We start from the raw sequence: 57671 nt of genomic DNA, 5'->3' as shown, positions 1-57671 counted from the left end.
AAAATAAAGGAAGCTCCAACTTAATCAATTTATTCTGATACAATAATTCTATTTTCTTTTTAAATTTTCTATCTTCAGAAATAATAAAACAATGGTTTTTTGTTGTTCTGATTCTCAAAACATTATTTCCTAAACCTAAAATATTATTGTTCTTTTGTAATGTATCAACATTAAAGCTTACCAAATTATTCTTTGCGTTTTTAAAGATTAATTGTTCTTTAAAAATCACAAACTGATTCCAATTCTGACAATCATCTACAGCTACTTTGGAACGCTTTTTTGTATCAATGTCAATGCTAAAAATTTCATTCGTTGCCGTGACTTTGTAATACAATTTATTGTCAAAGACTTCGTAACTTAATTCGCCATCACTTTCCTTTTCTGCACTATAAATTAATTCTAATGTATTGTTTTTTAAACAGAAAAATTCTCCCTTCAAACTATTTACCCAAATTCTACCAAGATTATCCTCTTTAATATTGAAAAACGCTAATTGTTTATTAGAGGTGTCATTAGCATATTTATAATAACCAACACCATCAAACTTATAAAGTCCTGTGTTTGCAACAAACCAGTAATTCAATTTAGAATCTTGGTGAACACCATAAAAATCAGAATCCGGTAATTCGGAAATTTTTTCAGCATGCATCGTTATTACCTCCTGTCCAAATATTTTGAACGAAAGGAAAAACAATATAATAATGATGCAAACTCTTTGGCGCATATCTAATTTCTGTAAATTACGATTATACAAATGTAAAAATTTTAGTAAATAGACGCTTTCAACCACATCTTTAATTTATACAACAAAAGAATATGATTAAAGTATAAAACTATGATCCCAATAAACTTTTATTTATTTGCATATTCATTCCTAAACCAGACCTTTTGCCATTCGCGTTTTAATATTAAAAACGAAACTTGAGCTGCCAATTCTACAGTATCGTCTCCATTTAATGCTCTAACTTTATGCTCTGGAACATCAATAATATAAAGTAGGTTAAGATACTCGTTAAATTTTTCTTGAATAAGCTTATACACTATATCGTGTAGCAATAATTTTAAACTTGTAGGCAAGATATCTTCGTCGAAATCTAAGTCGATATTAGCGTAAAGGAAATCTTTGTTTAACTGATGGATTAGTTTTTTATATAACTCTAAAGCATTAGCTTCTACTATTAAATCTTCGAATGTTGCTGGTAGTTTCATTCTTATTTACTTATACTTTCCTTGTCATAAGTGAATTCCCAAAATCTTTTAAAAGCGATTTTTTATCTTCAGAGATATCTAATGTTTCTAAAACTGAAAACGCCTTAAAAGTATAAATCTCGATTTCTCGTTTTGTTGCCTCTGCAGAACCACATTTAGTAAAAAACTGTTTTACCGTATTTATTTTTTCAAAATTATCTTCTAAATTAACAGAGAACAATTGTTCTAACTGATTCCTTTCCGAAGCATTTAAAAAGTCTAAAGCCTTCAAATATAAATACGTCTTTTTATTTTCAATTATATCACCACCAACTTGTTTTCCAAAAGTTTCAGGATTACCAAAAGCATCTAAATAATCGTCTTGAAGTTGGAAAGCAATTCCTAACAAGCGACCAAACTCGTAAATACCATTTTGATCATTTATTGAAGCATTTGCAACAATAGCTCCCATTTTCATGGCAGCTCCAACCAAAACAGCAGTTTTATATTCAATCATTTTTAAATACTCTGGAATGGTAACATCATCGCGTGTTTCGAAATCCACATCATATTGTTGTCCTTCACAAACCTCTAAAGCCGTTTTACTAAATAGTTTTGCTAAACCTTGAAAGGTCTCTGGCTCGTAATTCTCGAATAACTGGTAAGCCATAATAAGCATCGCGTCTCCAGACAAAATTCCAGTATTGGTATCCCATTTTTCATGCACGGTTTGCTGACCTCTTCTCAATGGAGCTGCATCCATAATATCGTCATGAACTAACGAAAAATTATGAAACACTTCTATACTTAAAGCAGCATCTAATGCTTTATTATAGTCGCAGTTAAATATTTCAGCAGTCATTAATGTTAAAACAGGACGCAAACGTTTACCACCTAATTTAAGTATATAATTAATAGGCTCGTATAAATTTTTAGGCTCTCGAATTTTAGAATACGCTTCCAAATATTCTAAAAATGCGGCTTGATAGTCTAAAGTATTTTGCATCGTACAAAAATAATGTAAAAAGCTAAATAAATTCACCCAATAGAAAATCTATGTTAAAAAAAAACTAAAACTTTGGAAACTTTTATTGTTTTTTAAGTTTCCTTGTGTACATTTGCATCACATTATGAGAGAAAAAATTATACATAAAGCAGGAGAATTGTTCTTAACACTTGGTTTTAAAAGTGTTACAATGGACGATATAGCTAATGAATTAGGTATGTCTAAAAAAACAATTTATCAACATTTTGATAATAAAACAAAATTAGTAGAAGCAACCACACTTGATATATTTGACAACATTTGTAATGGTATAGATTGTATTTGTGATGCATCTCACAATCCTATTGAAGAATTATACGACATTAAAATGTTTGTAATGAATTATCTTAAAAACGAGAAAACATCACCTCAATTTCAATTAAAAAAATATTATCCGCAAATACACCAGCAGCTTAAAATGAAACAATTTGAAAAAATGCATGTCTCCGTAAAACAGAGTATGCAAAATGGAGTTGATACTCATTTGTTTAGAGAAAACATTGATGTAGATTTTATCTCTAGAATGTATTTTAATGGTATGACTGGGATTAAAGACGATAACATATTTCCTTCAAAATTATTTACAATGGAATATTTAATGGAAAGCTATTTAGAATACCATTTAAGAGCAATATGTAGCGAAAAAGGGTTACAAATTCTCAACACATTTATTAACAAAACAAATCTTAACTAATGAGAAAAATACTCATATTATTTAGTTTTATTATAAGCACAATTACTTACTCTCAAGAAAGCAAAACCGCTTTTTCTTTACAAGAAGCCATTGATTATGCTTTAGAGAATAACAGACAATCTAAGAATGCAACTTTAGATATTGATGCTGCAAAAGCTCAGCAATGGGAAACTATTGCTACTGGATTACCTCAATTGGGGGCAACAATAGATTACATTAATAACATTAAGCAACAATTTCAAGACCCTATAGATTTTGGAGATGATGGTTTTATTGACTTTGGTGCCAAACAATCTATAAATGCAAGTGCAACCATAAATCAACTTATATTTGACGGCTCCTATCTCGTGGGACTTCAGGCCTCTAAGGTGTTTTTAGAAATTTCGAAAAACAGTAAAGAAAAAACCGATCTTGAAATAAGAAAAGGAGTTATTAATGCCTACGGAAATGTTTTATTGACAAAAGAAAGCATCTCTATTTTAGAAAAAAACATCACTATCCTTGAAAAAAACCTAAATGACACAACTAAGATTTTCGAAAATGGACTAGAAGAAGAAGAAAGTGTAGAGCAACTTAAAATCACACTTTCTGGACTAAAAAGTAATCTTAACAATGTGATTAGACTCCAAGATATCGGAAATAAAATGCTAAATATTGCCATTGGAAAAGAAATTAACGACCTAATAACAGTAACAGAAAATCTCGATACTTTAGCAGAACAAAATATCACTATTAACTTGCTAGAGGCTAGTGACAGTGTTGAAAACACTATCGATTTTAAGATAGCAGATAACGATAAACGTTCTAAAGAACTCTTAGTAAAACTAGAAAAAAGCAAATCTTTACCCACTATAGGAGCATTTGTTAGTGGTGGATATTTAGGGAATAGTCAAAAATTTACTTTTTTAAACAATAACCAACAATGGATTGGCACAGCAAATTTTGGAGCCAGAATTACTATTCCAGTTTTTGGAGTTGGACTACAAAGTGCCAGAACTCAACGCGCGAAAATAAATTTAAATATTGCTGAAAACAACTTAATCGAAACCGAACAACAACTAAAACTTCAAATAGCTGCCGCAAAAAGCGATTATCAATTTGCTATTGAAGAATACGATAATAAAAAAGAAAACTTAGCATTAGCAGAACGTATTGAGAAAAAAAATGAAATTAAATTTTTTGAAGGCATAGCTTCAAGCTTCGAACTTCGCCAAGCACAAACACAACTTTACACTGCGCAAAACGAATTATTGCAAACTATGCTTGATGTTATTAATAAAAAAGCTGAACTAGAAACCGTTTTAAACGAAATATAAAAAGAATAATCTAATCAAAAAATACAATCAAAATGAAACATATATTTTCACTATTTATCATAACACTTCTATTAGTTTCTTGTAGCCAAAACAAGAAAAATACAGTAGAAAAAGTATTAGAAACTAACAACTTAGAAGGTATTCGTGCTAAAAGAGCAAAGCTTGTAGCAGAACAGGATGTAGTTCAAACTAAAATAAAATTATTAGACGATAGAATTAAATCACTAGACACAACCCAAAAAGTACCATTAATTACAACTTTCACAGCAAAAGAGGAAGTTTTTAATCACGTTTTAGAATTACAAGGAAACGTAACTACTAAAAACCTTTTAATTATTACACCAGAATTTAGTGGGATACTAACAAACGTTTATGTAAAAGAAGGACAACGCGTTTCTAAAGGTCAAATTTTAGCTAAAATTGATGATGGTGGACTAAGCCAACAATTAGCACAATTTAGAATACAGTCAGATTTAGCAAAAACAACTTTTGAGCGTCAGAAACGATTATGGGATCAGAAAATTGGTAGCGAAATTCAGTATTTACAAGCCAAATCCTCTTACGAATCACAACAACAAGCAATTAACCAATTACAACAGCAAATAAATAAAACAACTGTAAGAGCTCCTTTTAGTGGTACCATTGATGATGTTATTACCGAAAAAGGAAGTGTTGTAGGCGCAGGACAAACGCCGCTTATGCAAATTGTAAACCTTGATAATATGCATATAGAAACAGATGTTCCTGAAAGCTACGTTTCATATATAACAAAAGGGAAAGCTGTTAATGTTGAGTTTCCCGTTTTAGGTAAAAGTATAGATACTCAAGTCCGTCAAGCTGGAGCAGTAATAAATCTTGCAAATAGAACTTTTAAAGTAGAAATTGGTGTCCCAAATAAAGATAAAAGCATTAAGCCAAACTTAACTGCAAAACTTAAAATTAACGATTACACAAACGAAAAAGCAATACTTGTACCGCAAAGTATTATTTCTGAAAATGCAGAAGGCGAACAATATGTTTATGTTGTAAAAAACAAAAAAGAGAATAATGAAGGTATTGTAAGCAAAATCATTATTAAAACAGGAAGAACACAAGGCGATGTTATCGAGGTTTTAGAAAATATCGAAAGTGGTGCTGAACTTATAAAAGAAGGAGCCAGAAGTGTTAAAGATGGCCAAACTGTAAAAGTAATAAACTACTAAACCAAAAAACATGACCAAAAAGAAAAAACAAGTCGATAAAGAATTTGGTTTATCATCGTGGGCAATTAACAATAAAACCACAATGTATGTGCTTATTGCGGTTATCTTTTATTTAGGGATTTCTGCATTCTTTAGCATGCCAAGAGAAAACTTCCCAGAAGTAAACGAAACTAAAATTTATGTTAGCTCTATTTACCCAGGAAATACTGCTGAGGATATTGAAAAACTAATTACAGATCCTTTAGAGGATAAATTAAAAACAACAAGTAATGTCGTAGAAATAACCTCAACATCTCAAGAAGATTATTCTATGTTAATTATTGAGTTTGATGAAGGGATTACTGTAGATCAAGCAAAACAAAAGGTAAAGGATGGAATAGACACAGAAACATCTAGTGAAGATTGGCCAACTTTTAATGGAGCAAAAGTAGAACCAGATGTTTTTGAATTAAGTCTTTCTGAAGAAATGCCAATTCTAAACATTAATATCTCTGGAGATTATCCCATTCAAAAACTAAAAGAGTTTGCAGAATATCTCCAAGATGAAATTGAAGATTTACCAGAAATTAAAAAGGCAGATATTCGTGGTGCTCAAGATAAAGAAGTTGAAGTTGCTGTAGATATTTATAAAATGATGGCTGCAGAAGTTACTTTTAATGATATTATTGGAGCCATTAATAACGGAAATTTAACGATGTCTGCAGGAAATTTAAAAGCCAGTGGTCAAAGACGTACTATTAGAATTCTAGGAGAAATTGAAAAACCATCTGAGTTAGAAAATTTTGTTGTTAAATCTGAAAAAGGAAAATCTATTTACTTAAAAGATATTGCTACTATAAATTTTAATGAAGAAGACAAAACAACATATGCTAGAGAGTATGGAGAGCCAGTAGTTATGTTAGACGTTAAAAAACGTGCTGGTAAAAACATGGTTGCTGCCTCAGAGCAAATTCAAGTTATAGTAAAAGAGGCTATAGACAATGTGTTTCCAAAAGACTTATTAGTAACAGTAACTAACGATCAATCTTCAGTAACCATTGGCCAAGTAGACGACTTAGTAAATAACATCATTTTTGGAGTTATTTTAGTGGTCACCGTTTTAATGTTCTTTTTAGGTTTTAAAAACGCATTATTTGTTGGTTTTGCAATACCAATGTCCATGTTTATGTCTCTAATGATTTTAGAATTGCTTGGGCAAAGTTTAAATACAATGGTGCTCTTTGGTCTTATTATGGGACTTGGTATGCTTGTAGATAATGGAATTGTAGTTGTAGAAAACGTCTATCGTTTAATGGAGTCTGAAGGTATGAGCAGAATTGAGGCTGCGAAAAAAGGGATTAGCGAAATTGCTTTTCCTATTATCATATCCACAGCAACAACAGTTGCTGCATTTACGCCTTTAGCCTTTTGGCCAGGTATTATGGGAGAATTTATGAAAATTTTACCAATAACACTGTCTGTAGTATTAGGTTCTTCATTATTTGTAGCCATATTTTTCAATTCTGTTTTGGTGTCAAGATTCATGACTATAGAAGACAAAGACATGCCTATAAAACAAATTATTAGAACAACGGTAATAGTCGCGGCCTTTGGTGTACTCATTCTTTTATATGGAGGAACTTATAAAGGTTTAGGTACAATAATGATTTTTACAGCTGTTATGCTCTGGGCGTATCGTTTTTTTATTAGAAAATGGGCAAATAGCTTTCAAAATAAAGCTTTAGTAAATTTAGAAAACTGGTACGAGCGCCAATTACGAAGTGCGCTTACCGGTTGGAGACCTTATGTTTTAAGTATTGGTACGTTTCTATTACTCATAGCTTCTTTTATTGTTTTTGGTATTTCATTAGCAACACAAAGAACAAAGGTTGAGTTTTTTCCAGATAACAAACCAAATCAGATTATTGTTTATATAGAATATCCGCAAGGGACGGCTATCGAAAAAACAAATGCAATAACTAAAGAAATTGAAAAACGTGTATTTACGGTTCTTAACCAAGATCTATACATGGATAACGATAGAAATTTCTTAGTAGAAAGTACAGTCTCTCAAGTTGGTGAAGGTGCAGGAAACCCTCAAACAGATGGTGGATCTTCTGCCGAAATGCCACATAAAGGTAAAATTACAGCTTCCATGCGTGAGTATAAATATAGACGTGGAGAAGATAGTGAGTTGTTACGTCAAAAAGTACAAGCTGCGTTAGTTGGTATTTACCCAGGCGTTTTAATTTCAGTAGAGAAAGATGCTAATGGACCACCAGCTGGTGCTCCAATTAATATAGAAATTGAAGGTGATGATTATAATGAGCTCATTGCAACAGCCGAAAATATGCGTGAGTTTATTAACACAAAAAACATTGCTGGTATAGACGAGCTTAAGATAGACGTTAATAAAGACAAGCCAACAATGCGTGTTACTATCGATAGAGAAAAAGCAGGTGAACTAGGTATTAGTGCTGCTCAAGTTGGACAACAACTACGTAATTCTATATTTGGAGCTAAAGCTGGTGTTTACAAAGAAGATGGCGACGATTTTGATATTTACATTCGTTTTAATGAAGAAAATAGATACAATAAAAGCGCTCTATTTAATCAAAACATTACGTTTAGAGATAATACCGGCCAAATAAAAAGCATCCCACTTTCTGCAGTTACAAAATACGAAAACAACTCTGGTTTTAGTGCAATAAAACACAAAGACACGAAGCGCGTTGTAACTGTTTATTCTGCATTATCCCCTGGTTATACAGATGCGGCTGCAATTGTAAGTCAAATTCAAAACGAAATGAAAAGTTATGAAGATTTACCTAACGAGATAAAAATTGATTACACTGGTCAAATCGAAGAGCAAAACAAACAAATGCTTTTCTTAATTGGAGCATTTTTTACAGGATTAGGACTGATTTTTTTCATATTAATATTCCAATTTAATTCGATTTCAAAACCTACAATTATCATGATTGCTATTTTCCTAAGTTTCATAGGCGTATTTGGCGGTATTGTTATTTCTGGAAGTGCTTTTGTTATTATGATGACTATGGTTGGCATTATATCGCTAGCAGGAATTGTAGTAAATAATGGTGTAGTACTATTAGATTATGCACAACTTCTTATAGACAGACAGAAAGCGGAATTAGATTTAGAAAAAGAGGATTACTTGTCTAACAAAGATCTCTTTGAAAGTATTGTAAAAGCAGGTAAAGCCCGTTTAAGACCAGTATTATTAACAGCGATAACAACCATATTTGGTTTAATTCCTTTAGCAATTGGCTTAAACATTAACTTCTTTACACTTTTTGCAGACTTTGACCCTAATATTTATATGGGAGGAGATAACGTTGTCTTTTGGGGACCACTAGCTTGGACAGTAATTTACGGGTTATTTATTGCAACTTTTCTAACCTTAATAATTGTGCCTATACTGTTTTTCTTAGTTACTAAGTTTAAAAGTTGGCTAAGAGACCGTTTTTCTTCAAAAGAAGAACAAATAGAAATAGAAGAAAGCGATACCGAACTCGCTTTAGAGAAATAGAGAAATCATTTTATAAAAATCCGAAGTCTTTGCTTCGGATTTTTTATTTTTGCAACTTATAAAAAAACACTATGTACAGAAGTCATAATTGCGGTGAATTAACTGCATCACATATAAATACAGAAGTTACCTTATCTGGTTGGGTTCAAAAATCTAGAGATAAAGGTTTTATTGTTTGGGTAGATTTACGCGACCGTTACGGTATGACGCAACTTGTTTTTGATGAAGAACGCACCTCTAAAGACCTGCTTGAAAAAGCACAAAAATTAGGTCGTGAGTTTGTGATACAGGTTAAAGGAGCTGTAATTGAGCGTGCATCAAAAAACCCTAATATGCCAACTGGTGATATAGAGATTTTGGTTTCTGAACTTAATATTTTAAACGAAGCGCTCCTTCCTCCTTTTACTATTGAAGATAAAACGGATGGTGGCGAAGATATTAGAATGAAATATCGCTATTTAGATATTAGACGTAATCCAGTAAAAAATAGTCTTATTTTTAGAGCGAAAGTTACTCAAGAAGTAAGAAACTATCTATCTAACGGTGGATTTATAGAAGTTGAAACACCTTATTTAATAAAATCTACACCAGAAGGTGCAAGAGATTTTGTGGTGCCTTCTCGTATGAATGAAGGTGAATTTTACGCATTACCACAATCACCTCAAACCTTTAAACAGCTTTTAATGATTGGCGGAATGGATAAGTATTTCCAAATCGTAAAGTGTTTTAGAGATGAAGATTTACGTGCAGACAGGCAACCAGAATTCACACAAATTGATTGTGAAATGGCGTTTGTAGAACAAGAAGATATTCTAAATGTTTTTGAAGGTTTAACACGTCATTTACTTAAAGAAGTCAACGGTGTCGAAGTAGAAAAATTCCCAAGAATGTTATACGATGATGCTATGCGTTTATACGGAAACGATAAACCAGACATTAGATTCGGCATGGAGTTTGGCGAATTAAATGCAGTAGCACAACACAAAGAATTTGGCGTTTTTAATAACGCAGAATTAGTTGTCGGTATCGCTGTTCCTGGCGGAAACAAACACACAAGAAAAGAAATTGATAAATTAATCGATTGGGTAAAGCGTCCACAAGTTGGTGCTTTAGGCATGATATATTCGCGTTGTAACGACGATGGAAGTTTTAAATCTTCTGTAGACAAATTCTACGATCAAGAGGATTTAGCAAAATGGGCAGAAATAACTGGCGCAAAAGCTGGAGACTTAGTTTGCGTGTTATCTGGCGACACTAATAAAGTACGTGCACAATTAAGTGCCTTGCGTATGGAATTAGCCACTCGTTTAGGTCTTAGAGATCCAAAAGTATTTGCTCCGCTTTGGGTCATTGATTTCCCATTATTAGAATTAGATGAAGAGACTGGACATTACCACGCCATGCATCATCCATTTACATCACCAAAACCAGGACAAATAGAATTATTAGATTCTAACCCAGGTGAAGTAAAAGCTAATGCTTACGATTTAGTATTAAACGGAAACGAAATTGGTGGTGGTTCTATTAGAATACATGATAAAGCAACTCAAGCAATCATGCTAAAGCATTTAGGTTTTAGCGATGAAGATGCTAAAGCACAGTTTGGTTTCTTAATGGATGCTTTCGAATATGGTGCTCCTCCTCATGGTGGATTAGCCTTTGGTTTAGATAGATTAGTTGCTATTCTTGGTGGTCAAGAAACTATTAGAGATTTTATAGCCTTCCCAAAAAACAATTCTGGTCGCGATGTTATGATTGATGCTCCTGCTCCTATTGATGCAGCGCAATTAAAAGAATTAAATTTAAAATTAGATTTGTAGTTTATACCTTCAAATTAACTGTTTATAAATCAATCCTGCTTTTGCAGGGTTTTTTTATTAGATTAGACTTATGAAACGAAATATATTCCTATTTCTAATTGGCGTTACTTTTTTATGTTCTTGTAATCAAACAGAAAAAAAATCACAAAATTATCAAAATCAAATTGGAGACACTCCTTTTGATGTTAACCTAGATGATGCTAATTTCCAACTCTGCGATGCTTCAAATACGCTTCATAAACGTGCTTACGTAAAATACGACGGCGGTTATAAAGCAATCCAAAAGGAGCTTAATGAAAACTATAAGTTTCAAACTAAATACAATTCATTTAATGGGTATTTTATTATTCGGTTTGTAATAAACTGTAAAGATGAAGCTGGCCGCTTTAGAATGGAAGTTTTAGATGGTACGTTTAATTTAGCAAACCCTTCAAAAGAATTACAAATTCACATTCTTGATATTTTTAAAGATCTTAAAAAATGGAAACATCCTTTTTATGAAGGTAAAGATTACGATGGCTATAAGTTTATTACTTTAAAAATAGTTAATGGTCAAATTCAGTTAGTATGAAAATTATAATAAACACTGTCCTCTTTCTTTTTTCAGCTTTTTTATTCAGTCAAGAGAATTGTTTCATATATTCTGAAAAAAGCCCAGAGCGTGAAGCCTGCGAATTATGTGACGAAGCTATAAAACACAAACAAGGGAGTAAAGAATCTCAATTAATTTTTGATGAAGCTATTAGGATTGCTCCAAATTTCGCTTGGTCTTATTACCAAAAAGCTGTCCCGTTTTTAAAAAGAGGTTTTCTAAATGATGGGCTTAAAATACTTAACAAAGCCGTAGCATTAAAACCTTTAGAATATCTAGGCTACAGAGCCTATTGGTATTGGCAGTATCAAAACTACGATTTGTGTATCAAAGATTTAGAAACATATTACGCATTACCTAAAGCATATCTTCAATTTACACCAGGTGGAGAAAAAGACATGCGATTAATCTTAAGCTTAGCCTATGCTAAAAATAATAATTATAAAAAAGCAATAAGAACTATAGAAGATTGTATCGCCACATATGAATCTGAAGATGATATTGGGTTATCAGATTATCACACTTTAGGTCTTTTATATTTACATAATAAGCAGTATGACAAAGCAATTGAAATGATGGAAAAACAATTTACGGTTAATAAGGACATTCCAGATAGTTACTATTATCTTGGGTTAGCCTATAAAGGAAAATCGAAATTTGAAGACGCTAAAATTCAGTTTAATAAAGCGCTTTTAAAGTTTCAAGAGACTAATTATTATACTAATCCAAATGCCGGTTTTAGAGCTTATCTTATTGATGTTCAAACAGAAATAGACAACCTAAATAACCTATAAATAGTATGACATGAAAAGGAATAAAATATTTAAAATAATAGGGATTGTTCTATTAGCTATCGTGCTATCCTTTGCTGGATTAATTGGCTTCGGATATTATTTTTACAACCAAGCCCACAATACAGAAAATAAACCTTACAAAAAGTATATTGGTTATATCGACCAAGACAAAGCATTGTTAAACGACCAATATGAACTATGTGGAGATGCGTATATACAAAGAACATATAATGGAGCAGCTTTAGAAGGGTATTATATTAATAAAAAACACTTTAGAGATCAATTAAACAGAGCGTTTAGCATTTCTCAACATCAAGATTCTGGATATGTAAATTTTAGGTTTTTGGTTAATTGTGAAGGCAATGCTGGATGGTTTGAAGTTATTGAAATGAATTTAGATTTAGAGGAACAAAAGTTAAACTCAGGTTTAGTTAATGAGCTTTTAGAATTCACATCGAACTCAAAACACTGGAATATTTTACGTTACAAAAAAGACAACACACCTTATAATTATTACATGTACATCTCATATAGAATAGAAAATGGAAAAGTCACTGAAATATTACCTTAGTTTAATATGCCTATTAGTGGTTTTTTCTTGTGAAAAAGACACTCTTTTAAACGCTTCCGAAAAAAGAACGTTAGCCGAAAAAACATACAAGAAAGCTATTTTTTTTATGCAAGGTTCAACTGCTTTCCAAAATGGAATTGCAGAAGCTGTGGCTATAGATCCAACATACGAACCAGGTGTTTATGAGTTATCTGTTGCCGACTTAAAAAGAGGCTTGCCACACAAATGGTTACCGCAATACAATAAAGCTGTAGCCCTTGATTCCTTAACACGAACGCCTTGGCGAGGCTACTTATATTTATGGTTTTACAGAGATTACAAAAAAGCAATAGCAGACTTTGATGCTAGCGATATTTTAACACCAAATTTTATAGATGCTCCTCAAGGACACAGTGTAGATTATTGGAGAGGCATTGCCTATTTAGGTTTAAAAGATTACAAAAATTCTAATGCGTATTTTGAAAAACACATTACCAAAGAAACCGAAGATTTTGGTGAAGACTATGTCGATATCACTGCCTTTTTATATAATGGGATTTCTTATTTTGAAGCAAATAATTATGAAAAAGCACTTTTAAATTTCGAAAAGCAACTTAAATATTCTAGGAATCTCAGCGCAGATGCAAAGTATTATAAGGCACAAATTTTTATTACTCAAGGCAAAAAAGAAAAAGCCTTAAAAACTATAAACGAAGCTATAGATGATTTTAACCAAGGTTATAATAACAAACGTGCTTATGTTGAAACCATAAGACAAATATATCCTCAAGATTTAACTGAACTCAAATCCATAATTGAAAAGCTTTAAAATTCTTTTAAAATTAAAATCCTGCTTCTCTCAGGATTTTTTGTTACTTTGAATTGAGATTTATCTTATGCCAAAAAAATCACTTTTAAAACGTTTCTTAATTTGGAAATATAAACATGTTTCCGAAAAAAACTTCACTTTTATTTTAAGTGCATTAGTTGGGATATTAGCAGGATTAGCAGCAGTAACACTAAAAAATATCACGTTTACTATAGAAGCTGTTCTCGCTAAAGGGATTGCTTTTTCACAAAATCAATTGTATTTTGTATTACCTGTTATTGGATTATTATTAGTGTATCTATTTGTAAAATACGTTAGTAAAAAACCTATTGAACATGCTATTCCTTCCATTCTATTTTCATTGACACGAAAAAGCGGGTTTTTAAAACGATCCAAAATTTATTTTCCTTTAATTACGGCACCTCTAACGGTTGGTTTTGGAGGGTCAGTTGGTCTACTTGGACCTGCTATAGCTTCAGGTGCTGCTATAAGCTCTAATCTAGGACAGCTCTTTCATATTAATAGAAAAACAAGAACATTACTTATTGGTTGCGCAGCAGCTGGTGCTATTTCTTCAATATTTAAATCTCCAATTGCTGCTATTATTTTTGCAGTAGAAGTATTTAGTTTAGACTTAACATTTGTATCGCTATTACCTTTACTTATAGCGTCGGTTTCGTCTGTAATTACATCGTATTTCTTTTTAGGAGACGATTTGCTTTTTAACTTTAATTTTTCAGATAAATTTGAAATTAGAGATATTATCTTCTACGCCATTTTAGGCATTGGTACTGGTTTCGCCTCCATTTATTTTACAAAAATGTATTTTGCTATTTTGAAGTTTTTCGAACGCTTTAAGACTGCTTTTCAACGTTTAATCATTGGTGGTTTAGCTATTGGTATTATGCTTTATTTTATTCCGCCATTGTATGGTGAAGGTTTTGGTTTTATTAATAATTTACTTGCAGGAAATCATATTCAGGCATTGGGAAAAACACCATTTGATGCTTTTAATGATAATATTTGGGTTGTTATAGCTCTTCTTATCGGTATCACTATTTTTAAAGCGGTAGCCATGACAACAACATTTGCAGCCGGCGGAGTTGGTGGTATTTTTATTCCTACAATGGTCATGGGAAGTGCGCTTGGTAACGCAGTTGCTAAAGTGATAAACAATATTGGCTTGGGTTTTAATGTTAGCGAAACAAACTTTACGTTAATTGGTATGGCAGGACTAATTGCAGGTGTATTACACGCTCCACTAACGGCTATTTTCTTAATTGCTGAAATTACTGGAGGTTATGAACTATTTATACCATTAATGATTGCTGTTGGTATTTCTTTCAGCATTAAAAAAAGCGCAATAGATTACACAATTTACACAAGAGAACTTGCTGAAAAAGGGCAGCTTTTAACTCATAATAAAGATCAGAATGTTTTAACATTAATGACATTGGACTCTATTATTGAAAGTGATTTTGCAACATTACATCCAAAAATGACACTTGGAGAGATGCTACATGAAGGCGTCGCAAAGTCGGCAAGAAATTTATTTCCTGTTGTAGATGAAAACAAAAAATTAACAGGAATTATTTTACTTGATGATGTTCGTGATATGATGTTCGATCAATCGCTTTACGACTCTACTTTAGTTGAATCGCTTATGCACAATCCACCAGATAAAATTATTTATGAAAAAGATTCTATGCAAAGGGTAATGCAAAAATTTCAAGATTCTGGCGCATGGAATTTACCGGTAATTAAAGATGAAAAATATATAGGTTTTGTTTCAAAATCGAAACTATTGACCGCATACAGAAGGCAATTAATTAATGTTTCCTCGTAATCGTTAATTTGATTAATTTTGTACTTATAAACCATTCACTAAAAAAATAAAAATTTTAAAATGAAATATATTATTTGGTTTTTCTTTATTGCTTCTCTAACTTCTGTGATTTGCGGTTATACTCTAGGTGTTCCTTATTCGCAAAAACTCATTGGTTTTGGTGTATTAGGTTTCTTTTTTATCGTAATTCCTTTATTTTCTTGGTACAGTTGGAAAGACAAAAACCCTAAAGATTATATGCTAACAAAAGAAAATCTTGATAAAATGCGTGAGCGTGAAAACAGGAAAAAAAATTAGCAGTAGGCAGTCGCAGTTTATAGTCTTACTCATAATCACTTCTCAATTATTAATTCAAATTTCGTTTTTCGACAAAAAAGCGTTTTAATAATTTAGAGGACTCTTCAGCAAGTATTCCACCTTCAATTTTAGTTTTGGGATGCAGTTTGGTTTTTAAATTAATACAACCACGATCTTCATCTCTAGCGGCATATACTATTTTAGAAATCTGACTCCAATACAAAGCACCTGCGCACATTTGACAAGGCTCTAATGTTACATATAACGTACAATTTTGTAAATACTTTCCACCTAAAAAATTAGCAGCAGCAGTAATAGCTTGCATTTCTGCATGTGCAGTAACATCATTTAAAAGCTCTGTAAGATTATGTGCTCTAGCAATAATTCTATCTTCTATAACTATAACAGCACCAACAGGAATTTCACCTTTTTGATAGGCTTCTTCGGCTTCTTGTAGTGCTTTTTGCATGAAATATTTATCGTCGTATGGTTTTATCATATTAGTAAAAATACAATTTCTATTAAAACAAAATACAATCGGCAAGACTTTTGATACTAGTTTAAAAAGATTTATAATATGGCAAATTATTATTCTATTAAAATCCCAGAACATTGTCACGAAGGTTGGGATACAATGTCACCTATAGACAAGGGACGTTTTTGTGGTTCTTGTAATAAAACGGTTGTTGATTTTACTAAAATGGATCCTATTGAAATTCAGAGTTTCTTGATTATGAATAAAGGTCAACACATTTGTGGACATATTAAACAAAGCCAAATAGACTCTATAAACCTTAGAATTCCTCCAAATTTAATACAGCAAAATCAAAACCTTTATAAGTCTATTTTTTTCGCTCTTTTAATTATAATGGGAACATCACTATTTAGTTGTACTTCAAACAACGGAAAACCACAAAAAATTGATAGTATCGAAGTGATTGATACTACTAAAAATGAAGTGGTTGATGTTTTAGACATGATAGCTCGTCCTACTTTACATACAGAGAACATAGCAACAAAAAAGAAAGCATGTAAGCCATCCAAAACAATTTCTCCTAGACCAACTGGCTGGAACGATAATTATTAAAACTGTAACTACAGGTGAAATAACAACAACTCTAGACCCAATTGAAGAAGGCTTTTTAGACATTGAAGAAGTTATGGGAGATATTATTATTGAAGGCGAAATGCAAATGAGGGAGATTGAAAATCCTGTGTATAATTTCATAAATATTGAAACGCCTCCTCAATTTTTAAATACACCTAGTCATCTTTCAAAAACAGAAAAAAGAGCTTGTTTTTCAAAGCAAATAACTCTATTTGTAAAGGACAGTTTTAATCTAGATATAGCTCTTAATTTGGGATTAGTAGGAAAACAAAAAATACATGCTCAATTTACTATCACCAAAACTGGAACTATTACTGATTTAGAAATAAAGTCGCCTCATCCTATTTTCGAAAGAGAAACAAGACGAATAATAGAAAAACTTCCTGAATTTACTCCTGCAAAAGAATCAAATAATAAAACTGTAGCTTTAAAATACGTTTTACAAATTCTATTGAATATTGAATAAAAAAAGGCAACTATAAGAATAGTTGCCTTTTTAATATTTATTTAAAAACGATGTCTAGTTTTTAAGAATTTTATCATTTGTATTAATGTTTTCTCCTTTAATAGTAAGAATATATACACCAGATTGTAATGCGCTAATATTTAATTGCGAAGTACTTGATAAGCTAGCGTTTTTAGTTAACACTATTCTACCATTAAGATCTGTTAAAGTCATTGTTACTTTTCCAAAATCCTTTTTTACTTTAATGTTTAATACATCGTTAGTTGGATTAGGGAAAATTGAGTAGTTAGACACATTAAATTCATCTACACTTAAACTTGTACAATTTTGTAAACTCGAATCTGTTGATGGAAGTTCTGTAAAATCTTCTATTTGATCAGATCGAGATCCAAATGTACCTTGTGATGCATTTACACCAACTCCTCTGGCTGCAAAAACCTCCCAAATCATACATTGGTCTTCACCTCCTGTTAAAGCATTATCCGCTGATAACAAAGCGTCTCTTGCTTCAACAAATCCAGCACCACATACTTGTAATTTCAAACCATCTAATACAAGTTGCATTGCTTTATTATTACCACCTACACCATTATAAACATCTGCATCAAAACCATATTTATTAATATATGCCCAAGATAAATCCCATAAAATAGTTGCCCATACTGAACCAATACCATGAGGAGAAGAAATATTTGCAGTATCGTTAGTGTCTGCATAAGTAAGTCCGTTAACACTTGTATCTGTACTATAAGGTGCTGGTCTAATTCCAGGCCCATCAACTGGCTGGCTAACAGCATAAGTAGCGATACCTCTTCCAGTTTCTGGTAAATCTGTAGCTTTAATAGTTACCATTAATGCAAACCAATCTGACCATCCTTCACCCATTTGTTCAGCATTACCTAAACAGTTAGAGGTTGAAGGTCCACCGGCTAATCTTGTAGAAATACCATGACCGTACTCGTGTGCAATAACGCCGTTATCTATACTACCATCTTTTTGGTAAGGACCACCTTCAACTATTGTAGCATTTATTGTTGCTCCAGCAATTAAGGCATCAATAATTTGTTGTCCATCTGCATTATTAACAAAAACAGAAGGTTTAGTTAAATCCGGCATTGTCATAGGTCCAGACATATTTACATAAGGTACATACGCAGGGTCATTTGTTGGGTTATCATGGTTTACCATTATAAAACCTATTGCTCCACCATCTAAAGCATTTTGAATTTTATCCGTAAAATTACAATTACCTCTTTTAATTACCGCTATTTTACCGTTTAGTGCGGCACCATTAGTCACAGCGTTACATGCTTCGGTAGGTGCTGCAGAACTATCATCTACTAATACTAAATCTGCAGTTACGGGTGTTGCCGTAGGACCAGGTATAGTATTACCTTGACCTGTTGCAGGTACAGCTGCAGTTATATCTCCAACTAATGGTCCACCAGAGTTTATAGTTAACGGTGTTCCTAAACCACCAGCATTCCATAAAAACATTGTCATTCCTGGGTTACCACCATCTGGAGGTGTACCAAAAATAGCATTATCTAAACCACTGCCATCTTGTGCGTCTGCAAATACAAAATCACTACCTAATCCTCCATTTCCATAATTGTTTTGCTGAAAGTTTCCTGAAACCTCATCAAAACCATATTGATACCATACATCATGCATGATATTATTCATATAAAATAAATTTGTAATTGCAACATTTTGAAAACCTATAGGCTGTTGGTCTCCATCATATGGAAAATTAAATGTTAACGTGGCATTCCCTACAGGAGAAAACCCTGTGCCATCATTACCATCTGTATCTTCTTGTGCCAAAACATTGTTACCTCTTGTAATTGTAAATTCTGCTCCAACAACACCATTAGTATCGTGCCATCCAAAAGGAGATGCAACAAGATCTGCTGGCTCTGTAATTAACTGTATTGGTCCATGATTAGGACTTTCTGTAGGGATTGGAAAAACATTGTAACTAGAGCCATCAACCATCATTGAAGAAGACGTTTTAAACAAGTTTAACGTTTCCGTCTTATTAGAATTATGATTAGCATGACTTGCATGATTACCATCACCAAAATCACAGCTAACAATCCAGTCGTTAGTATCTAAAACTTGACCATCAACAGCATCTACTCTAACACTATACCAATTCTTATTATTTAAAGCACGAATACTTAAATCCCAAGCTAATCTTATCTGTCCATTTAAAGTAGGTTGAAAAACTAATGACACAGGAATGTTTTCTTGAGATATATTCCCATTAGAAAACACAAAACTATTGTTGTTATTACTAATCATAGTTAAATTAGAAACATTTCCTAAGTTATATTCATTAGCAACAACACTTATTGCTGCCTGTCCATCAATACTTGGAGTAACCGTATTTACTTTTGCAGCAATATTGTCTATAAACGCATTAGCGTAATAGAATACATGACTATTTCTAACAGCTACACTAGAAATGGCATTGTGTATTTTTATGTCTTGATATGCCTGATTAACGTATATATGATTAATTGCAGTTTTTTGAGAGAAATACGCGTCGGACACTAACAGGTTTGATAAGTCGTTTTCAGACAAATCATATTTATCTTTATTTTGATCTAAATAGTTTTGAATACGAGAACCATATTCATTACTAGCCAAATTAGTTTGCGCTTGCACTAATTGAAAGGCAAACAAAAATACAGTAGCGATTAGACCTACAATGTGATTTTTCTTCATAATATTGTGTGGTTTTTGGGATATTTTATTATATGTCGCAAATATAACACCCAACTTACAATTATTATAATATTATGGTATATTTAGTGAGAATTCGTACAATTTTAACACTTATTTTTAATAAATACCCATATTAATTAATCGACAAATGAAAAATCAATCATTAAACGGTATTGATTCAATTGAATCGCTAAGAGCTTTAAAACAATGTGATCTTCCCGTTTTAGCAAAAAAGCTTAGAGCATTTATTATTGAAGCAGTTGCAGCAAAAGCTGGACATTTAGGCTCAAGTTTAGGTGTTGTAGAATTAACAATTGCATTACATTACGTTTTTAATACTCCTAAAGATGAATTAATATGGGATGTTGGTCATCAAGCTTACGGACACAAGATACTAACAGGCAGGAAAGACCTATTTGATACCAATAGGCAAAAAAATGGTATTAGTGGTTTTCCAAAACGCAACGAAAGTGAATTTGATAGTTTTGGTGTTGGGCATTCTTCCACATCAATATCTGCGGCTTTAGGCATGGCCATTGCTTCAAAGTTACACGGTGATTTTAAAAAACAACATATAGCAGTCATTGGAGATGCCTCTATTGCAAGTGGAATGGCTTTTGAAGGCCTAAATCATGCAGGAGTTACAGACTGTAATTTATTGGTTATTTTAAACGACAATGCTATTGGCATAGACCCAAGTGTTGGTGCTTTAAAACAATATTTAACGAATGTTAAGAAGGATACTCAAAAACAAGATAATATATTTGAAGCTTTAAATTTTAATTATTCCGGTCCTATCGATGGCCATGATTTGCCTCTTTTAATTAACGAACTAAAACGATTAAAAACCGTAAAAGGTCCAAAGTTTTTACATGTTATTACTACTAAGGGAAAAGGTTTACGTCAAGCAGAAGAAAACCAAGTTACTTATCATGCTCCAGGAAGATTTAATCCAGTTACAGGAGAATTAATTACAAAATCTAGCGCTAGCCAACCTCCCAAATTCCAAGATGTTTTTGGACATACTATAGTTGAATTAGCAAAAAAAAATAAAAATATTATTGGTATTACACCTGCTATGCCAACAGGAAGTTCTTTAAAGTACATGATGGACGAAATTCCTGACCGTGCTTTCGATGTAGGCATTGCAGAGCAGCATGCAGTAACTCTTGCTGCAGGAATGGCAACTCAAGGCATAATACCATTTTGCAATATTTATTCTACTTTTTTACAACGTGCTTACGATCAAGTTATACATGATGTAGCCATTCAAGATTTACCCGTGGTTTTTTGCTTAGATCGTGCTGGTTTGGTTGGTGAAGATGGTGCAACACATCATGGTGTTTTCGATATTAGTTATCTTCGTTGCATTCCTAATTTAATTGTTTTTGCTCCTCGTAATGAAATAGAGTTAAGAAACATTATGTACACAGCGCAATTAGGTTTAAAACATCCAATTGCAATACGTTATCCTCGTGGAAGAGGTACAATTGTAGATTGGAAACGACCGTTTTCAAAAATTGAAATTGGAAAAGGTAATTGTCTTAAAAAGGGAACAAAAATTGCCATTCTTTCAATTGGAAGCATAGCTCAAAATGTAACTGATGCCTTAGCATTTTTAGAAGACACTTCTTTATTTTCTCATTATGACATGCGTTTTGTTAAACCTTTGGATATTACAATGCTTCATGACATATTTAAAACTCATAATACTATAATTACTATCGAAGATGCCTCAATAATAGGTGGTTTTGGTAGTGCAATTGCAGAATTTTCAGCAGAACATAATTACAAAAACAAATTAATATTAAAAGGTATTCCTGATACTTTTATTGAACACGGAACAGTTTTAGAATTACAGCAATCCATTCAACTTGATCCAAAAAACTTAAGTTTAATTCTAAAAAAAATGACAGACTAAAAAATTAGTCTGTCATTATATAATTTATTTAAACAAAGGTCTTAGTTAGTACTAAAGGACCACTCTTGTCCAATACTTTTAACACCATTATCATCTTTAGTATCTACTCTCCAATAATAAGTTGTTGCTGCTACAGTTGTTACATCAAAAGTAGATGCTGATATATCTGATTGTTCTAAAGCAGGATCTGTAGTTACACCAAAATACAAATCATAAGTTAATGTATCACTTGTGTCAACATCACTTCCTGACCAATCTAAACTTGTTGTCCCTGCATTTAAAAGAGCCTCTAAAGCTGGTGCATTTAAAGACGCAGCAAATGGAGCATGGTTTGAAACACCATCTCCTTCAGTATAAAAAGCAAAAGTTTGAGAAGCTGTTGCTTCATCTTCACTATCAAATGCAACAACATTCCAATAATAAGCAGTTCCGTTTTGTAATGTTACTGTTCTACTGGTTGCTGTAGTTGTTAGTTGTTCTACAATAGTTGTTTGATTTCTTTCTAGCGCTATTGTTAGTCTATAACTAATAGCGTCTCCGTCCACATCTGTGGCTGCAGACCAAGTAAACTCTATAGTACTATCTATACAAAGTAAGTCTGAACTCGGGTAAGTTAACGTTCCTACTGCTGTTGGCGCTGTGTTAGGTTCTAGTGCCGGTACAGGCACTACTGCTGCAGTTCCACCTCCATCATCATCACTGCCGCAAGAAGTAATTAAAACAAATACAAATAGTATTACAGGTAATAATTTTATTTTCTTAATCATATCTTTTATTTTTTAATAATTTTTATAACTTCTGGTGTGTCTAAATTCAGTTTAATAAAATATATTCCTGAATTTAAATTAGCAAAAGGAACATCTATATAATTAGAGTTGTTTTTTCTGTACTCTTTATTAATAACTAATTTACCATTTACATCAAAAACTTGAACACTAATCTCTGATTGAGTAAAAGAATGTGGTAACGTTATTTTAAGGTTATTAATCACTGGATTGGGACTTGCTATAATGTTTATAACATTTTCTATAGTTGTTTTAAAAGTCCCTTCACAAGCTTTAGCTGTTTTAATTTCTAATGCTCCAGAACCAATAAGTTCTAAATCAAAGGTTGGATCACTTGTTATTTTTATAACCTCATCATTAAATAAAACAGTAAATGGTGCTGTACCTCTACTAACATCTACATAAGTAATATTAGAACCATTATTATTTACAATTTCTAAATCAATAACATCCGCAGCTTCAATATTAATTTCAAAACATTGTACGTATGTTGCACCATTTACTGCTACACAAACAGTATAAGAACCTACTGCAATGTTTTCAAATGAGTAAACATTTGAAGTTACTTGTTCTGAAAGATTTATGCCATTACCAACAACAGTTGCAGTATAAGTAACATAAGTTTCATTAACATTAACTATTATTTTACCATTGTTCTCTCCTGTACAAGTTTCAGAAATTATTTCTAATGAAATATTATCTGAATTAGTATAACTTAAATCACAAACATTACCCATTCCATTACCATTTGTATCGGCTTGATCCGCATTAGCAATAGCTATACAATTATCAATGTCATCAAATACACCATCATTGTCTGTATCTTGACATACATCACCAACTCCATCTCCATCTGTATCTGCTTGATCTGTGTTTGCTGTTGTTGGACAATTGTCGTTAATATCAAGAACCCCATCATTATCTGTATCTTGACATGCATCTCCTACTCCATCACCATCGGTATCTGCTTGATCTGCATTTGCTGTGTTTAAACAATTATCAATGTCATTTGTAATACCATCTCCATCCTCATCACCATTTCCATCAATTTTAAATTCTCCAGAAAAAACGCCTCTTCCATAGGTTGCTGCAAAGACCATATTATCATCTCTTAAGTCTAAATCTAACACTTTTACGTTAGACATTCCATTAAAAGCTTGGTTCCAATTAGGACTAGCCGCAGAAAAATTATTTGTGTACCAAACGCCTAATTCTGTCCCAATAATTACTTCATCTAAACTTAAAGGGTTTTGAAGAATAGTTTTAACTGGCATATCTGGTAAATCGCCTTCTTTAGTTTCCCAAGAAGTACCGCCATTATTAGTATACCAAATACTTTGTACACCATAATTATGTATAGTTACAAAAATTTCATTTTCAGATTGACCAAATTCAATATCAGAAATACTTCCAACTATTACATTGGCTAATTCTAATTCTGTAAAAGTAGGAGAAGCTCCATCTGCATTTTCAACTTTAAACACATCTCCAAGCACAGTACCAAATAGCAACGTTGAAGAATTTGTAGTATAGGTTGATACTGTAAATGCAGTAGGTCTATTATCAAATTCCGCATCTGTTAAATCAGTTGCTTGAAGTGTTCCTTGAGATTTTATACCGGAATAGCGTCTAATTATATTCCCAGTGTCATTTGTTGAATAATTTGAATATAAAATATCTAAATTAGAATCTAACGCTTGAGGGTTAATAAATGCTCCATTTGAAGCACTTTCATTATTAATTGTTATACTAGAATTGGTATTTAAATTTAACAGATTAACACCTGAATTATAAACATAATTTCTTATCAAATATCTGTCTGTTCCATCTTGGTCAAAAAATGTATAAGCACCATCACCACCATAAGGTTCTGTAGAAGAGTCTGTTCCATTAGGGTTTGCATTTACAAATAATTGTGTTCCATTATCTTGTAATCCACCAGCGAAATAATCACCAGTAAAAGCTGTCGTTGGCCCAACACCAACAGTGTAAAATTGTGATGTATTAAAATCTTTATTCCTAGAGCTTGTAGTAGTACCCGAATTTCCAGAAAAATAAACACCGCCATCGTTACCAAAGGCCACTATAGATGAAGATCCATTTGCAAACGTCATAGCATGTTGATCTGAGTGAACTTCTTGAAATCCAAATCCACCATACCAATGGCTAAATTGATTCCAACCTAATCCAGCATTTACTGATTTAAATAAATCAATACCACCAGCATAAATTGTTTGATCATCATTTGGATCTACTTCTAACATTAAATCATAATAAGCTTGTCCTCTAGTAAAGTCATTTGCATCAATTCCTGTATCAGCATCATCAGGTAAAGTTAAAGCAACATTTGTAGTAAAACCATCTTCAGTCTTTTCCATAAGAACAGGATTTGTAGCATCTCCTTGCGCCAAAACAAATACTTTTTCTGGATTAGTAGTCGAAACTGCTATCTGGGTTCTTCTTGCATTTGCAATAGTCCTTTCTAATGTAAAATTTGTACCGTCGACCGATCGGAAGATTTTTCCTCCACCATTTCCAAATACCACACTATTTGTAGTTGCTACCCAAACATTATTATCAGCTCCAATCTCAATATCATTTGGACAATGCTTTCTACCGTTACTTGTTAATGGCATATCTATTTCATTCCAATTAGCGCCATTATCTATAGATTTATACAATCCATATTCCGTTCCAGTAAGAAAGGTTGTTGCATTAGCGGCTCCATAAAAACTATCACCTGCAGCAACATATACCTCTGAAACACCTGCATTATCTCTTACTTTAATATCATTTACAAATTGTATTCCAGGCACTAAATTACCTGTAAAAGTATCTACAGCTGGATTTAAAGAACCAGAAATAGAACCAGCTAATACTGCAGCTTCAATAATATCTCCATTTGCTTTAGAAATCATAACAGAAGATATTGTTATAGTAGCATCTGTTCCACCCATTGGTACAGGCTGACCATCTACGTTATTCATCATTATTACACCAATTGCCCCAGCATCTTGAGCCGCTTTAACTTTTTCAACAAATGAACAAATCCCTCTACGAATTAAAGCAATTTTACCTGTCATATCTACAGTCGATGGGCCGCAACCTTCCAAAGGATTATTAGACGTTATTCCATTATTCCCTGTAAAAGGTACTGTTCCATTTGCTAGAACTAAATCGCCTAAAACTATAGATGTAATTTCAGGACCAAAATTAGTAGTAGGGAAAGATAAATAATCTCCTGCAATACCACTAGGTGCATTTATTGTAATATTTGTAGCTGATTCAAAAGTGGTTGGTCCTGTTATACCTCCAAACACTTTAGCCCAAGTTGTTCCTGCGTCTATAGACTGCCAAACACCATCTCCATTTACATCACCTGCAACATAAGACTCTCCAGTTCCAACATAAAAAATATTAGTATTATTAGGATCAAAAGTAATACAACTTACTGCTAAATTTTCTGGAATGTCTACTCTTATCCAACTAGAATTAGCATCAGAAATCTTAATGTTTTTCCATAAACCACCACTAACTCCTCCTGCAAATAGTGTCTCGTTAGTAGAATCGTTTGGGTCAAACATAATGGCTCTTGTTCTACCTCCAACATTATTAGGACCTCTTTCTACCCAACTATTATCTATTGCATCTCCTGGAACTCTTGCAGAAGCTAAAAAAACTTCTCTTTTCGCTACTTGGTCAGCTCTAATCTCTTTTAAATTTTCAAATGTTGGTCTACCTAAACTAGGATTCATTGTCAGTTCCCATTCTTGCTCATAAAATTTATTCGGAGTTAAGCCTGCTGCTTTTCTTTCTGGCTTACTCAGCTTAAGCAACTCTTTAAAAGGGCTTTTTGCTAAATTATTTTTATGCGTTTCTTGAACAATAACTTGATTTGGTAGTTGACTTTCTTTCGTATTAGATAATGTAAAGAATGCGAAAAATACTAAGACACAAGATGTTAGAATAATAATTTTCTTTTCATATTTTTTTTTCAGTTCCTAAAAATACTTGTTTAAATTATTTTTTTAAGCGTTTTTGTGTTAAATTTCAATTACTCCTTAATTAAATACTAAAACCTTTTATTTTTTTATACTGAATAATAGCTTGACTATCACTCAATAAAGAGATATGGTGACACACACTTAACAAACGTTCGTACAACCGCTCTTGGTCAATTTTTATAGTTTTTGGTAATCCTTTTAGAATTAGTTTATCATAATTTGATGCCGTATTATCAAAACAGTTATTTACCGCATTTGTATACGTTTCAAGCAAAGTATTTAACACGCCATAACCTGCAATTTCTTTATCTACAACCTCTGTAGATTGGTAAATTCTCTCTACACTTAGTTTAATAATATCATTAATCTGAGCTTCGTATTTACTTTTATCTAATAATGCTTCACTAAAAGTTCCTGCTAAAATGGCTTCTTCATTTTTCATAAATACAGCAATGGCTTCATCAATTAATGCTCCAATTGCTAATGCTCTTAAGTAACTTATTCGATCTTCGGTATTAGAAAGTGTGTAATATTTTTCAGTTTTAATTTTATCTCTAACCAAATTTATTAAATACTCTAATGCAAAGGCTTCAGGTATTAAGCCCAAATTAATGCCATCTTCAAAATCGATTATTGTATAACAAATATCATCTGCGGCTTCTACTAAAAAAGCTAATGGATGCCTTGCATAACTAGTATCTTTTTCACTTCTTTTCTCCAAACCTAGTTCTTCTGCCATATCAATAAACGCCTCTTTTTCACTCTGAAAGAAGCCATATTTTTTATCTGCAATATGTTGGGTTGGTTTCTTTGGCAAAGACTCTTTTGGGTATTTTGTAAACGCTCCAAGTGTTGCATAACTTAAACGTAAACCTCCTTCTCTACCCACTCTACTTTGAGTAACAATTTTAAATCCGTTTGCATTACCTTCAAAATCACATAAATCTTGATATTCTTTTTTTCCTAATTTCAACTTATGGGCTTTACCTTTTCCAGACTTAAAAAATTCACCAATAGCTTTCTCTCCAGAATGTCCAAAAGGTGGATTACCAATATCGTGAGCTAAAGCTGCGGCTGCTACAATAGCTCCAAAATCGTGTGCTTGGTAGCCGTGAATATTTTGTAAATGCGGGTGTTTTTCCAATAATTTTTGTCCAACACGTCGTCCTAAAGAACGACCAACAACACTCACTTCTAAACTGTGTGTTAAGCGTGTGTGTACAAAATCGGTTTGCGATAATGGAATAACCTGGGTCTTATCCTGAAGGCTTCTAAATTCTGAAGAAAAAATAATACGGTCGTAATCGACCTCGAAACCTAAGCGTGTTTCATCTTGTTCTTTACGTAATCTTTTATTTGTATCGCCAAAACGTTTTAACGAAAGCAGTTGTTCCCAATTCATAGTAAGCTATTAAGTGCATGCAATATATAAATTTCAATGTTAAATTAAGGTTTCCTAATTACAAAAACACAACTTCTTTGGTAACATTAAACTAACGTTTTGATGAAAAAGGTTTAACCTCTAGTTAACCTTGAATTTACATGTTGATAGTTTCTTTGCACCAGAAATTAAACCACAAAATGAAACAAATTTTATTTACTCTTATTTTTCTAACCTCATTATTTTCTTTTGCACAAAATAGTGCTACTCTTTCTGGTAAAATTTTAGACAGTGAATTTAATAACGAACCACTCCCTTTTGCAAACGTTCTTATTAAAAATACTGACAAAGGAACCTCATCAGATTTTGATGGTCTTTATAAAATTGAAAACCTGGAAGCTGGTTCTTATATTGTAGAATTTAGTTTTATAGGCTACGAAACACAAAACTTACCTATTGAATTAAAAACGGGTGAAACTAAAGTCTTAAATATTACTTTAAAAGCAAGTGCGGCAGCATTAGACGAAGTTGTACTGCAAACCTCAACAAAACGCGAAAGTGAAACGGCTTTACTTTTAGATCAAAAAAAGGCAGTAGAAATTAAACAAAGTATTGGTGCAGACGAGTTATCTAGAAAAGGTGTTAGCGATGCCGCAGGTGCTGTTGCAAAAATAGCAGGCGTATCAAAACAAGAAGGTTCTAGCAACGTATATGTTCGTGGTTTAGGAGACCGCTACTTAAACACTACTTTAAACGGTTTAGCATTACCATCTAACGATATTGAAAAAAAGAACATTGATTTAAATTTATTTGCTTCAGATTTAATAGAGAATGTTTCCATAAGTAAAGCGTATTCTTCAAAATTCTATGGCGATTTTGCTGCTGGAAATGTAGATATTACCTCTAAAAACTATAAAGGAAATGGTTTTTTTGATGTCACTACTGGTTCTGGCGTAAATACAAGAGCTGCTGGACAAAATTTTGTAAGAAGCGAAGGTACTGGGTATTTTGGTTATTATGGCCGAAATGCACACAATCCATTTGCTGTTATTTTATCTCATGGTGTAGATCCTGTAAATGTGAATGCTCCAATTAATGTAAGTTATGGCGCTTCTGGAGGAAAATCTTTCGATTTTGAAAGTGGTTCACGTTTAAGTTTATTTGCCACTGCGTCTTTCGAGAATGATTACGAATACAGAAAAGGAAAAGTGGTTGATTTTTCTACCGTTTTCAATAAAATATTTCCTGAGGCTGAAGAATTTGAGTACTCTACAACTACTACTGCGATGTTAAATGCCAATTTTAGAATTGACGATAACAACACCATTAAGTTTAACTCCATGTTTATTAATAGCTCTTCGGACGAAGTTGGGTATTATGGTATTGGCGGAAACGGATTTAATAGAGATTCACAGTCTTTAGTTAACGACGAGATTGGTTTCTACCAGCAAAACATTCAATTTAATCAAGATTTAATTTATGTTAATCAGGTTTTAGGTAATCACGAGTTTGGAAACTTAGAATTAGATTGGGCTGTTGGTTATAATAAAGTCAATGCACGTGAGCCAGACAGAAAGCGTTTTAGTTTAGAAAACTATCAATTTTCTTTAGATAGCGATGCTTCAACAAACGCTATCTTTTTTAATAATGTAGATTACGACAACCAACGTTATTTTCAAGACATTGAAGATGAAGAGCTCAACAGTCGCATAAACTTAGCCTACACATTAAATGAAAACTCAAAATTAAATTTTGGTCTAAACGGAAGAACTAAAACACGTGATTTTGAAAATATTCGTTATGGTTATGATATTGTTGATAAAAACACACCAATTTCAAACCCTAACAATTTAAATAGCATTTTTAATTTAGGAAACCTTAACCTAAATAACGATGGCCTATACAATATTACGGCAATAAACGCAGCGGTTCCAGAATATGGGAATACCAATGCTCCTGGAGCTCCAGAAAACACGTATTCTGGTAAACTAGATGTTTTCGCTAGCTATGCTAATGCAGAATTAAAGGTTGGAGAGCAATGGTTATTTGTTCCTGGTGCAAGACTCGAATCTTTTGAGCAAAGCATTGTTTATGATGTTATTAATTTACCTGCTAACGAGCCTGGTTTTAGACAAACAGAAAACACGTTCTTTTTACCTAGTTTAAGTATTAAATATGCTTTAAACGACGATCAAAATTTACGTTTCTCTGCTAGTAAAACAGTTTCAACTCCAGAGTTTAAAGAAATGGCACCCTTTGTTTACGAAGGCGTAGCACAGCGTATTGGTGGAAACCCAGATTTACTAAACGATCCTTCATTCTCTACCATTTATAATGTAGATTTTAAATACGAATGGTTTATGTCTCGATCAGAATTATTTGCTGTATCAGCTTTTGCAAAACAAATTAACGATCCCATTAATTTAGTTATCGCAAATGATGCTACAGGAACGCAGCGTTATTTTAGAACTGGAGATAAAGCCTCTATCCTTGGAATAGAACTTGAAGTTAGAAAAACAGTATTACAAAATGCAGATGAAGATGCAGTGCTTTCTACGGGAATAAATGTATCGTATATGCATACTGAGCAAGATTTAAAAAGCTCAACTGGCCTATATTCTTCAACTTTAGATAGAACAGACGAATTGCAAGGTGCTTCTCCTCTATTAATCAATGCAGATCTTAGTTATACACCTAGAATAAGCGACAACTACAAACCTACTGCAAACTTAGTATTCTCATATTTCTCAGATAGAATTTCGGCTTTAGGTTCTGGACAATTAGGGAATATTATAGAAAAAGGAATCGCAACATTAGACTTTGTTTGGAGAAATAAAATAAAACAAAACTTCGAGATTAATATAAGCGCTAAAAACTTACTAGATCCAAGTATTAAGCGTGTAAGAGAAAAAACATCGTTTGGAGATGTAACCCTATCTGAATACAAAAGAGGTATGGATTTAAGTCTACAACTAAAATATAACTTTTAAAAAACAACTAAAACAACAGTAAACTAAAAATTAAAACTATGAAACGTAATTTATTATTTGGCTTAGCCATAGTCTCAATGCTTTTTACAGCGTGTAGTGAAGATGATACTTCAGATGTTATACTTAATGTAAATAATGGACCAACTACAGCGCCCAGCGGAAGCAGTACTATTTCTGGAACTTTTACAAGCGACTTAACATTAGAATCTGGAATAGAATACACTCTTAATGGTTCTTTAATTATGACCGCTGGAACGACATTAAACATTCCTGCTGGAACAACAATAAAAGCCTTAGCTCAAGGAAGTGACGTATATATCGCTATTGCTCAAGGCGCAAAAATTAACGCTTTAGGTACTGCTGCTAATCCTATTGTTTTAACCTCTAACGCTTCTATTCCAGAAGCTGGAGATTGGGGAGGATTAATTGTTTTAGGAAAAGCACCTATTAACTCTGTTTCTGGAACGGCTACTTCAACTTCAGAAATTGCAAGTTTACCTTATGGTGGAACAGATGCTAATGATGACTCTGGAAGTATTCGTTACATGAGAATTGAATATTCTGGTGGTTCTGCAGATGGACAATCTGAAAACAACGGTTTTTCTTTCTACGGTGTTGGAAACGGAACTTTAGTAGAATACATTCAAGCATTCGAAGGAAAAGATGATGGTATTGAGTTTTTTGGAGGTACTGTAAACGTTGATTATGTTTCTGTAGTAAACTCTCAAGATGATTCTATAGATTGGACAGAAGGTTACACAGGAACCATTACTAATGCTTACGTAAAACATGGTACAGACCATGATAAAGGTATTGAAGCAGATGGTTATAATACAGATATTGGAAACAACTCAAGCCCTATTTTTTGGTCTAAACCAACTGTAAACAATTTAACTATTGTAGGTAATGGTTCTACAACTGGAAACGAAGCCATTCGTTTAAGAGCAGGAACACAAGGTATTTTTAACAATATTTCTATTGAAGGTTTTGCTGAAGGTTTTGATCTTGATGGAGATCAAGGAGATGCACCAACTGGAGCGGGAGTTATAAGCGATGCATTGCAAGTAACAGGTGTCCTTTTTACGGATGTAACTTTAAAAATGAAGAACGATACAACTTATACTTTTACCGAAGCCGATTTTATTTCTGGTGATGGCACTGCAACAGGAACAGATTATGCTACTTGGGGAGCAAGCTGGACCGTGCAATAGCCTACAAAAATTTACAAATAAAAAAGCATCTTCATTATGAAGATGCTTTTTTATTTTGTTTAGTTTCAATAATTTAATTGAGATCTGCAACAGGAGCTTTTATTCCCCATTCGCTAACCTTGGCAATTGCATTATTAGTATAATCTACTTCCTTAAGAGTGGCATCTTTCCAGAAAAACCACTTGCCGACTTTGTTACCATTATCATAATTTGCAGAAACTTGTTTCTTACCTTCTTTGCTATAACTAAGCCACTCACCTTGTAATTTACCATCTGTAGTGTAAGCACCTGTTTGGCTTACTGCTCCATTGTCATGATAATAAACAACTTCAATTAAATTAGTGTCTTTGTTAAGTTTTAAATCTCGCTTCTCTTGAGCGAAAGATACCACTGCAATTAAAAAGGCAATTGAAAATAAAATTGATTTCTTCATAATTATTGGTTTTAACATTATACATCAAAGATAATGATTACTTAACCTTTAAACAACTATTACATAACATTAAGTTAACATTTAAACTTCAAATAATTAAAAATCAACATTTTAAATAAAAAAAATTAACATAAAAGGCTTAATGATTACTTAATATTAGCATCACATTAAGTTTAACTTCATTAACCATCTTTGCATTGTCTTAAGACTAAACAATTAGTATTTCATATAATCTATTAGTTTTTGTCGACTACATTATTATGATTTCTAATGAGACTGCTTTAGGCCAAAGCAGTCTTTTTAAGTTTAAAAAAGACTCAAAAATTAATAATTTAGAAACATTGAGTTAACATTAGAGTTGGTTATTTGCAGCGACAAAAACTAGTAACTTATAATGAAACTTAAAATTACACTTACCGCACTATTACTATGCACTTACATTTCTACAAACGCACAAGAAATTAGTGATACCAAATTTGGTAAAGGCATGATAAACTTTACAGCAAAAGATAGTTCTTTTAGTGTAAGATTCGCTCCAAGATTCCAAGTGCGCTCAATCTCCTCATGGGATCATGATGGAGATCAATATGGCAATCCAGAACATAATTTTATTGTACGTCGTGCCCGTTTAAAATTTGATGGTTTTGCTTACAGTCCAAAATTAAAATATAAAATAGAATTGGGTTTATCTAACAGAGACATCTCTGGTGCAAATCAATTTAATAGAAATACACCTAGATACATACTGGATGCAGTAATTATGTGGCACTTTGCCAAGAACTTTGAACTTTGGGCAGGACAAACTAAATTACCAGGTAACGTAGAGCGTGTTATATCCTCTGCAAACCTTCAATTAGTTAATCGATCTTTATTAAACAGCAAATTCAATATTGATCGCGACCTTGGTATTCAAGTACGTCATAAATTAAACTTAGGAGGTCATTTCTTAATGCGTGAAAAAATCGCTATTTCACAAGGTGAAGGGCGAAATGTAAGTGAAGGAAACATTGGTGGCTTGCAATATACTGCACGTCTAGAGTTTTTACCGTTTGGAACATTTCAATCTAAAGGAGATTATGTACAAGCTGCAATAAAAAGAGAAGAAACACCAAAGTTAATGTTAGGCGTTACATACAATTATAATCAAGATGCAGTGAGAGAAAGAAGTAGCTTAGGTTCTTATATGTTTAGAAAAGACGATTCGTTATACGAAACAGATATCACTACTGTATTTGTAGATGCCATGTTTAAATATAAAGGCTTCTCTTTTATGGGAGAATATGCCAGACGTGATGCAGAAAACCCAATTGGTACAGCGTTAGACGGATTAACAATTACAGATTTAGATAACGATGGGAATGCTGATAACATTGTTTTAACAGGTAATGCTGCAAATTTTCAAGCTGGATATATGTTTAAAAGTAATTATGAAATAGCAGGCCGTTATACTCTTGTAGAATATGACACTGTTACAGCAAAAAAAGGAAAAGAACAATACACTTTGGGGGCTTCAAAATACATTGTAGGACACAAATTAAAAGTACAGAGTGATTTAAGCTATACTGCTTTAGATGGCAAACAAGATAATATTACCTTTAGAATTGGATTTGACATCCACTTTTAAACAATAGATAAATAATAACATTGAGATAACATTACACTCGATAACACTAAAGATATTTGCAAACTTAATTTAACTAAAGACTATGGATAATATTTACTTATATATGATTATTGCATTAGCAATTCTTGCTGTTGCCGATTTGGTAGTAGGTGTTAGTAATGACGCAGTAAACTTTTTAAACTCTGCAATTGGTTCTAAAGCCATTTCATTTAAAACTATAATGATTGTTGCCAGTGTTGGTGTTGCAGTAGGCTCTGTTTTTTCTAGCGGAATGATGGAAGTTGCCCGTAAAGGTATTTTTAATCCTAGTGAGTTTATGTTTAATGAAATCATGATTATTTTCATGGCTGTAATGATAACAGATATTCTATTACTAGATTTCTTTAATACCATTGGTATGCCAACCTCTACTACGGTTTCTATAGTATTCGAATTGCTAGGAGCAGCAGTTGCAATGGCTTTAATAAAGATTGGTCACAATGGTGGAGACTTTGCAGAAGTTGTTAATTATATAAACACCTCTAAAGCTTCTCAAATTATTTTTGGTATTCTCCTTTCGGTCGTCGTCGCATTCTCTATTGGAGCTTTAGTTCAATGGGTTTCTAGACTATTATTATCTTATAACTTTGAAAAGAAAGCAAATTGGGTTGGTGCATTATTTGGTGGTTTAGCATTGACTGCAATTACATATTTCATTTTTATGAAAGGTTTAAAAGGGACCTCTTACGCGAAACAACCTTTCGACTTTTTAGGTGGAGAAACAATGAAAAACTTTCTAGAACACAATGTACTACCTATAGTATTAATAAGTTCTGTAATATGGTCTTTGTTATCTTTTGCCGTAATAAGTTTCTTTAAAACTAACATATATAAACTTATTATTATTGTTGGAACTTTTGCATTAGCTCTAGCTTTTGCAGGAAACGATTTAGTTAATTTTATTGGTGTTCCAATAGCAGCCTTTAATGCTTTTACCGAATGGACTGCTTCTGGAATGGCCGCAGACAGCTTCCCAATGGATGTTTTAGCAGAAAAAGTGCCAACAAATAATTTGTTGTTATTTATAGCAGGAATGATAATGGTTTTAACCTTATGGTTTTCTTCGAAAGCTAAGAATGTTGTTAAAACATCTTTAGATTTATCGAGTCAAACAGCTACAAAAGAACGTTTTCAACCTAACTTTTTATCTCGTGGCTTTGTTAAAGTAGCCATGGGACTCTCTCAAATGTCTTCTTACATTTTACCAGACTCTTGGCAAGCAAAAATTGAAAAACAATTTGAAGCTCCAATAGTATCTATAACAAAAGATAGAACGGCAGAATTACCTGCTTTCGATTTAGTTCGTGCTGCAGTAAACTTAATGGTTGCCGCTGTTTTAATATCTATTGCAACATCATACAAATTACCATTATCCACAACTTATGTAACTTTTATGGTAGCCATGGGAACCTCTTTAGCAGATAGAGCTTGGGGAGCAGAAAGTGCTGTTTACAGAGTTGCTGGTGTTCTTAATGTAATTGGCGGCTGGTTCTTTACTGCCTTTAGCGCATTTACTGCTGCTGCTTTGGTAGCTTACTTATTAAATTTAAACCTAGAAGTAATGTTTCCAATATTATTGGTGGCTGCATTTGGTTTATTATTAAGAAATTATATCGCTCATAAAAAGAAATCTTCTGGAACTATTGAAGAAGACAGTTTAAAAGAAACTGGAAGTAGCTCTGTACAAGGTGTAATTCTTGAAAGTGCTAGTAATATTGCTAGTGTTGTAAAACGTGGAAACAGAATTTACACCAATGCTATTAAAGGTTTAGCAAAACAAGATTTAGCACTGCTTAAGAAAAACAAAAAACAAATCACTAAACTATCTGAAGAGGTAGATGACTTACGAGATAACATATTCTATTTTATTAAAAACTTAGATGAAACTAGTTTAAGAGCAAGTAGCTTTTACATTAACATTTTAGGCTACTTACAAGATATGACACAGTCTTTAGAATACATTTCTAAAACAAGTCATAAACACATTAATAATAATCACAAGAACCTTAAATTTAGCCAGATTAAAGAATTAAAAGAAATCGATGATGCCATAGAAACTTTGTTTAATGATACTAAAGAAGCTTTCGATTCTCAGTCTTTCGAGCAAATTGGAGCAATAATTAATCGTAAAAAAGATATGTTCGATTTATTAACTTCAAAAATTGTAAAGCAAGTGGCACGCACAAGAGCAGAAGAATCTAGTCCTAAAAACACAACATTATACTTCAGTTTACTATTAGAAACTAAAGATTTATTAACGGCTACAATGAATCTTTTAGAAGAGTATTATAACTCTCATGATAGTTCTGTAGAGCCTGCGACTATTACAGAGACAGAAGAATAACAAGACTATATATAGTGAAAAAACCACCAGCTCTCTGGTGGTTTTTTTGTTTTCTAGCTAAAAACACCTGATTAGAATACAACCAAGAACAGCACCAATTATTATAATCCAAATTGGACTTACATTAGTTTTAAAAACTAAAACTGTCGCAGTTAAAGCAATTACTATACCTCGCCAATCTAATAACGTTTCTTTAGCCATCACCAATAATACCGAAAGCATTACAGCTACCGCTGCAACATTTACTGCGTCTAAAAAATAACGCAATATTTTAGAATGTCTCATTTTTGGAATAAACGGATTGAGAATTAATACAAACAAAAAAGACGGTAAAAAGATACCGGTGGTAGCCGCTAAAGCTCCCGGAAAACCAGATAATTGATAGCCAATAAATGTAGCTGTCGAGAGTACAGGTCCTGGTGTAAATTGCCCAACAGCAATAGCATCTATTAATTCTACTCTAGTTAACCAACCTCTAGAGACGAGCTCCGCATCTAAATAAGCAAATAGCACATAACCACTGCCATATAGAATAGCGCCCACTTTTAAAAAGACGATAAAGACTTTTAATGTCGATAGTTTTGTTAATACAACTCCAAAGCCAGAAGAGAAAAATAATGGAGAAAAACTATTTAAACGTGTTGACCTCTTTTCTTTAACATAGAAATATAACATTCCTAAAACTCCTGCGCTTAAAAGCGCTAAGATTTCATTTACACCTAATAGTGTAACTATTAATACTAACAAGCCTAAAACAGCCAATTCTGTTGTTTTCACAGCTTTCTTCCCTAGCTTTAATACTGCCGAAGCAATAATTGCCAAAACCGCAGGTTTAATGCCAAAAATAAATGGTGTCACTTCTGGAAGTTCTCCATATTTCATATACAAATAGGCCAATAACGCAGTTATTAGTATTGCTGGGAAAATAAACGCTATTCCCGCTACAAAAAGGCCTTTTTTACCGGCACGTTCGTAACCACAATGCATGGTCATTTCAGTAGAATTGGGTCCTGGAATTAAATTGGTTGTACCAATAAGGTCTAAAAAATAATCTCGCGTCATCCATTTACGTTTTACTACAATTTCGTCTTCCATCATTGCAATATGCGCAGCTGGACCTCCAAAGGCAAAACAGCCTAACTTAAAAAACACAGTGGCGACTTCTTTTAAGTTTTTTCGAGTTTCTGTCACAATTAAGTTAGTGTTATTATTGACTATTAATATAAACAAAAAAACCATCTCGATTGAGATGGTTGATAATTTTAAGCTACTTCATTTAAGTTTAAATAATCATAATCTAAAATCTCATATATTAAATTAAGAGCAGTAATTTTCATTGATAGATAAGTGGGTTCACCATCTATAAAATCTAATCTTTTTGAAACATCAATATTAGATCTCATGCTAGCTCTATCTTTAATATAAAAAGTTTTAGAAGAACCATTATTATTAATTTCAAAAGATATTTCATCTCCTTCAAATTTGTTCATAAAAAGAATCTTTTCGTTTCTTTTTACTTTTAAAAAAAACAAATTTTTTAATTCCTTTTTAAACAAATCATTATTTGTTTTGTTTTTGAATTTCCACTCTCTAACATCTTGGTCATCTGAAAACAAATTAATATTATCCCATAAACTCATTTGAACATCGTGTAAAAGGTGATACTTAATGAGTCTAACTTTTTTAAGCTTCCCTATTTCAATCATATTTGATAAATAATTGTAATTTAAAGCAGGTGATAGTAAAACTCTATAATCTTCATAACCTGAAGTTTTTAAAAATGTTTGCAATTGCCTCTCGAACAATACTTTAACACCATGTTTTACTTTATTTTCAAAAACCACAAATCCATACTTTGAATTTTTAGGTATATAACATAAAGAAAACAGTTTTCTAGTTATTAACTCGGTATTACTAACCTTATGAATTAAAGCATTAGTATCTCCATTCCTTATTTCAGGTTCATCACCTGTATAAGCTGAATCGAAATGTGTGATTAACGTTCTTTCTGTTCTTAAAAAATCGATTTTAGAACTTATTGAGAAAACTCTTTTGTTTCCCTGGTTATCAATGTACTCCTCATTATTTTCTCTTAATGAGTTATAATATTGGTTACAAATTTCTAATAAATCATTTTCTCCGTTGAAAAGATTTAACATTTGCTCTTCTTTGGCTTTATTTAATATTGCCACTTTGTAAATTGTAAAATTATACATTCTATTTTATGTATTTAATTCTAATTGTTAATTAAACATAGAATTAGTTAATAAGTATTTCAACTCCTTAGCAACAGATATTACTGAACTTAAGAGGTGATTTTTGTTTTGTAGAAAAATTTTACTTGGCTGGTAGAAACAAATGTTGTTTCTTTGAAGAAGAAAGTAAGAGATTTTAAATCTCATATTATTCATTACAAAATAGGCGTAGGAACCAATTATTGTAAAAAAAATAAGCCAAGAGGGATATTTCACGATATCCCTTTTTCAGTACTTATCTTCAGCTTAAATCGCTATATATTCATAATTATTATTTATTCAAATTTACTTTTACGCTTTTGTTTCTCAAAATGTTTCTAGCAAACGTTGTCAACAAGTTTTAAACAAAAAAATACACAAAACCTTGTTTAATAGCTATTTAAGCTGATTTTAACAATTTAAAATTGAGCCTTAAAAAACCACCTATATTTCAAGATGGTTTTCTTAAATTTTTATTTAAACAGTACTAATTATCCTTCACAACTAGCACATTCTTTCTTTTGCTTAAATTTTTGAGCAGCATTCATACTGTGTTGGTAGTACAATGATTTTACTCCTAATTTCCAAGCCGTAACATATAGTTTATTAATCTCTTTTACTGGCATATCTGGATGCACCATAATGTTTAAAGATTGTCCTTGATCTATATGATTTTGTCTATTTGCAGCTTGATAAATAATACTCATTTGATCTATCTCAGAATAGGTTTTAAACACCTCTTTTTCATGATCTGTAAGCTCTTCAAGATGTTGTACAGAACCGTCATAATCACGAATACTTTTCCAAATATCAGTTGTATTTAATCCTTTTTCTTCTAAAAGTGCTAATAAAAACGGATTTTTGATAGTGGTTTTTATTTTCGCAATATCTTTTACATAAATGTTAGACCAAATTGGCTCAATACCTTGAGATACTTGTCCTAAAATAAACGCTGAAGATGTTGTTGGCGCTACAGCATTTAATGTAGTATTACGTCTTCCATAACCTTTTAAAACTTCAGGCTCACCAAATAATTTTGCTAATTCTTGAGACGCTTTGTTAGATTTATCGTTTATCGTTTTAAATATTTCGCTATTTAAATTAAAAGCTTCGGCACTATCAAAAGCTAAGCTTCTAGATTGTAATAAAGAATGCCATCCTAAAGCACCTAAACCTAATGCTCTGTTTTCTTTTGAAAAGTTATAGGCTTTTTCCATAAACATAAATGTTTGCCTATCGTCTCTATTTTCAGAATCTCTATAGACTTCAAGCTTACTAACAAATTCTTCTAAAACCGCATCTAAGAAGTAGACCATAGTTTCTACAGCATCTGTATCTTTCCATTTATCATAATGTAATAAATTTACAGAAGACAATACACAAACAAACGACCACTCATCGTTAGTTGGCAACATGATTTCTGAACATAAATTACTTGCGTAAATTTCATGATTTTTATCTTTATATACATCTGGTGCAGCATTGTTAGCATTGTCTCTAAAGAAAATATATGGATAACCTATTTCTCCTCTTCTCTGTAAAACTTTTGCCCAGACTGCTCTTTTATCTGCATCACCCTCAATCATTTCTTCCATCCATTGGTTACCAACGGTTACACCATGAGTTAACTCTTGAATTGGATTTCCTTCTGTTCCAATTTCTAAAAACTCATCAATATCACCGTGCTCAATTGGCAAGTAAGGAGAAAAACGGCCTCTTCTTACAGAGCCTTGACTTACAACATCTACCATTTTTTCAAAAAGTTGCATGATATGTACAGCTCCCGAAGATTCTCCATTATTTTTTACTGGAGCACCACGATGACGTAATTTACCAAAGTAACCAGAAGTACCACCTCCTAATTTAGACATCATTCCGACTTCAGATTGTGTGTATAGAATATCTCCCATATCATCATCGATATGCGATCCAAAACAACTAATAGGTAAACCTCTTTTCTTACCAAAGTTTGACCACACTGGCGAAGCTAATGAGTAATAACCTTCGGCCATATAACCATAAAACTTATCTGCATAACCGTCAATTTTTAAAATTTCTTCGGCTCTTTCTGCAATTTCTCTAATGCGCTGCTCTGGTGTCGTATCATCCGTTAGATAGCCAGAAGCTAAAAACTTACGACTGTTTTCTGTTAACCATTTAATTTCTGGCTGTTTGGCTGCCTCTTCTCTTGTTTTTTTTCTAGCGTTAAATAATTCGTCGTAATTAGATGCTTTTTCATCTTGACTTAAGTGTACTTCGGTAGTTTTCTTTGTGGTGTTGCTCATTTTTAGAATAGGTCGTCGCTAGTTATACTTTTTGTTCTCTTACTATAGTTGATAGATCGTTTCACGAAGAAATCTCCATGTTTTGTACCTATAATTTCATCATCAAACCATTCGGTTTGTGCTACTAATTCTTCATTTATTTCAAATACTTTTTCAATTCCAATACTTTCTAAAGAGTTATTAAAACGTTTTTTAATAAATTCATTGATAACATCTTTTGGTAAAAAGTCTAATTCTCCTGCTTCAAAGATCCAGTCAATTATATTACTTTCAGAAGCAAAGGCTTCTTTACATAAATCTTGTACTTGAGTGGCATGCGCAGCATCAAACCACGTTGGATTTTCATCTTTAATTATTTTAATAATATCTATTCCAAAATCACCATGAATCTGTTCTTCTTTAGACGTTGCTTCTACTACATTAGAAACACCTTTAAGCATATTTTTATGCTTATTAAAAGCCATTATTATTAAAAACTGTGAGAATAAAGAAACGTGCTCAATAAATAGTGAGAATAATAAAATGGATTCTGCAAATTCTTTATTGTCTTCACTTTTTGCGTTTTTTAAGGCTATTTCTAAATATTGCACGCGACGCATTATTACAGGTTTCTTTTTTAGGTTTTTAAACTCATTGTTTAATCCTAAAATTTCTAGTAAGTGCGAATAGGCATCATGATGTCTTACTTCGCTTTCTGCAAAAGTTGCGCCTACAGAACCAATTTCTGGTTTTGGCATTTTATTATAGATATCTCCCCAAAAACTCTTCACGGCAACTTCTATTTGAGAAATTGCAAGCATCGTATTTTTAATAGCATTTTGCTCTACAATAGTAAGTCTTGTTTTAAAGTCTTGTATGTCGCTTGTAAAATTAAATTCTGAATGAATCCAGTACGAATGCCTAATAGCATCTACATAATCATTAAGTGCTGGATATTCGTATGGTTTTAAGTTAATTCGCTTTTCGAAAATGTTTGTTTTTCTATTTCTAGTTTGCTCATCTCTATATAGAATATAAGCTTTAGCAACATTAGGAAACGCGCTTACCATTAATTTTTCTTCAACAAGATCTTGCACTTGCTCTACTGTTGGCAAATATCTATTATCAATTATTTTTCTTTGTGTTAACGTATCTAGAACGTTTGCTGAAATTTCTTGTGCATCTTCTTTTGTACCATTCCCAACAGAAAGCATGGCTTTTTCTATAGCATTAGATATTTTATTTAAAACAAAAGGACTTGTTTCGTAATCTCTTTTTATAATTTGTGTAATCTCCATAATTTTATTTTAATAGCTATATAGTTATTAGAATGAGTTGAATCGTTCAAATTTTATTGGATAATCTGTAAAAAACGTGTTAAAATTTCTCTTTTTTTATAAGAGAACAATTGGGCGTATTATTAAAAAAACTAGATTTTTTATGCCTCCTACAAAGATTGCTAATTGTACTTAAAAATGAAAGGGTATTTTGTAAACGTTGTCAACAAGTTTTTAACAACGTAGTGTTTACCTTGTTTTTCAGCGAATTTCGTGTTATTTATGTAAAATACTAGTTTTCAGCGTTTTAAAATCACGTATACTACGCTACAAGCAGTAAAATAAGGGAATATTAAAATATAAAAATAGGTGTTTTTTATTAGTTTTATTCAATAAATCTAATCACCCAAAATAATTTAATATTTTAATAAAACTAAAAATAAGCAACACATTGTGCTGCTCATTTTAATTGATTGATTAATAGTAAAATCTTTATAAAGTGGTTGTTATCAAGAATTTTTTAGCTGTTTTAAACCACCTAAAACTAATCTTTAAAAAAGATATGTGTTAAATCCAAAAATAAAATATAAAAATGTATAATTGGTTTGGTTTTTTGTATGCTTGGTATATTATATACTTAATTATACTAAGGAGAAAGAGATTCTAAAAAAGAAGCATTTTATACTATTTACACATCATTATTTACCACTTACACAAAAAACATATACCAAGTCTATTTTATGTTTTATATTTATATCATAATCTCCTTAATATGCTTAAAGCTGTAATTGTTGACGATGAACCAAAAGCCATACAAGGTTTAAGTTGGGAACTCACTAATTTTAGTGATGAAATAGAAATTGTAAAAACGTTTTCGATACCAGAAGACGCTCTAGAATATTTAAGTAACACTACTCCCGACTGTTTGTTTCTAGACATACAGATGCCTACAATGGATGGTTTTCAGTTTTTAGAAGAACTTAACCAAAAAGATATCGCCGTTATAATCACAACAGCATACGATGAGTATGCAATTAAAGCCTTAAAACACGAAGCGTTAGACTATTTACTAAAACCAGTAGACTCAGACGATTTACAAGAAACCATTTTAAAAATTAAAAAATTTAGATCACGTGTTATCAATTCTGATAAAATAGAAGATTTACTCATAAATTTTACAAACACAAAAAACAAAAAGAAGATAACCATTAATACAGATGGCAAACTATTATTCATAAATATAGAGGACATTCTATTTGTGGAATCCGATGGTAATTACAGCACCATATTTCTAAACGATGGTCAAAAAGTATTAGTAACAAAGAAATTAAAAGAGGTAAACGCTTTATTACCTGAAGGTGATTTTTTTAGAATTCATAATTCGTATGTAATAAATCTTTCAAAAATTAAAGAATTCTTAAAAACTGATGGCTACGTTGTTATGGAATCTAACCACAAAATCCCAGTTGCACGTCAAAGAAAATCGGACTTTCTAGAAAAACTATAATAATGACATTAAAAATTCTTTCTTATACAAACAGCAGCATAACATTCCTTTTATTGTTATGCACAATTGTATTGGCACAAGCACAAAAAGGCAAACAAAATTTTAATGTGTTAGCAGATAGTATTATTAAAGTAAACCATAAGAGTTATAGCGCTTTAGAATACGCCATTTACAAAAACAAGTACGACACCACAAAAATGAGAACACTTTTACAAAAAAGTATAGCAGCAAACTATACTGAAGGTGAGGTGTTTGCAAATATTGTATTAGGGAATCAATATCGAAATAAATCCTTATTCGAAAAGGCGCAAAAAACTTTAGAGCAAGCATATAAGACCTCCAAAGAAAATAATTTAGTGAAATACGAAATTGTAAGTTTAAATATGCTGGGTGTTGTTGCTAGAAGGCAAGATAAAATTAGACCCGCTTTAGACTACCATCAAGACGCTTTAGCACTAGCCGAATCTCAACCAAAAAAAACTAAAAGCCTTCAAAAAAGTATTGCTGTTAGCCATAATAGTATGGGTAATATTTATTTAAGCATAAGACAATATGATTATGCTTTAAATGAATTTAAAAAATCTTTAGCACTAGAAATTGCTGCAGATAACGAACTAGGTCTAGCCATAAACTACCATAACATTGGTGCCGTTTATGAAGCACATGACAAACTTGATGACGCATTAGAAAGCTATTTTAAATCTTTAGAATATAACGAAAATATAGATTCTGATATTGGTAGAATAATATGTAAAAACAGTATTGGCGGTGTTTATGTAAAGCAAAATAAGCCCGAAGCGGCTCTTGAAATAATCGAGCCTACAATTGCATTAGCCGAAGAAAAAGGCGATAAATTCTATATCGCTTCTGCATATATAACACTTGGTTGGGCACAAAGCCAATTAGGAAAAAACAAACTATCTAAGGCCAATTTAGAAAAAGGGTTAGCTGTTGCAGAAGATTATAACCTAATTTCTTCAGTTGCAAGCGCAAACAAACAATTATCAAAACTAAATGAAAAACTAGGATATTCTTCTTTAGCTCTAAAACAATACCAAACAGCTGTTAGCCTTGAACAAAGTATAATAAACAAGGAAAATGCTCAATATGTTAATAGCGTTAGATTTGAATACGAAACAGAAAAGAAAAATAACCAAATAAAATTTTTAGCAAAACAAAATGAATTAGCAAATTTAAAATTAGACAAAAATCGAAAAACAGCTTTTACAACTATTGTCGCTTTGTTTTTTTTGGTAGCTGTATTATTCTTTTTTAATCGACATAAACGGCTTAAAAACGAAAAGAAAATATTAACATTAGAGCAAGATATGCTGCGAAGTCAAATGAATCCACATTTCATTTTCAACTCGCTTAACTCCATTAAACTCTATATTATTAATAATGAAAAGGAGAACGCTGTTTATTACCTTAATAAATTCTCTAAACTTATTCGTAAGATTTTAATTGCTTCAACCGAAAAAGAAATTTCTTTAGCCGAAGAATTAGAAACTATGGATTTGTATATGAATATTGAAAACATTCGTTTTTCTAACCAAATTAAGTACAGTCATTCTGTAGATAAAGACATTAATATAGAAAGCATAAAAGTACCTTCTTTAGTCCTTCAGCCTTTTTTGGAGAATGCATTATGGCATGGTTTATCGTCTAAAAAAGAAGATAAAATTATGACTATTCATGTTTCTAAAAAAACTTCAGAATTTGTAACTATTTCAATTACTGATAATGGTATTGGAAGAAAAGCTGCTGCAAAAATTAAAGAAAAAAAGTTACTTAAAAGAAAATCTGTAGGCATTGGTTTAACCAAACAACGTTTAGAGTATTTCTATAAAAACTACACCAATTCCTATAAATTGTACATTGAGGATTTATATAAGGATAACACACCAACTGGAACTAAGGTTACTATTGAAGTACCGGTAAAAGAAATACATGGACTAAAAACTGCCTAACTGTTATTTCATGGTTTTTGCTACTTTTTCTAATTCAGAATACCAATCTTCACCAAATTTTCTAATCAACGCTTCTTTAACAAATTTATAAACAGGCACTTGAAACTCTTTTCCTAGACTACAAGCATCGTCACAAATTTCCCATTTATCATAGTTAACTGCAGAAAACTCAGTATAATCCTTAACTCTAATAGGATATAGATGGCAAGATATTGGTTTTTTCCATGTTACTTCGCCCTGATTATAAGCCTCTTCTATAGCGCATAAAGCAGTGTTCTTTTCATCAAAAATAACATATGCACAATCTGCCCCATTAATCAATGGTGTTTCTAATTCACCTGTAGCAGTTTTTACAGAAGTCCCTTGTGCCTCAATAACATCAATTCCTTCTTGTCTTAAAAACGGTTTTACTTTTGGGTAAATGGCTTCAAGAATATGTGTTTCCTCAACAGTCAAAGGCGCTCCAGCATCTCCGTCTATACAACAAGCACCTTTACATGCCGAAAGGTTACACACAAAATCGTTTTCTATAATAGCTTCAGAAACTATTGTTTTTCCTAATTGAAACATACTTAATTTAATCTCTAATTATTGCAAATATAACACGAAAATGTTCAATTAAAAGGATAATAAAATTCATCTAAAATTTAACATTAAATTAATATTGCAAATCTGTTATTAAGAAGTACTTTTGCGCAAAATTTAAGAATATAGAGTTATGAATTTTAATTTTAAGGAGATATTTACCGTGTTTATGGTGCTGTTTGCAGTAATAGATATTGTTGGAAACATACCCATTATTATTGATTTACGTAAAAAAGCAGGACACATTCAAAGTGAAAAAGCTTCAATTATTGCAGGAATTATTTTAATTGCCTTTTTATTTCTAGGAAAAAGCATATTAAACCTTATTGGTATAGACGTAAGTTCTTTTGCTGTAGCGGGTTCTTTTATCTTGTTTTTTATTGCTTTAGAGATGATTCTAGGCATTACATTATATAAAGAAGAAGATACAAACCCAATGACAGCTTCGGTATTTCCATTAGCCTTTCCATTAATTGCTGGTCCTGGAAGTTTAACAACATTACTCTCGCTTAGAGCAGAATACGAAATAGAAAATATTATTCTGGCTGTTTTATTGAATGTAATAGTAATTTATATTGTACTAAAAACGTCTAGCAGAATCGAACGTTTTATAGGCCAGAATGGGATTAGCATTATTAGAAAAGTGTTTGGAGTTATACTGCTAGCTATTGCAATTAAGCTATTTGCACACAACGTTAAAATTCTTTTTGCTTAACTTTGTATTATGAAAACATTTACCCTTATACTCAGTATTATTGCCATTGGATTAATAATTTACAATGTAACAAAACTAGATTTCGAAGGCCCTCTTAAAGGAGAAAGCATGATTGCTGCTATTACTATTTTAGCCTCTTTTTGTGCGTTATTATTACTTCAAATTCTAAGAGTTTCTAAAAAAATTGAAGCAAAGAGCAAAAGCTAAATGTTAGATACATTAATTATTGGTGGTGGAGCAGCTGGTTTATCTTGCGCTTTAGTTTTAGGCTCAGGTTTAAAAAAACCATTTGCCGAAGGTAAAAAAGTTGCCATAATTACGCATCAAAAAACGTCTCACTTACAAAACGCATTATTCAATAATGTATTAGGTTTAAAACCAGGTATTTTAGGAAAAGATATTTTAACTGAAGGCAAACAACAATTAGCAGATTTATATCCAGCGGTCATTCAAATTGAAAATGAAAAAGTTAACGCTATTTCTAAACTTTCTGAAGGCTTTTTAGTCGCTACAAATAAAAGAGAATACAATACCAAGCGTATCGTTGTAGCTGTGGGTTACACAAGTTTATTAACCATTGAAGGTTTAGAAAACTATATTAAACCACACCCAAGAGCTGCTGCCGAAAAGGACAGAATTTGGCTTGAAAACACAAATCATTTAATTGAAGATAATTTATATGTAGCTGGAACTTTAGCAGGTTGGCGCAGTCAATTTGCAATTGCTTCAGGAAGTGGAGCTCATGTTGCTACAGATATTTTAACGCTTTGGAATAATGGAAAACAAACTAAAATTCACGATAAAATTAGTCTGTAAAATCCTTATTTAAACTTAAGTTAATAACTTCATTAATGACGTTATCTCTTTGGTTTAATACTTCTTCAAAAGCACCATTACCAAAAATCTGATCTGCTAAAGCAGCTTTTATATGTTGCTTAATCTCTTCTTTGTATGTTACAAAAACAATATTAGTTTTTCGTTTTACATTTAAATACCCTTCAAAATCTTCAACCACTTGATCTGTAATTTCAAAGTTCAAGACATAGTCTTCTTTTGTAAAACCTTCAAAAACAGTTCTATCTTTTTCTAATTGCTCGAAAGCAAAATTATTTATATAACCTCGCCGTTGTAAAAATGTAATAGTTTCGTTTTGCATTCCTTCGTCTAAAGGCACAAAAACATCAGGTATTATTCCTCCTCCTCCATAGACTATTTTACCTTTTGGAGTTGTAAATTTTAAAGAGTCTGCAATTTCAATTTTTTCTGGATCAAGTAATTCACCGCTATCTATTCTTGAATAATAGTCATCGAAATAATCTCTATTCCCTTTTTTGTAAGAACGCTGAATAGAACGCCCTGTTGGTGTATAATAACGAGAAACAGTTAATCTCACAGCGCTTCCATCTCCTAGTTCCATTTCGCGCTGTACTAAACCTTTACCGTAAGAGCGACGGCCAATAATAGTCCCTTTATCGTTATCTTGTAAAGCACCAGCAACAATTTCGCTAGCTGAGGCAGAATTTTCATCTATTAAAACATAAACGTGACCCTCTTCGAAAGAGCCTTTACGAGTGGCAAAACTTTTTTCAATTTTACCGCTTTTATTTTTTGTAAAAAGAATGAGTTTATCATCTTCTAAAAATTCATCTACAATTTTTACAGCAATGCCTAAAAAGCCACCAGGATTTTCTCTTAAATCTAATGCGATTTCCGTAGCTCCGGCATTTTTAAGGGTTGTTAATGCTTTTTTAAATTCTTTATAAGAAGAATCTGCAAAACGATTAAGCTTTATATAACCTAAAGTTTCGGTTAACATATAGGCCGCATCGACGCTTACAATTGGAATAATATCACGAGTTATTTTAAACTTTAAAGGTTTCGCCTCTCCCTTTCTAATAACTTCTAGAACAACATCTGAATTTTTTGGACCCTGAAGCTTTTTAACCAAATCGCCATTTGTTAAATCTCTACCAAAAAGCGAATCTCCATCTGCAGTAATAATACGGTCTCCTCCTTTTAAACCAGCACGTTCACTTGGTCCTTTTTCAATAGTTCTAATTACAGTAATAGTATCGTTGTGCGTATAAAAACTCATACCAATACCTACAAAGTCTCCTTTCATGTTTTCGGAAGCACTTTTCATAGCCTCTTTAGGAATGTATACAGAATGTGGGTCGAGGTATTCTAAAATACCATTAACTGTAACATCTACAATACTGTCTGTATTTACATCTTCAACATAATCATGGTCTATATAATCTATAAGCCTATTAAGTTTATCTTTTTTACTATTAGAAGTAAAAAGACTGTCTGACTTATCATTAAAATCTAAAGAACCACCAATAAAAATACCTACCGCAATTGCGGCACCTAAAAGTAAAGGCAGAAATTTTATTTTTAATTTCATTTGTATTTAAATACTTTTTTAAGCTGTTAAGTCTTCAATTTGGACAATTTCAATACCAGCTTTTTGTAAAAATCGCAATCCAGAATCGTCTTTATAACCTTCTTTATAAACTACACGAACAATTCCAGCTTGATGAATTAGTTTACTACATTCTTTACAAGGTGATAATGTTATATATAATGTAGCGCCTTGACAAGATTGTGTAGAAGATGCTACTTTTAATATTGCATTAGCTTCTGCATGTAAAACATACCATTTTGTATAGCCTTCGTCATCTTCACAATAATTCTCGAAACCCGTTGGAGTGCCATTAAAGCCATCACTAATAATCATGCGTCCTTTTACAATTAATGCGCCAACTTGCTTGCGTTCACAATGCGATAATTTACCCCATTCTTTTGCAATTCTTAAATAGGCTTTATCGTATTTTTTTTGTTTAATTTCTGGCATATTTACTGTAATTATTTCTAAAACCGAAAAAACTGAAGGGTTTTCAGCTTAATCTCAAATATAGAAAATACATAGTGCATATTACACTACTAACAACGAAGATAGCGTGTTAGTATTTTATTACAATTCAAATAATGAAGATTTATGAAAACTTTATCGTATTCTACTTTAAAAGCGGACTATTTAATAACATTGGAATTACTAAGCCAACAACAATAGCCGAAACTACCATTATCCAATCGCGTTTAGTAAACCTAAAAACCGTTTGCGTTATATAACCCAAAAGCAGCAGTACAATGACTATAATTACTTGTGACAACTCAATCCCTAAAGCAAACTCAAGAAGCGTTAACAGCTTATTATCTTCACCGCCAACCAATAGCTTAAATTCTCTAGCAAAGCCTAAGCCATGTACTAAGCCAAAAAATAATGTTGAGATAAATAGTGCTCCTATCTTTGTTTTTTCTGATGCTTTTCCAGAAGTGAAAATATTAAAAATAGCGACAATTAAGATTGTAACTGGAATTAAAAACTCTACTAGGTCTCCAGAAACTTTTACAACGCCATAGGTCGAAAGTATAAGTGACAAGGTATGACCAACCGTAAACATAGTTACTAATAATAAAACACGCTTCCAATCTTTAAACACGTATGGAACTGTTAATACTATTAAAAATAACACATGGTCATAGGCATTAATATCTAAAACGTGATTAATTCCATACTGTACGTTAAACCAAAATTCTTGAAGCATTTTATATATTAATTAAAGTGTTGTAAAGGTATAATAAAAAGTATAAATCGTCAAGAATTCATCAATTAACGTCTGTTCTTTTATTTAGCTAAATATTAATAGAAATATACTATTTTATTTTTACTAAGCTTTCACGTTTCCGCACAAACATTTAGTTATGATGCTGCACTATCAATATCAAATATTCCAATAGATTTATGTGACACTACAATTATTCCCACAATACGCATTACAAATAAGGGAACCACTACACTAACAAGTGTAACCATTACTCATCAATTAGACACAGGTACTTCCGCAATAATTAACGGGACAGGAAGTTTAATAACGGTTGCTTTTGAAGATATTAATTAAACGCAATTGCTGCAAGTGGAACTGGTGCGCATGCATTTAATGTTTCTGTTTCAAATCCTAATGGAAACGCAGACGAATCAGCTTTAAACGATTCAAGTACATTAAACTTTAACATCCCTAATTCGCATGAAACAACAACTATTCGGGTAGTTATTACGCCAGATCGTTACGGTGCGGAAACAACTTGGGAAATAACAAATTCATTAGGTACATCTATTGGCAGTGGAGGACCTTATTCAACCACAGGAACTAACGCCGCTCAACCAGACGAGATTCAAGATGTAATGATCACTAATTTTAACGAGTGCTACACCTTTACTCTAAATGATTCTTTTGGAGATGGAAATTGTTGTGCATATGGATTAGGAACCCTTAGACTAGAAGATGGAAGTGGTGCTGTTCTCTTTAACGGTGATGGCAATTTTGGCGCAACTACCTCTCATTTATTCTTAGTAAATCAATCACTAAATTTAAATAATAATGAGCTTGTTGACACTTTAAAAATATATCCAAATCCTTCATCAAATATATTTAATATTAACACTGGAGATCTTTCAAAATTATCATACGACATTATTAATATAATTGGACAAAGCTTACAAAAAGGTGAATTTAATACTGGTATAAATTCTATTTCTTTAAAAAACGAAGATGATGGTTTGTATTTTATTAGAATTATTAACACAGAATCTAATGTTAGTCTTACTAAAAAGTTAATCAAAAACTAACTAAAACACATTTAACAGACAAAAAAGTATCCACATTTATTAATGTGGATGCTTTTTATTTTAATATTATACTTATAAAGTAACCCTATTAAGGTATTCTAGTATAGCTCTTTCACCTCCAACATAAGTGTCAACGATCTTCGTATTTGAGATTTGTTTATAGAATTTCATTAGTATTTATATAGAACCTTATAAATACTACTGCACACTATGTTCTACAAAAACAGATTCTTAATCGAAATACTTAACATGCTCAAAAGTCGCTATAGATTGTTAGAGTAATTATATAATAAATAAAGTAAAAAATTTAAACAACACACACACAACACCTTTTACTATAAGCTATTACAGCCTTAAAAAGTGTTCAAAGTAGGAATCGAACGCACACTTCTCAAGAAACTGGGTATTGAAATTAATAAGCGATATACAGTTGGCGTAAAGAGTACTTGTTATCAATGAATTAAAACGAATTGAAAGACGTTTTATAAAATATTTAGACCCTCTTAGATACTTGCTTTAAGTTGTGAAACAATAGCTTTACCATCAAAAGCCAACTCATTTCTTATCTACTACTATAATTTTAATTCCCTTAAGTGCGTGAGGTATGTTATACTTACTTTCAACTCTTTGTCTTTTATTAGCACAGTGTTTTTTGTTTTCTCTGTAATCTTATCAATCCGCACAAAATAGGAACGGTGAATTTTTAAATAATTACTCTTATCTGGTAATTCATTAAAAATCTCACTGAGTTTGCTTCTTACAACATGTTTTTTATCTTTAAGATGGATCTCACAATAATTCTTAGATGATTTTACATAAAAGATATGATGAGAGCGTATCTTTATTTCCTTCCCTTGCTCTTTTATTACGATATAGTTTTCATCTGCTTTTAATTTTCTAGCGATAATCTTAATGACTTTATCGAATACCATTTTGTTATAGAGTAATATTCTATACTTAAATATCAAATAAATTATTAGAAGTAAGAACAAGGAAATGGTAATAACAAAACTCATAGTAAGATAAAAAGGAGGTAGTATTACAAACCTAACATCGAGACCTTCATCCCAGTGAATATCATCTATAGAAGCTTGAATTTTTAATTCATAAGAGCCTGGTTCAATATGAGTATAAGTCAACGATCTATTTTTGGTATAGCTCCATGCTGCTTCTGAAGTTAATTTGTGTCTAAAGTTTAGTTTTGTATTGTCTTTAAAATAAATTGCGTCATAATTTATTCTTAGGTTGTTTTCATTAAAATTAAGGCTAGTTAAACCATCAATTAAAGTAGGTGTGTCATTTACTGTAATATCTTTAATTTGTAAGTGTAAATTTAATTTTGGGGAAGGCTTATTTGGTATGTTATATGGTGTTTTTAATAACCCTGAATTTGTTCCTACCCATATAGAATCTCCAATGAATTCAACATCTGAAACATCGTAACCTAAAAGACGGTTAGAAGAAAAATGCCACTTACCTTCCTTAAAGACAGCTTCACTCAGTCCTTTTTTTGAACACATAAAAATTGAGGAATCATTTTTAACAACCAACTCATTAATTATATTGCTAGGGAGCCCGTTTGAAGTTGTTATCTCTTGAACAAAGTGTCCAGATTTAAAAATCTGCACACCATTACCGTGAGTAGCATAAAACTCGAATGCATTAATGCCTTCAATATCATCAATTCTATATTTTAATTTTTCATCTTCTATTTTAATTAATTCTGAATTATCAAACAATTTAAAAGCGCCTAATTTTGTACCTAGAAGATAAGACTCCTCTCTCTTGAGAATTTTTGAGACAACCAAAGAAGTAATGATTATCTCAGAACTTAATAACGGGTCTATGAAAAACTCTTCAGTTTCGGAATTAAATGGAGTACCAGATAAATATTTTAAATGGTGACCATATAAATCAAAAGTATGATGCGAAACCCATGTTATTTCAGGAATAATGTCATAATATGAGATAGGTCGTAAATAAGTTCCAGAATTTTTAATAATGAGGCATATTTTTCCATTCTTAATTTTTAATAATGACTTGTTCTCTAAAGAAACATATAAATCATCCTTTTTTGAAACACTTAATTTATGGACTCTGTCTCCATTAAAATCATCAACTTCAACCAAATTTATATTCGAAGTGTAAAAGACCCCATCCGTTAATGTACTAAACCACAAACCATTTCTATCGTCTTTAAATATATGGGTTCCTGAAACAGATTGGAGGTATCTTTTTTTGAGAGTGCCATCAAAATTGTAGATCCCAAATCCTCCTAATTCATAGGCAACCCAAAACAGGTTGTCATCTAAAACGCCAAAATTTAAAGGCTGTTTACCTTCTTCAACAGCGCAAATAAGTTCATCACCAATTTTTATATACACTCCTCTAGCAGTAGAGAACATAGAATATTTACCATGTTGTTGAATATGGGAGTATTGAAAATTAGTATATGGTGACGATGAAACGAATTTATCATTTTTGGTTGATTTTTGGCTATCAAGCGTTTTACCTATAAAACCAAAAAAAATACCCTCTATTTTTTCAATAATTAATGATTTAGAATAGTTTTTGACCTCTTTACTAGTATTAGATACTATAGTAGTGTCTTTTGTGATTTTCACCTTTCCAACTGCATTAGAGTAAGATAGGTAAATGGTGTTGTCATCTAAAACTAGTAGATCTTCTGGCGGGAAGTTTATAAAATTACCAGGGATGTTTAGCTGAAAAAGAGGTTTTTTAAAAATGTAGTCTTTAGGGTTAAAGTAAAATAAAGTACTATTATATGTTGTGCACCAAATATCACCATTTTTTTGTGGAAAAAACTTGAATACAGTATTACTGGTAATGCCATCCTCTATTTTAAAATTTTCAAACTCCTTTCCATTGTATTTTGAAATCCCTGCATCTGTAGCAAACCACAAATAGCCATTCACATCTTGATAAGTATCATATACTTGCATACTAGGCAAACCATCTGCCATTGTTAAGTTTTTGTATACAGGTTCTTGACCTAAAGCTACTTGAATAAACAAGAGTTTAAAGATAGTAAGTAGGCAGTACTTTAGAGTTCCGTTCATTGTTTGTAAATATAATGCTTGATCAATTAAAGTGTGTGAAAATTTTAGTAATTACAAGCGCTAGGGATGAATTTTACATAAATAGGTATGAAATTACTTCCCTATTTTACAGTAGCAGGTAACATTTACTTTTTAATAGTTGTATTTAGAGTCATTGATAATTAATGTTGTAAGTATCTAAAACTTACACATTTTATTATTATGAAAAAACTACTACTTATTTGCGCTATTTTCTTTTTAGGAAATCAATTTATTAATGCTCAACAACTTCTTCAAGAAAGTTTTGAGACAGATGGACAAGGAACTAGATATACTTCAAACCCATTCAAAGCTAGTTGTGACTTCTTTCAAAGAGATACCAATAATTCTATAGCTTGTCTTACAAATAACCCAACAGGACTTGACGGCTCTTTTTACTGGGCTGGTGAGGATACAGATAGCAACCCAGATAACACAGGTACTGGAATTGTAACATTAAATGCTGTTACAGTAACAGGCTTAGCTATAAACGTTGATGTGTTGTTAGGGTTAGGAAGACCAAATGATGGGCGTTTTGAACCAGATGATGAATTGCTATTTCAATACAATATGGATGGTGGAGGTTGGATAACTTTTGTCGCTTTTTACGGAACCAATGATTCTACAGGTGCTCATTCAACTGGAAATTTACTACAAGATACAAACCTAAATGGCTCTTATAACATTGGTGCTCCAGAGATTAATAGTTTTGCAATGCAGAATTGGAATTTCACCATTCCTACAACAGGTAATAATTTGCAGGTTCGTTTTGTAATGGGACAAGACGCAGGAGGGGGAGAAGAAATAATTATTGATAACATTCGTATTAATGGTTCTGTACCTGGACCAACTTGTTCAGATCCGGCCGTACCAGCAGCTTTAGTGGCAACACCAAGTACAATATGTACAGGGTCAACTTCAACTTTAACATGGTCGGGTGCATTAAATGATGCTACATTGTGGCATATATATACAGGTTCATGTGGTGGGACTCAAGTTGGAACTTCTGCAACAAACTCATTTACAACAGCTGCATTAACCGGTTCTACTACATTTTATATTCGTGGCGAAGACGGAGCAGCTTGTGTAGATGAATCCACTGGATTGTGTGGTCAAATAATTGTAAATGTAAATGCTTTAGATAACGCTTCATTTAGTTATGGTGCTGCTGCCTATTGTGCAGACGATTCGGATCCTTCTCCAACAATCACAGGAATAGGCGGCGGAACATTCTCAAGTACAGGTAGTTTATCAATTAATGGTTCAACAGGAACTGTTGATGTTTCGGCATCCACACCAGGAAGTTATACAGTAACATATACAACATCTGGACTTTGTCCAAACAGTTCTAATGTTTCGTTCTCAGTTAATGCATTAGAAAACGCTTCATTTAATTATGGCACGTCTTCTTATTGTCAAAACAATTCAGACCCAATACCAACAGTTACTGGAGTTTCAGGAGGTACTTTTTCTGGTAGTGGCGGCTTATCAATAAATTCCTTAACTGGTTTAATTGATTTATCTGTTACTACACCTGGTCCTTATATAGTAACTTATACAACATCTGGTTCATGCGATAATAGTTCAAACGCCATTGTAACCGTTAATGCGTTAGACGATGCCTCATTTAGTTATGATGCGGCTGCTTATTGTGCAAACGATTCAGATCCAACGCCAACAATTACTGGTTTAGCTGGTGGCACATTTTCTTCAGCACCAGCAGGATTAGCTCTTACTCCAGGTTCTGGTGCAATTGATGTTTCGGCTTCAACTGCTGGAACGTATACAATTACTTATACTACAGCAGGAACGTGTCCAAGCAGTTCAAGTGTTTCTGTAACCGTTAATGCGTTAGACGATGGGTCATTTAGTTATGATGCGGCTGCTTATTGTCAAGATGCTTCAGATACTACACCAACCATTACTGGTTTAGCTGGTGGAACATTTACTTCTGGCGTCGGACTTACTATTAACGCTTCAACTGGTGCTATTGATGTTTCAGTATCAACTCCAGGAACGTATACTGTGACTTATACAACTGCTGGAGTTTGTACAAATTCATCTGACCAAACGGTAACAATAAACATAACAGATGATGCTTCATTTAATTATGCTGCATCAGCATATTGTCAAGATGCTTCAGATCCTACACCAACCATTACTGGTTTAGCTGGTGGAATGTTTGCTTCTGGAGCAGGACTTAATATTAATGCTTCAACTGGTGCTATTGATGTTTCAGTATCAACTCCAGGAACGTATACAGTAACGTATACAACTGCTGGCGTTTGTGCAAATTCATCTGACCAAACGGTAACAATAAACATAACAGATGATGCTTCATTTAATTATGCTGCATCAGCGTATTGTCAAGATGCTTCAGATCCAACGCCAACAATTACTGGTTTAGGAAGTGGTTCATTTTCATCGGCACCAGCAGGATTAGCTCTTACTCCAGGTACAGGTGCAATTGATGTTTCGGCTTCAACTGCTGGAACGTATACAATTACTTATACAACAGCAGGAACGTGTCCTAATAGTTCAAGTGTTTCTATAACCGTTAATGCTTTAGACGATGCTTCATTTA

Annotated in this window: 43 protein-coding genes (2 of these 43 cut by a window edge); 25 read left to right on the top strand and 18 right to left on the bottom strand. The window is 32.2% G+C overall.

Annotation, left to right across the window (positions count from 1 at the left end; all coding sequences use genetic code 11):
- The 3 genes from RH82_RS11725 to RH82_RS11715 all read right to left on the bottom strand — a co-directional run.
- Nucleotides 1-649, bottom strand: partial view of a sensor histidine kinase gene (locus RH82_RS11725; protein ID WP_034060952.1) — the 5' end (the start) only. 2162 nt of this gene lie to the left of the window's left edge; only the first 649 of its 2811 coding nucleotides appear in the window; the start codon lies at nt 647-649; its stop codon lies beyond the left edge, outside the window.
- A gap of 203 nt (nt 650-852) precedes the next feature.
- Nucleotides 853-1209, bottom strand: a complete 357-nt coding sequence (locus tag RH82_RS11720) for a hypothetical protein (RefSeq protein ID WP_034060951.1) — start codon at nt 1207-1209, stop codon at nt 853-855.
- Nucleotides 1210-1219: 10 nt separating this feature from the next.
- Entirely contained in the window at nt 1220-2194 is a 975-nt protein-coding gene (locus RH82_RS11715) for a polyprenyl synthetase family protein (RefSeq protein ID WP_034060950.1), read from the bottom strand.
- Nucleotides 2195-2318: 124 nt separating this feature from the next.
- Here RH82_RS11715 and RH82_RS11710 point away from each other — a divergent pair, with 124 nt between their 5' ends.
- From RH82_RS11710 to RH82_RS11660, 11 genes are all read left to right on the top strand, one after another.
- Complete coding sequence (locus RH82_RS11710; protein ID WP_034060949.1) at nt 2319-2927, top strand: TetR/AcrR family transcriptional regulator; 609 nt, start codon at nt 2319-2321, stop codon at nt 2925-2927.
- The gene (locus RH82_RS11705) at nt 2927-4243 is read left to right on the top strand and encodes a TolC family protein (RefSeq protein WP_034060948.1); all 1317 of its coding nucleotides are present in this window, start codon (nt 2927-2929) and stop codon (nt 4241-4243) included. Before RH82_RS11710 ends, RH82_RS11705 begins: the two co-directional genes overlap by 1 nt.
- 32 nt (nt 4244-4275) lie before the next feature.
- Nucleotides 4276-5445, top strand: coding sequence for an efflux RND transporter periplasmic adaptor subunit (locus tag RH82_RS11700; protein WP_034060947.1), 1170 nt, complete (start codon nt 4276-4278; stop codon nt 5443-5445).
- A gap of 10 nt (nt 5446-5455) precedes the next feature.
- Complete coding sequence (locus RH82_RS11695) at nt 5456-8977, top strand: efflux RND transporter permease subunit (RefSeq protein WP_034060945.1); 3522 nt, start codon at nt 5456-5458, stop codon at nt 8975-8977.
- A 71-nt stretch (nt 8978-9048) separates the two neighbouring features.
- A complete protein-coding gene (gene aspS, locus RH82_RS11690) occupies nt 9049-10797 on the top strand; it encodes an aspartate--tRNA ligase (RefSeq protein ID WP_034060943.1) in 1749 nt (582 codons plus the stop codon).
- 70 nt (nt 10798-10867) lie between these two features.
- Nucleotides 10868-11368 carry a hypothetical protein gene (locus tag RH82_RS11685; protein ID WP_034060942.1) on the top strand — a complete coding sequence of 167 codons (501 nt, stop codon included), beginning with the start codon at nt 10868-10870 and terminating at the stop codon, nt 11366-11368.
- Nucleotides 11365-12183 carry a tetratricopeptide repeat protein gene (locus tag RH82_RS11680; RefSeq protein ID WP_034060940.1) on the top strand — a complete coding sequence of 273 codons (819 nt, stop codon included), beginning with the start codon at nt 11365-11367 and terminating at the stop codon, nt 12181-12183. The genes RH82_RS11685 and RH82_RS11680 overlap by 4 nt, the downstream gene beginning before the upstream one ends.
- A gap of 10 nt (nt 12184-12193) precedes the next feature.
- The gene (locus RH82_RS11675) at nt 12194-12754 is read left to right on the top strand and encodes a hypothetical protein (protein ID WP_034060939.1); all 561 of its coding nucleotides are present in this window, start codon (nt 12194-12196) and stop codon (nt 12752-12754) included.
- Nucleotides 12726-13562 (top strand): tetratricopeptide repeat protein, encoded by an 837-nt coding sequence (locus RH82_RS11670; RefSeq protein WP_034060938.1) that lies wholly within the window; start codon nt 12726-12728, stop codon nt 13560-13562. Before RH82_RS11675 ends, RH82_RS11670 begins: the two co-directional genes overlap by 29 nt.
- Before the next feature lie 67 nt (nt 13563-13629).
- Nucleotides 13630-15408: a chloride channel protein gene (locus RH82_RS11665; protein WP_034060937.1), complete on the top strand. Its 1779-nt coding sequence runs from the start codon at nt 13630-13632 to the stop codon at nt 15406-15408.
- Between the two features lie 60 nt (nt 15409-15468).
- Nucleotides 15469-15705: a hypothetical protein gene (locus tag RH82_RS11660; RefSeq protein WP_034060936.1), complete on the top strand. Its 237-nt coding sequence runs from the start codon at nt 15469-15471 to the stop codon at nt 15703-15705.
- Nucleotides 15706-15754: 49 nt separating this feature from the next.
- Here the strand turns inward: RH82_RS11660 and RH82_RS11655 are convergent, their stop codons facing one another.
- Nucleotides 15755-16204 (bottom strand): nucleoside deaminase, encoded by a 450-nt coding sequence (locus RH82_RS11655; protein ID WP_034060935.1) that lies wholly within the window; start codon nt 16202-16204, stop codon nt 15755-15757.
- 78 nt (nt 16205-16282) lie between these two features.
- Between RH82_RS11655 and RH82_RS11650 the strand changes: the two genes are divergently transcribed.
- Both RH82_RS11650 and RH82_RS11645 read left to right on the top strand, forming a co-directional pair.
- A complete protein-coding gene (locus RH82_RS11650) occupies nt 16283-16792 on the top strand; it encodes a hypothetical protein (RefSeq protein WP_034060934.1) in 510 nt (169 codons plus the stop codon).
- A gap of 73 nt (nt 16793-16865) precedes the next feature.
- On the top strand, nt 16866-17279 hold the full coding sequence (locus RH82_RS11645; RefSeq protein ID WP_052158322.1) for an energy transducer TonB: 414 nt from the start codon (nt 16866-16868) through the stop codon (nt 17277-17279).
- Nucleotides 17280-17333: 54 nt separating this feature from the next.
- On the opposite strand, the gene RH82_RS11640 is transcribed toward RH82_RS11645, so the two are convergent.
- Nucleotides 17334-20012: a T9SS-dependent M36 family metallopeptidase gene (locus RH82_RS11640; protein WP_034060983.1), complete on the bottom strand. Its 2679-nt coding sequence runs from the start codon at nt 20010-20012 to the stop codon at nt 17334-17336.
- A gap of 148 nt (nt 20013-20160) precedes the next feature.
- Between RH82_RS11640 and dxs the strand changes: the two genes are divergently transcribed.
- Nucleotides 20161-21933 carry a 1-deoxy-D-xylulose-5-phosphate synthase gene (gene dxs / locus RH82_RS11635; RefSeq protein ID WP_034060933.1) on the top strand — a complete coding sequence of 591 codons (1773 nt, stop codon included), beginning with the start codon at nt 20161-20163 and terminating at the stop codon, nt 21931-21933.
- 41 nt (nt 21934-21974) lie between these two features.
- Here dxs and RH82_RS11630 read toward each other — a convergent pair whose 3' ends face one another.
- From RH82_RS11630 to RH82_RS11620, 3 genes are all read right to left on the bottom strand, one after another.
- On the bottom strand, nt 21975-22700 hold the full coding sequence (locus RH82_RS11630; RefSeq protein WP_052158321.1) for a hypothetical protein: 726 nt from the start codon (nt 22698-22700) through the stop codon (nt 21975-21977).
- 5 nt (nt 22701-22705) lie between these two features.
- Nucleotides 22706-26554: a thrombospondin type 3 repeat-containing protein gene (locus RH82_RS17875; protein ID WP_052158320.1), complete on the bottom strand. Its 3849-nt coding sequence runs from the start codon at nt 26552-26554 to the stop codon at nt 22706-22708.
- 229 nt (nt 26555-26783) lie between these two features.
- Nucleotides 26784-28124 carry a deoxyguanosinetriphosphate triphosphohydrolase gene (locus tag RH82_RS11620; protein WP_034060931.1) on the bottom strand — a complete coding sequence of 447 codons (1341 nt, stop codon included), beginning with the start codon at nt 28122-28124 and terminating at the stop codon, nt 26784-26786.
- Between the two features lie 179 nt (nt 28125-28303).
- Here RH82_RS11620 and RH82_RS11615 point away from each other — a divergent pair, with 179 nt between their 5' ends.
- The gene (locus tag RH82_RS11615; RefSeq protein ID WP_034060930.1) at nt 28304-31093 is read left to right on the top strand and encodes a TonB-dependent receptor; all 2790 of its coding nucleotides are present in this window, start codon (nt 28304-28306) and stop codon (nt 31091-31093) included.
- Between the two features lie 38 nt (nt 31094-31131).
- On the top strand, nt 31132-32304 hold the full coding sequence (locus RH82_RS11610; protein WP_034060929.1) for a hypothetical protein: 1173 nt from the start codon (nt 31132-31134) through the stop codon (nt 32302-32304).
- A gap of 73 nt (nt 32305-32377) precedes the next feature.
- Here the strand turns inward: RH82_RS11610 and RH82_RS11605 are convergent, their stop codons facing one another.
- Complete coding sequence (locus RH82_RS11605) at nt 32378-32737, bottom strand: toxin-antitoxin system YwqK family antitoxin (RefSeq protein WP_034060979.1); 360 nt, start codon at nt 32735-32737, stop codon at nt 32378-32380.
- A gap of 394 nt (nt 32738-33131) precedes the next feature.
- Here RH82_RS11605 and RH82_RS11600 point away from each other — a divergent pair, with 394 nt between their 5' ends.
- Both RH82_RS11600 and RH82_RS11595 read left to right on the top strand, forming a co-directional pair.
- Nucleotides 33132-34361 carry a porin gene (locus RH82_RS11600; RefSeq protein WP_034060926.1) on the top strand — a complete coding sequence of 410 codons (1230 nt, stop codon included), beginning with the start codon at nt 33132-33134 and terminating at the stop codon, nt 34359-34361.
- Nucleotides 34362-34443: 82 nt separating this feature from the next.
- On the top strand, nt 34444-36744 hold the full coding sequence (locus RH82_RS11595; RefSeq protein ID WP_034060925.1) for an inorganic phosphate transporter: 2301 nt from the start codon (nt 34444-34446) through the stop codon (nt 36742-36744).
- A 57-nt stretch (nt 36745-36801) separates the two neighbouring features.
- Here the strand turns inward: RH82_RS11595 and chrA are convergent, their stop codons facing one another.
- From chrA to RH82_RS11575, 4 genes are all read right to left on the bottom strand, one after another.
- Nucleotides 36802-37935 (bottom strand): chromate efflux transporter, encoded by a 1134-nt coding sequence (gene chrA, locus RH82_RS11590; RefSeq protein WP_034060922.1) that lies wholly within the window; start codon nt 37933-37935, stop codon nt 36802-36804.
- Between the two features lie 71 nt (nt 37936-38006).
- Nucleotides 38007-38960, bottom strand: coding sequence for a hypothetical protein (locus tag RH82_RS11585; protein WP_034060921.1), 954 nt, complete (start codon nt 38958-38960; stop codon nt 38007-38009).
- Between the two features lie 509 nt (nt 38961-39469).
- The gene (locus RH82_RS11580; protein WP_034060919.1) at nt 39470-41263 is read right to left on the bottom strand and encodes a ribonucleoside-diphosphate reductase subunit alpha; all 1794 of its coding nucleotides are present in this window, start codon (nt 41261-41263) and stop codon (nt 39470-39472) included.
- Nucleotides 41264-41265: 2 nt separating this feature from the next.
- Nucleotides 41266-42540, bottom strand: coding sequence for a ribonucleotide-diphosphate reductase subunit beta (locus RH82_RS11575; RefSeq protein WP_034060917.1), 1275 nt, complete (start codon nt 42538-42540; stop codon nt 41266-41268).
- Nucleotides 42541-43291: 751 nt separating this feature from the next.
- On the opposite strand from RH82_RS11575, the gene RH82_RS11570 reads away from it, so the two are divergent.
- Both RH82_RS11570 and RH82_RS11565 read left to right on the top strand, forming a co-directional pair.
- Nucleotides 43292-44026, top strand: coding sequence for a LytR/AlgR family response regulator transcription factor (locus tag RH82_RS11570; protein ID WP_034060914.1), 735 nt, complete (start codon nt 43292-43294; stop codon nt 44024-44026).
- Between the two features lie 2 nt (nt 44027-44028).
- The gene (locus RH82_RS11565) at nt 44029-45996 is read left to right on the top strand and encodes a tetratricopeptide repeat-containing sensor histidine kinase (RefSeq protein WP_034060913.1); all 1968 of its coding nucleotides are present in this window, start codon (nt 44029-44031) and stop codon (nt 45994-45996) included.
- A gap of 3 nt (nt 45997-45999) precedes the next feature.
- On the opposite strand, the gene RH82_RS11560 is transcribed toward RH82_RS11565, so the two are convergent.
- Nucleotides 46000-46566 carry a DUF3109 family protein gene (locus tag RH82_RS11560; protein WP_034060911.1) on the bottom strand — a complete coding sequence of 189 codons (567 nt, stop codon included), beginning with the start codon at nt 46564-46566 and terminating at the stop codon, nt 46000-46002.
- Nucleotides 46567-46714: 148 nt separating this feature from the next.
- Between RH82_RS11560 and RH82_RS11555 the strand changes: the two genes are divergently transcribed.
- From RH82_RS11555 to RH82_RS11545, 3 genes are read left to right on the top strand one after another with little or no spacing between them, the layout of a single operon-like run.
- Nucleotides 46715-47296 (top strand): MarC family protein, encoded by a 582-nt coding sequence (locus RH82_RS11555; protein WP_034060910.1) that lies wholly within the window; start codon nt 46715-46717, stop codon nt 47294-47296.
- Nucleotides 47297-47305: 9 nt separating this feature from the next.
- Complete coding sequence (locus RH82_RS11550) at nt 47306-47503, top strand: hypothetical protein (protein WP_034060908.1); 198 nt, start codon at nt 47306-47308, stop codon at nt 47501-47503.
- A complete protein-coding gene (locus RH82_RS11545; RefSeq protein ID WP_034060905.1) occupies nt 47504-48112 on the top strand; it encodes an FAD-dependent oxidoreductase in 609 nt (202 codons plus the stop codon). It abuts the gene before it with no gap.
- Here RH82_RS11545 and RH82_RS11540 read toward each other — a convergent pair.
- The 3 genes from RH82_RS11540 to RH82_RS11530 all read right to left on the bottom strand — a co-directional run bounded on the left by RH82_RS11540 (nt 48102) and on the right by RH82_RS11530 (nt 50907).
- Nucleotides 48102-49703, bottom strand: coding sequence for a S41 family peptidase (locus RH82_RS11540; protein ID WP_034060903.1), 1602 nt, complete (start codon nt 49701-49703; stop codon nt 48102-48104). The two genes, RH82_RS11545 and RH82_RS11540, sit on opposite strands and share 11 nt — an antisense overlap.
- An 18-nt stretch (nt 49704-49721) precedes the next feature.
- Complete coding sequence (locus tag RH82_RS11535) at nt 49722-50153, bottom strand: deoxycytidylate deaminase (protein ID WP_034060901.1); 432 nt, start codon at nt 50151-50153, stop codon at nt 49722-49724.
- Between the two features lie 163 nt (nt 50154-50316).
- A complete protein-coding gene (locus RH82_RS11530) occupies nt 50317-50907 on the bottom strand; it encodes a HupE/UreJ family protein (RefSeq protein WP_034060900.1) in 591 nt (196 codons plus the stop codon).
- 638 nt (nt 50908-51545) lie between these two features.
- Between RH82_RS11530 and RH82_RS11525 the strand changes: the two genes are divergently transcribed.
- Nucleotides 51546-51989: a T9SS type A sorting domain-containing protein gene (locus RH82_RS11525; protein ID WP_034060898.1), complete on the top strand. Its 444-nt coding sequence runs from the start codon at nt 51546-51548 to the stop codon at nt 51987-51989.
- Between the two features lie 572 nt (nt 51990-52561).
- On the opposite strand, the gene RH82_RS11520 is transcribed toward RH82_RS11525, so the two are convergent.
- Entirely contained in the window at nt 52562-55069 is a 2508-nt protein-coding gene (locus RH82_RS11520) for a ligand-binding sensor domain-containing protein (protein ID WP_034060897.1), read from the bottom strand.
- A gap of 201 nt (nt 55070-55270) precedes the next feature.
- Here RH82_RS11520 and RH82_RS11515 point away from each other — a divergent pair, with 201 nt between their 5' ends.
- Nucleotides 55271-57671: the start of a T9SS type A sorting domain-containing protein gene (locus RH82_RS11515; RefSeq protein ID WP_034060896.1), read on the top strand. Its footprint extends 2627 nt past the window's final position; the window shows 2401 of its 5028 coding nt (coding positions 1-2401); it begins with the start codon at nt 55271-55273; the stop codon falls past the right edge of the window.

The sequence above is a fragment of the Lacinutrix jangbogonensis genome (genome assembly GCF_000797445.1).
Lineage (GTDB): Bacteria > Bacteroidota > Bacteroidia > Flavobacteriales > Flavobacteriaceae > Lacinutrix > Lacinutrix jangbogonensis.
Note: the sequence above shows the minus strand (reverse complement) of the source record. Positions and strands in the feature narration are given on the sequence as shown.

Coding starts and splice junctions, on each gene's coding strand:
- RH82_RS11615 (WP_034060930.1), top strand. CDS start 28,304: ATGAAACAAATTTTATTTACTCTTATTTTTCTAACCTCATTATTTTCT.
- RH82_RS11610 (WP_034060929.1), top strand. CDS start 31,132: ATGAAACGTAATTTATTATTTGGCTTAGCCATAGTCTCAATGCTTTTT.
- RH82_RS11620 (WP_034060931.1), bottom strand. CDS start 28,124: ATGAATTGGGAACAACTGCTTTCGTTAAAACGTTTTGGCGATACAAAT.
- RH82_RS11670 (WP_034060938.1), top strand. CDS start 12,726: ATGGAAAAGTCACTGAAATATTACCTTAGTTTAATATGCCTATTAGTG.
- RH82_RS11640 (WP_034060983.1), bottom strand. CDS start 20,012: ATGAAGAAAAATCACATTGTAGGTCTAATCGCTACTGTATTTTTGTTT.
- RH82_RS11675 (WP_034060939.1), top strand. CDS start 12,194: ATGAAAAGGAATAAAATATTTAAAATAATAGGGATTGTTCTATTAGCT.
- aspS (WP_034060943.1), top strand. CDS start 9,049: ATGTACAGAAGTCATAATTGCGGTGAATTAACTGCATCACATATAAAT.
- RH82_RS11585 (WP_034060921.1), bottom strand. CDS start 38,960: ATGTATAATTTTACAATTTACAAAGTGGCAATATTAAATAAAGCCAAA.
- RH82_RS11695 (WP_034060945.1), top strand. CDS start 5,456: ATGACCAAAAAGAAAAAACAAGTCGATAAAGAATTTGGTTTATCATCG.
- RH82_RS11710 (WP_034060949.1), top strand. CDS start 2,319: ATGAGAGAAAAAATTATACATAAAGCAGGAGAATTGTTCTTAACACTT.
- RH82_RS11680 (WP_034060940.1), top strand. CDS start 11,365: ATGAAAATTATAATAAACACTGTCCTCTTTCTTTTTTCAGCTTTTTTA.
- RH82_RS11530 (WP_034060900.1), bottom strand. CDS start 50,907: ATGCTTCAAGAATTTTGGTTTAACGTACAGTATGGAATTAATCACGTT.
- RH82_RS11660 (WP_034060936.1), top strand. CDS start 15,469: ATGAAATATATTATTTGGTTTTTCTTTATTGCTTCTCTAACTTCTGTG.
- dxs (WP_034060933.1), top strand. CDS start 20,161: ATGAAAAATCAATCATTAAACGGTATTGATTCAATTGAATCGCTAAGA.
- RH82_RS11600 (WP_034060926.1), top strand. CDS start 33,132: ATGAAACTTAAAATTACACTTACCGCACTATTACTATGCACTTACATT.
- RH82_RS11700 (WP_034060947.1), top strand. CDS start 4,276: ATGAAACATATATTTTCACTATTTATCATAACACTTCTATTAGTTTCT.
- RH82_RS11575 (WP_034060917.1), bottom strand. CDS start 42,540: ATGGAGATTACACAAATTATAAAAAGAGATTACGAAACAAGTCCTTTT.
- RH82_RS11555 (WP_034060910.1), top strand. CDS start 46,715: ATGAATTTTAATTTTAAGGAGATATTTACCGTGTTTATGGTGCTGTTT.
- RH82_RS11595 (WP_034060925.1), top strand. CDS start 34,444: ATGGATAATATTTACTTATATATGATTATTGCATTAGCAATTCTTGCT.
- RH82_RS11665 (WP_034060937.1), top strand. CDS start 13,630: ATGCCAAAAAAATCACTTTTAAAACGTTTCTTAATTTGGAAATATAAA.
- RH82_RS11535 (WP_034060901.1), bottom strand. CDS start 50,153: ATGCCAGAAATTAAACAAAAAAAATACGATAAAGCCTATTTAAGAATT.
- RH82_RS11715 (WP_034060950.1), bottom strand. CDS start 2,194: ATGCAAAATACTTTAGACTATCAAGCCGCATTTTTAGAATATTTGGAA.
- RH82_RS11655 (WP_034060935.1), bottom strand. CDS start 16,204: ATGATAAAACCATACGACGATAAATATTTCATGCAAAAAGCACTACAA.
- RH82_RS11645 (WP_052158322.1), top strand. CDS start 16,866: ATGGGAGATATTATTATTGAAGGCGAAATGCAAATGAGGGAGATTGAA.
- RH82_RS11540 (WP_034060903.1), bottom strand. CDS start 49,703: ATGAAATTAAAAATAAAATTTCTGCCTTTACTTTTAGGTGCCGCAATT.
- RH82_RS11550 (WP_034060908.1), top strand. CDS start 47,306: ATGAAAACATTTACCCTTATACTCAGTATTATTGCCATTGGATTAATA.
- RH82_RS11605 (WP_034060979.1), bottom strand. CDS start 32,737: ATGAAGAAATCAATTTTATTTTCAATTGCCTTTTTAATTGCAGTGGTA.
- RH82_RS11650 (WP_034060934.1), top strand. CDS start 16,283: ATGGCAAATTATTATTCTATTAAAATCCCAGAACATTGTCACGAAGGT.
- RH82_RS11520 (WP_034060897.1), bottom strand. CDS start 55,069: ATGAACGGAACTCTAAAGTACTGCCTACTTACTATCTTTAAACTCTTG.
- RH82_RS11525 (WP_034060898.1), top strand. CDS start 51,546: ATGATCACTAATTTTAACGAGTGCTACACCTTTACTCTAAATGATTCT.
- RH82_RS11685 (WP_034060942.1), top strand. CDS start 10,868: ATGAAACGAAATATATTCCTATTTCTAATTGGCGTTACTTTTTTATGT.
- RH82_RS11545 (WP_034060905.1), top strand. CDS start 47,504: ATGTTAGATACATTAATTATTGGTGGTGGAGCAGCTGGTTTATCTTGC.
- RH82_RS11720 (WP_034060951.1), bottom strand. CDS start 1,209: ATGAAACTACCAGCAACATTCGAAGATTTAATAGTAGAAGCTAATGCT.
- RH82_RS11570 (WP_034060914.1), top strand. CDS start 43,292: ATGCTTAAAGCTGTAATTGTTGACGATGAACCAAAAGCCATACAAGGT.
- RH82_RS11705 (WP_034060948.1), top strand. CDS start 2,927: ATGAGAAAAATACTCATATTATTTAGTTTTATTATAAGCACAATTACT.
- RH82_RS11560 (WP_034060911.1), bottom strand. CDS start 46,566: ATGTTTCAATTAGGAAAAACAATAGTTTCTGAAGCTATTATAGAAAAC.
- RH82_RS11580 (WP_034060919.1), bottom strand. CDS start 41,263: ATGAGCAACACCACAAAGAAAACTACCGAAGTACACTTAAGTCAAGAT.
- RH82_RS11630 (WP_052158321.1), bottom strand. CDS start 22,700: ATGATTAAGAAAATAAAATTATTACCTGTAATACTATTTGTATTTGTT.
- RH82_RS11565 (WP_034060913.1), top strand. CDS start 44,029: ATGACATTAAAAATTCTTTCTTATACAAACAGCAGCATAACATTCCTT.